This is a genomic window from Nocardiopsis oceani, from assembly GCF_054777395.1.
In genome coordinates this window covers 1-57,671 of record NZ_BAAHAR010000033.1, presented here as the reverse complement: position 1 = coordinate 57,671, position 57,671 = coordinate 1, and the positions used below count along the sequence as shown (strand labels likewise).

Annotated in this window: 47 protein-coding genes and 1 pseudogene (1 of these 48 running past the window's edge); 25 read left to right on the top strand and 23 right to left on the bottom strand. The window is 69.7% G+C overall.

Features of this window, described 5'->3' with window-relative positions; genetic code table 11:
- Positions 1-958 carry the 3' portion of an SPFH domain-containing protein gene (locus tag ACYVDG_RS20335; RefSeq protein ID WP_460755483.1) on the top strand. It extends 503 nt beyond the left edge of the window, so 958 of the gene's 1,461 nt are visible here — the last part of the coding sequence; the start codon falls outside the window, past its left edge; it ends in the stop codon at positions 956-958.
- A 106-nt stretch (positions 959-1,064) separates the two neighbouring features.
- Here the strand turns inward: ACYVDG_RS20335 and ACYVDG_RS20330 are convergent, their stop codons facing one another.
- The 4 genes from ACYVDG_RS20330 to ACYVDG_RS20315 all read right to left on the bottom strand — a co-directional run bounded on the left by ACYVDG_RS20330 (position 1,065) and on the right by ACYVDG_RS20315 (position 3,414).
- On the bottom strand, positions 1,065-1,253 hold the full coding sequence (locus ACYVDG_RS20330; RefSeq protein ID WP_460755480.1) for a hypothetical protein: 189 nt from the start codon (positions 1,251-1,253) through the stop codon (positions 1,065-1,067).
- Positions 1,254-1,417: 164 nt separating this feature from the next.
- Positions 1,418-2,074 carry a hypothetical protein gene (locus ACYVDG_RS20325; protein WP_460755477.1) on the bottom strand — a complete coding sequence of 219 codons (657 nt, stop codon included), beginning with the start codon at positions 2,072-2,074 and terminating at the stop codon, positions 1,418-1,420.
- Between the two features lie 75 nt (positions 2,075-2,149).
- Positions 2,150-2,758 (bottom strand): DoxX family protein, encoded by a 609-nt coding sequence (locus ACYVDG_RS20320; RefSeq protein ID WP_460755473.1) that lies wholly within the window; start codon positions 2,756-2,758, stop codon positions 2,150-2,152.
- Between the two features lie 122 nt (positions 2,759-2,880).
- Positions 2,881-3,414: a CGNR zinc finger domain-containing protein gene (locus ACYVDG_RS20315; RefSeq protein ID WP_460755468.1), complete on the bottom strand. Its 534-nt coding sequence runs from the start codon at positions 3,412-3,414 to the stop codon at positions 2,881-2,883.
- A gap of 56 nt (positions 3,415-3,470) precedes the next feature.
- Between ACYVDG_RS20315 and ACYVDG_RS20310 the strand changes: the two genes are divergently transcribed.
- The 6 genes from ACYVDG_RS20310 to ACYVDG_RS20285 all read left to right on the top strand — a co-directional run bounded on the left by ACYVDG_RS20310 (position 3,471) and on the right by ACYVDG_RS20285 (position 10,307).
- Positions 3,471-4,667: an MFS transporter gene (locus tag ACYVDG_RS20310; RefSeq protein WP_460755465.1), complete on the top strand. Its 1,197-nt coding sequence runs from the start codon at positions 3,471-3,473 to the stop codon at positions 4,665-4,667.
- A gap of 15 nt (positions 4,668-4,682) precedes the next feature.
- On the top strand, positions 4,683-5,381 hold the full coding sequence (locus ACYVDG_RS20305; RefSeq protein ID WP_460755462.1) for a ribonuclease HII: 699 nt from the start codon (positions 4,683-4,685) through the stop codon (positions 5,379-5,381).
- Positions 5,382-5,594: 213 nt separating this feature from the next.
- On the top strand, positions 5,595-8,075 hold the full coding sequence (locus ACYVDG_RS20300; protein ID WP_460755459.1) for an AAA family ATPase: 2,481 nt from the start codon (positions 5,595-5,597) through the stop codon (positions 8,073-8,075).
- A gap of 59 nt (positions 8,076-8,134) precedes the next feature.
- Positions 8,135-8,866 (top strand): nucleotidyltransferase family protein, encoded by a 732-nt coding sequence (locus tag ACYVDG_RS20295; RefSeq protein WP_460755456.1) that lies wholly within the window; start codon positions 8,135-8,137, stop codon positions 8,864-8,866.
- A gap of 26 nt (positions 8,867-8,892) precedes the next feature.
- Positions 8,893-9,690: a tyrosine-protein phosphatase gene (locus ACYVDG_RS20290; RefSeq protein WP_460755453.1), complete on the top strand. Its 798-nt coding sequence runs from the start codon at positions 8,893-8,895 to the stop codon at positions 9,688-9,690.
- Between the two features lie 200 nt (positions 9,691-9,890).
- Entirely contained in the window at positions 9,891-10,307 is a 417-nt protein-coding gene (locus tag ACYVDG_RS20285) for a DUF3592 domain-containing protein (RefSeq protein WP_460755446.1), read from the top strand.
- A 40-nt stretch (positions 10,308-10,347) separates the two neighbouring features.
- Here ACYVDG_RS20285 and ACYVDG_RS20280 read toward each other — a convergent pair whose 3' ends face one another.
- The gene (locus tag ACYVDG_RS20280) at positions 10,348-11,961 is read right to left on the bottom strand and encodes a hypothetical protein (protein WP_460755633.1); all 1,614 of its coding nucleotides are present in this window, start codon (positions 11,959-11,961) and stop codon (positions 10,348-10,350) included.
- A gap of 202 nt (positions 11,962-12,163) precedes the next feature.
- Complete coding sequence (locus ACYVDG_RS20275; protein WP_460755442.1) at positions 12,164-12,451, bottom strand: three-helix bundle dimerization domain-containing protein; 288 nt, start codon at positions 12,449-12,451, stop codon at positions 12,164-12,166.
- 579 nt (positions 12,452-13,030) lie between these two features.
- On the opposite strand from ACYVDG_RS20275, the gene ACYVDG_RS20270 reads away from it, so the two are divergent.
- Together ACYVDG_RS20270 and ACYVDG_RS20265 are read left to right on the top strand one after the other, a co-directional pair.
- On the top strand, positions 13,031-15,097 hold the full coding sequence (locus tag ACYVDG_RS20270) for a SpoIIE family protein phosphatase (RefSeq protein WP_460755439.1): 2,067 nt from the start codon (positions 13,031-13,033) through the stop codon (positions 15,095-15,097).
- A 304-nt stretch (positions 15,098-15,401) separates the two neighbouring features.
- Positions 15,402-16,955, top strand: a complete 1,554-nt coding sequence (locus tag ACYVDG_RS20265; RefSeq protein ID WP_460755628.1) for an RNA polymerase sigma factor — start codon at positions 15,402-15,404, stop codon at positions 16,953-16,955.
- A 381-nt stretch (positions 16,956-17,336) separates the two neighbouring features.
- Here ACYVDG_RS20265 and yaaA read toward each other — a convergent pair whose 3' ends face one another.
- Entirely contained in the window at positions 17,337-18,131 is a 795-nt protein-coding gene (gene yaaA / locus ACYVDG_RS20260; protein ID WP_460755625.1) for a peroxide stress protein YaaA, read from the bottom strand.
- A 243-nt stretch (positions 18,132-18,374) separates the two neighbouring features.
- Between yaaA and ACYVDG_RS20255 the strand changes: the two genes are divergently transcribed.
- Positions 18,375-19,067, top strand: coding sequence for a GNAT family N-acetyltransferase (locus ACYVDG_RS20255; protein ID WP_460755436.1), 693 nt, complete (start codon positions 18,375-18,377; stop codon positions 19,065-19,067).
- 78 nt (positions 19,068-19,145) lie between these two features.
- On the opposite strand, the gene ACYVDG_RS20250 is transcribed toward ACYVDG_RS20255, so the two are convergent.
- Positions 19,146-19,370, bottom strand: coding sequence for a DUF7455 domain-containing protein (locus tag ACYVDG_RS20250; RefSeq protein WP_460755432.1), 225 nt, complete (start codon positions 19,368-19,370; stop codon positions 19,146-19,148).
- Positions 19,371-19,842: 472 nt separating this feature from the next.
- Between ACYVDG_RS20250 and ACYVDG_RS20245 the strand changes: the two genes are divergently transcribed.
- Positions 19,843-21,948, top strand: a complete 2,106-nt coding sequence (locus ACYVDG_RS20245; RefSeq protein WP_460755429.1) for a DNA gyrase/topoisomerase IV subunit B — start codon at positions 19,843-19,845, stop codon at positions 21,946-21,948.
- 71 nt (positions 21,949-22,019) lie between these two features.
- On the opposite strand, the gene cds1 is transcribed toward ACYVDG_RS20245, so the two are convergent.
- The 5 genes from cds1 to ACYVDG_RS20220 form a co-directional block, all read right to left on the bottom strand.
- Complete coding sequence (cds1, locus tag ACYVDG_RS20240) at positions 22,020-23,156, bottom strand: L-cysteine desulfhydrase Cds1 (RefSeq protein ID WP_460755425.1); 1,137 nt, start codon at positions 23,154-23,156, stop codon at positions 22,020-22,022.
- A 128-nt stretch (positions 23,157-23,284) separates the two neighbouring features.
- Entirely contained in the window at positions 23,285-23,611 is a 327-nt protein-coding gene (locus ACYVDG_RS20235; RefSeq protein WP_460755420.1) for a tetratricopeptide repeat protein, read from the bottom strand.
- Positions 23,612-23,832: 221 nt separating this feature from the next.
- Positions 23,833-24,363: a beta-class carbonic anhydrase gene (locus ACYVDG_RS20230; protein WP_460755416.1), complete on the bottom strand. Its 531-nt coding sequence runs from the start codon at positions 24,361-24,363 to the stop codon at positions 23,833-23,835.
- Positions 24,364-24,448: 85 nt separating this feature from the next.
- Positions 24,449-26,944, bottom strand: coding sequence for a DNA gyrase/topoisomerase IV subunit A (locus ACYVDG_RS20225; protein WP_460755411.1), 2,496 nt, complete (start codon positions 26,942-26,944; stop codon positions 24,449-24,451).
- Positions 26,945-27,104: 160 nt separating this feature from the next.
- Entirely contained in the window at positions 27,105-29,438 is a 2,334-nt protein-coding gene (locus ACYVDG_RS20220; protein ID WP_460755408.1) for a glycosyl hydrolase, read from the bottom strand.
- Between the two features lie 292 nt (positions 29,439-29,730).
- Here ACYVDG_RS20220 and ACYVDG_RS20215 point away from each other — a divergent pair, with 292 nt between their 5' ends.
- Together ACYVDG_RS20215 and ACYVDG_RS20210 are read left to right on the top strand one after the other, a co-directional pair.
- Positions 29,731-31,890, top strand: a complete 2,160-nt coding sequence (locus tag ACYVDG_RS20215; protein ID WP_460755403.1) for a RecQ family ATP-dependent DNA helicase — start codon at positions 29,731-29,733, stop codon at positions 31,888-31,890.
- Positions 31,891-32,024: 134 nt separating this feature from the next.
- Positions 32,025-32,672: a hypothetical protein gene (locus tag ACYVDG_RS20210; RefSeq protein ID WP_460755400.1), complete on the top strand. Its 648-nt coding sequence runs from the start codon at positions 32,025-32,027 to the stop codon at positions 32,670-32,672.
- Between the two features lie 59 nt (positions 32,673-32,731).
- Here ACYVDG_RS20210 and ACYVDG_RS20205 read toward each other — a convergent pair whose 3' ends face one another.
- On the bottom strand, positions 32,732-33,667 hold the full coding sequence (locus tag ACYVDG_RS20205) for a carbohydrate kinase family protein (protein WP_460755620.1): 936 nt from the start codon (positions 33,665-33,667) through the stop codon (positions 32,732-32,734).
- Positions 33,668-33,954: 287 nt separating this feature from the next.
- Between ACYVDG_RS20205 and ACYVDG_RS20200 the strand changes: the two genes are divergently transcribed.
- From ACYVDG_RS20200 to ACYVDG_RS20185, 4 genes are all read left to right on the top strand, one after another.
- Positions 33,955-36,675, top strand: a complete 2,721-nt coding sequence (locus ACYVDG_RS20200; protein WP_460755397.1) for a bifunctional acetate--CoA ligase family protein/GNAT family N-acetyltransferase — start codon at positions 33,955-33,957, stop codon at positions 36,673-36,675.
- Positions 36,676-36,761: 86 nt separating this feature from the next.
- The gene (locus tag ACYVDG_RS20195; RefSeq protein WP_460755617.1) at positions 36,762-37,340 is read left to right on the top strand and encodes a DUF5998 family protein; all 579 of its coding nucleotides are present in this window, start codon (positions 36,762-36,764) and stop codon (positions 37,338-37,340) included.
- Positions 37,341-37,561: 221 nt separating this feature from the next.
- Positions 37,562-38,386 (top strand): enoyl-CoA hydratase-related protein, encoded by an 825-nt coding sequence (locus tag ACYVDG_RS20190; protein ID WP_460755394.1) that lies wholly within the window; start codon positions 37,562-37,564, stop codon positions 38,384-38,386.
- 176 nt (positions 38,387-38,562) lie between these two features.
- Positions 38,563-39,216, top strand: a complete 654-nt coding sequence (locus ACYVDG_RS20185; protein ID WP_460755391.1) for an MBL fold metallo-hydrolase — start codon at positions 38,563-38,565, stop codon at positions 39,214-39,216.
- A gap of 18 nt (positions 39,217-39,234) precedes the next feature.
- On the opposite strand, the gene ACYVDG_RS20180 is transcribed toward ACYVDG_RS20185, so the two are convergent.
- The 3 genes from ACYVDG_RS20180 to ACYVDG_RS20170 all read right to left on the bottom strand — a co-directional run bounded on the left by ACYVDG_RS20180 (position 39,235) and on the right by ACYVDG_RS20170 (position 42,511).
- Positions 39,235-41,331 (bottom strand): CHAT domain-containing protein, encoded by a 2,097-nt coding sequence (locus ACYVDG_RS20180; protein ID WP_460755387.1) that lies wholly within the window; start codon positions 41,329-41,331, stop codon positions 39,235-39,237.
- A gap of 229 nt (positions 41,332-41,560) precedes the next feature.
- Entirely contained in the window at positions 41,561-41,983 is a 423-nt protein-coding gene (locus ACYVDG_RS20175; RefSeq protein WP_460755383.1) for a carboxypeptidase regulatory-like domain-containing protein, read from the bottom strand.
- Between the two features lie 3 nt (positions 41,984-41,986).
- Positions 41,987-42,511, bottom strand: a complete 525-nt coding sequence (locus ACYVDG_RS20170; protein ID WP_460755380.1) for an RNA polymerase sigma factor — start codon at positions 42,509-42,511, stop codon at positions 41,987-41,989.
- Between the two features lie 369 nt (positions 42,512-42,880).
- Here ACYVDG_RS20170 and ACYVDG_RS20165 point away from each other — a divergent pair, with 369 nt between their 5' ends.
- Entirely contained in the window at positions 42,881-43,375 is a 495-nt protein-coding gene (locus ACYVDG_RS20165) for a DUF3145 domain-containing protein (protein WP_460755376.1), read from the top strand.
- A 73-nt stretch (positions 43,376-43,448) separates the two neighbouring features.
- Here ACYVDG_RS20165 and ACYVDG_RS20160 read toward each other — a convergent pair whose 3' ends face one another.
- The 4 genes from ACYVDG_RS20160 to ACYVDG_RS20145 all read right to left on the bottom strand — a co-directional run bounded on the left by ACYVDG_RS20160 (position 43,449) and on the right by ACYVDG_RS20145 (position 46,674).
- Entirely contained in the window at positions 43,449-43,925 is a 477-nt protein-coding gene (locus ACYVDG_RS20160; protein WP_460755373.1) for a DUF1707 SHOCT-like domain-containing protein, read from the bottom strand.
- Positions 43,926-44,051: 126 nt separating this feature from the next.
- Complete coding sequence (locus ACYVDG_RS20155; RefSeq protein ID WP_460755370.1) at positions 44,052-44,840, bottom strand: inositol monophosphatase family protein; 789 nt, start codon at positions 44,838-44,840, stop codon at positions 44,052-44,054.
- Positions 44,837-45,898 carry an ATP-grasp domain-containing protein gene (locus ACYVDG_RS20150; protein WP_460755614.1) on the bottom strand — a complete coding sequence of 354 codons (1,062 nt, stop codon included), beginning with the start codon at positions 45,896-45,898 and terminating at the stop codon, positions 44,837-44,839. The genes ACYVDG_RS20155 and ACYVDG_RS20150 overlap by 4 nt, the downstream gene beginning before the upstream one ends.
- Before the next feature lie 245 nt (positions 45,899-46,143).
- Positions 46,144-46,674 (bottom strand): YbhB/YbcL family Raf kinase inhibitor-like protein, encoded by a 531-nt coding sequence (locus ACYVDG_RS20145; protein WP_460755367.1) that lies wholly within the window; start codon positions 46,672-46,674, stop codon positions 46,144-46,146.
- 196 nt (positions 46,675-46,870) lie between these two features.
- On the opposite strand from ACYVDG_RS20145, the gene ACYVDG_RS20140 reads away from it, so the two are divergent.
- A complete protein-coding gene (locus ACYVDG_RS20140) occupies positions 46,871-47,836 on the top strand; it encodes an LLM class F420-dependent oxidoreductase (protein WP_460755363.1) in 966 nt (321 codons plus the stop codon).
- 103 nt (positions 47,837-47,939) lie between these two features.
- On the opposite strand, the gene ACYVDG_RS20135 is transcribed toward ACYVDG_RS20140, so the two are convergent.
- Complete coding sequence (locus ACYVDG_RS20135) at positions 47,940-49,157, bottom strand: PucR family transcriptional regulator (RefSeq protein ID WP_460755359.1); 1,218 nt, start codon at positions 49,155-49,157, stop codon at positions 47,940-47,942.
- A 267-nt stretch (positions 49,158-49,424) separates the two neighbouring features.
- Between ACYVDG_RS20135 and ACYVDG_RS20130 the strand changes: the two genes are divergently transcribed.
- From ACYVDG_RS20130 to ACYVDG_RS20115, 4 genes are all read left to right on the top strand, one after another.
- Entirely contained in the window at positions 49,425-49,907 is a 483-nt protein-coding gene (locus tag ACYVDG_RS20130) for a lumazine-binding domain protein (RefSeq protein ID WP_460755356.1), read from the top strand.
- 242 nt (positions 49,908-50,149) lie between these two features.
- Positions 50,150-50,473, top strand: a complete 324-nt coding sequence (locus ACYVDG_RS20125; protein ID WP_460755352.1) for a putative quinol monooxygenase — start codon at positions 50,150-50,152, stop codon at positions 50,471-50,473.
- Between the two features lie 79 nt (positions 50,474-50,552).
- On the top strand, positions 50,553-51,602 hold the full coding sequence (mgrA, locus tag ACYVDG_RS20120; protein WP_460755347.1) for an L-glyceraldehyde 3-phosphate reductase: 1,050 nt from the start codon (positions 50,553-50,555) through the stop codon (positions 51,600-51,602).
- Between the two features lie 307 nt (positions 51,603-51,909).
- Entirely contained in the window at positions 51,910-52,935 is a 1,026-nt protein-coding gene (locus tag ACYVDG_RS20115) for a LysR family transcriptional regulator (RefSeq protein WP_460755344.1), read from the top strand.
- On the opposite strand, the gene tnpB is transcribed toward ACYVDG_RS20115, so the two are convergent.
- Positions 52,888-54,456 (bottom strand): IS607 family element RNA-guided endonuclease TnpB, encoded by a 1,569-nt coding sequence (gene tnpB / locus ACYVDG_RS20110; RefSeq protein ID WP_460755339.1) that lies wholly within the window; start codon positions 54,454-54,456, stop codon positions 52,888-52,890. The genes ACYVDG_RS20115 and tnpB overlap by 48 nt on opposite strands.
- Positions 54,457-54,996: 540 nt before the next feature.
- Between tnpB and ACYVDG_RS20105 the strand changes: the two genes are divergently transcribed.
- Both ACYVDG_RS20105 and ACYVDG_RS20100 read left to right on the top strand, forming a co-directional pair.
- Positions 54,997-55,983: a LysR family transcriptional regulator gene (locus ACYVDG_RS20105; RefSeq protein ID WP_460755335.1), complete on the top strand. Its 987-nt coding sequence runs from the start codon at positions 54,997-54,999 to the stop codon at positions 55,981-55,983.
- Between the two features lie 900 nt (positions 55,984-56,883).
- Positions 56,884-57,671: pseudogene (locus ACYVDG_RS20100) on the top strand (HNH endonuclease); the annotation flags it as partial.

The following is a 57,671-nucleotide window of genomic DNA, read 5'->3' as shown; positions in this document are numbered from 1 at the left end:
GAAGTCGATCGAGTTCTTCCTGAAGTTCCGGATCGAGGAGCCGTACCTGTTCGTCACCACCATCGGTGCGAGCAACTTCGACCTCGTGCTGTCCAGCGCTGTACAGGACGCGATCCGCCAGCGCAGCCGCCTGGTCAACACCGAGTCCGCCTACGACCTGCGCGGTTCGAACGTCGAGGACATGCGCCGCCTGCTCAACGAGCAGCTGCGCAAGTACGGCGTGGTCATCACCGGCTGCAACATCCCGGACGTGCAGCTGCCCAGCCAGTACCAGCAGCACCTGGCCACCCGTGAACGGGTCGCCAAGGAACTGGTCGCCTACGAGCAGGAGTGGGAGCTGGCCCGCAAGCGGCGCATCGACACCCTGCTCATGGACATCGAGCGGTCCAAGAAGACCCGTGACGCCAAGATCGTCGAGGTCAACGCCTCCCTCAACAAGGCGCGCAAGGACGTCGCGCAGATGTTGGAGGAGCAGGAGACCGAGGCCCAGCGGGTGCGGTACGAGATCGAGACGCGCGGCCGGGCCGACCTGGTCGCCGCCGAGAACGAAGCCAAGGCGCAGCAGCGCCTGGCCACCGCCTACCGGGACAACCGGGCCGTGCTGGAGTACGAGCTGGCCCGTCGGCGCCTCGACGTGGGGGCCGTGCTGGCCGAGCACGCACCTCGTCCGATCGTGGTGCAGACCGAGGGCGGTTCCGGGGACGGTTCGGCGCTGTCGACGCTCCTGACGGCGCAGTTGCTGCCGCAGGTCATGAACGGCGGGGGCGGCTCCTCCCGTTCGCTGGGCCCGTCGGCGTCCCAGGACGCCTTCGACGCCGCGCAGGGGTCGGTGGCCGCCGCGGCCGCCCGACAGCAGCAGCGGTCGGAGGGACAGCAGAGCCAGCAGGACACCGCGATGCGTCAGCAGTTCGAGCAGGGTCAGGGGCACGGCGGAAACCAGGGACGCCGCGGCCGCTGACAGCCGATTTCGCGAGCCGCCGTACTAGGCGGGCACGGGAAAAGGGGCCCCGCGAACACCCGGGAAGGTGTCGCGGGGCCCCTTCGTGCGTCGAGGTGGAGGGGCGTCAGCCCGTGGGTGACAGGGCCGAGTAACCGGCGATGTCGATCCCGTGCCGGGCGGCGATCTCCACCAGGTCCTCGACCTCACCGGCCTGAGAGGTGGCTAGGTCGTCGTCGCCCACGGCGTGGGCTCGGCGCAGCGCGGTGATCGCGTCGTGGATACGCAGGTGAAGGGTGAGCACGAACTCGTGCATGGAAACTTCTCCTCGGTGGGCGGCGCTGCCATGGGGGAGCACTTTGAGGGTGTCTCCCGGGGGAACGCCCCCATCTCTACAGGCCGAGGGTGAGAGTTGAGTTGGAGTGGGACAGTACCCGGCAAAGAGCCGGGTAAGAGTCCGTGCCGCTGGTCACGGAAAGGTCAGTGGTCCACCCAGATGTACCAGTCCCCGGAGAGGTGCTCGTAGATCCTGGAACCCTGGCCGGGCACGAAGACACCCGTGGGGATGTCCTCGGAGCTGTGCGCCAGGCCCGAGGTCCGGAGGATCCCGGCGCCCTCCACCGAGTAGTGGGTGACTTCCTCGCCCACCGAGATGCTCCGCAACGGATACATGCCGGTCCACTCGCCGTTACGGGAGGTGGTGGTGGGGCTGTCCACCTCGTCACGCAACTCGAGGAGCTGCTCGGAGGAGGCCTGTACGCGCATTTGCAAGGGCACGTCGGCGACGGAGAGCCCCAGCGCGATAGCCGCGATGATCGGGGCGGAGACCCAGCGCAGCCAGTAATAGCGGATCATGGGACGGGCGATGGCGAGCGCGATCCCCAGGCGCAGCGCGCCCATACCGGCCAGGAGCAGCCCACCGACCAGGCCGATCACGAACGTGGGAAGGTGCCCCCCGGGCACGCTGTCCTCGAAGAGCAGGACGAGTCCGATCACCGCGCACGCCGGGATGTAGAGCCGACCGGGTGGCCGCGAGGCCCAACTGATCAGGCGCTCACCCAGCGTCGGCTTCTCGGCGATCTCGATCAGCTTGGCCACGGAACCGTCGGGGTTCGGGCCGGGAGCTGAGGCGGACATGGCTTTCCCCCCACCGGAATCCGGTTTGTGGCGACGCGGTGCCCGGGAGTATCCACAGGGGATCGACGGGCCGCGTCACAGTCGATACGGCCGTCGTAGCGCGGCCTGTTCCACAGGATAGAGCAGTGGCGGAGCGTGTTCGGGGCGGCGGTGCGAAATGGTGGGAGCTTTCTCCCGTGTCGTGGTTGGGGGCCGGTGTCGGGCGGACCGGCGAGCGGGAGGCCGGGGAGCGAGGACCAGGTAGTCCCACGACCATCGTCCGCCGCTCACTGACAGGAGGACACACGCAGTCGTGACCAGCACGGTCGCGCCCCAGGACCCGAACGGGGACAGGTGTTCGGCGCCCGCTGCCAGGGTTCCGGCCACGGCTGCCAGGGCGAGCAAGGGGCCGGACAGCCATGTGAGCAGGCCCACGGCGAAGGCGATCGAGAGCACCACCAACAGCGTGGGGAGGAGCGGAGCGACGAAGGCCGCGATGGGCATCCCCGCATCCGAGAGGCGCTCGGCGATCGTCGTCTCCCGGTTGCGCAGCGCCAGGGCGTACTCCGCGAACACCCAGCCCACCCCCACTCGGGTGGCGGCGGAGGCGATGTCGTAGAGGCGTCCGCGACTGATGCGCGGCTTCGTCCGGGGCCTCGGCCGGGACGTCGGCCGTGTCGTGGGCGTGGTGCGCTGCATGTCCATTCCTCCCGGGCGGCCCGGCACGGCGGTTCCGACAAGCGGAAACTACCCAAGGTGATTGAACATTACTGGTTGTGGTCCACGGTGAGTCGCACAATGCCCGAGGGATTGGTTCCGTAGCCGTTTCACTGCCCTGCTTTGGTCGCCTGCTCGCGGTGCTTGCGGACCCGCATCCGGGTCGAGCAGCGGTCGGAGCAGTAGTGCCGGTTGGCCCGGTGCGAGCTGTCCAGGAACGGGGTGTCGCAGTTGTCGGCCCCGCAGGAGCGCACACGTGCGAGAAGCCCCGCCTCCCACGCCCGCATCACGGCGGGGATCAGGGCCTCGGCCACCCGGGCGACTGGACGCCGCTCCGGGCTCACGTGCCGCAGCGGGCCGCTCAGGGAGTTCACGGCGGGGGTGAGTGAGAACTCCGCGGCCAGTGCGGACAGTGCGGCGGGGGCCGCTGCCGGATCCGGGTCCAGGACCAGTGGGGCGAGGCGGTCGCGCAGAGCGCGGACCTCGGCGAGGTCGCTGGGTGAGGTGACGGTCAGGGCCAGCGGGGCAAGAGGGCCCGGGCGCTCCAGCGATTCCAGTTCCTCCGGCCAGGGTCCCACGGGGCGGGTGGCCACCAGGTCCAGGGTGATTCGCAACAGGCCTTCCACCGAGTGTTCCGAGGTCATCCCCCCATGCTCCCATGTAACGGTAGATTGTCGTAGTCAACCGTTACGTTGGTTGCATGAACTCACCGCTGAGAGCAACGCTCACCTCCCGATGCTTCTGGGTCTACTCCCTAGTCGCGGGCCTGTGCCGGGCGCCCGCGCTGATGGTCGCCGTCGCCGCGACCACGACCAGCCTTCTCATCACCGGCAGCATCGGCACCGGTGCCCTGATGACCACCGGCCACGTGGTCGGCATGCTCGCTGCGACCCCGGTCGCGGCCCGGATCGTCGGCCGCTGGTCGCCCCACCGCGTACTCGCGGTCCAGATGGGCGCACACGGACTGTTGTGGGCAGCGGTCTGGGCCGCGGCCGGGACCGGCCAGCCCATGTGGACCTGGTACCTGGGTGCAGCCCTGGCGGGAACGGTGATCGCGGGGTCCGGGGGAGTGGTCCGTTCCTTGCTCCTGCGCACCGTCCCCGAGGGCGCGGGCCGCTCCGCATCCACCGTCGACGTCACCTTCATGGACCTGCTGATCTTCCTCGCCCCGCTGGTTGTAGCTGCCGCCGCGCCGATCCATCCGCTGGGGCCGGTCGCCGCTGTCTCCCTGCTCAGCCTGGTGGCCGCCGCGGCGGTGCCCCTGACCGGACTTCCCGACCCCCGAACCGACGGAGCCAGGGCGGGTGAGGACCGCGCGGCCGCACACCGGCTCCGTTGGAACACGGCGGCGGTCTGCTGGATCGTGTTCGGCGCGGCCATCGGCCTGTACTTCGCCGCTGTGGAGGTGGGGGCCACCGCGCTCGTGGTCGCGTACGGATACGACGTGAGTACGGCCTGGGTGGTCTTCCTCCTCCTGTCCCTGGCCAGCATCGTCGGCGGTTATCTGGACGCCGCCCGCGTGCCCGGCCACCACGAGGCTGCGTGGGCGATCGGGGCCGCCACCCTGCTCCTCGTAGGCTGCCTGCTCCTGGCCGCGGGACCGCCCCTGCCCATGGCGGCGTTCGCACTGCTCCTGAGTGGTCTTCCCGTCGCGGCGCTCCTCGGCCTGCGCTCCCACATGATCGACACCGCCGTGCCCGCCCGCCAGCGCGCGGGGTACTTCTCCTGGGCCTTCGCCGCCCAGAACGTCGGCTTCGCCCTGGGCAGCGCACTGCTGGCGGTCATCGGGCAGTCCGCGCTACTGGTGGTCTCCGCGTTCACCACGGCTGTCGCGCTGGCCGTCTCCCTGCACCTGTCCCGCCCCGCACGCGAAGCGGCACGGGAGGCGACGCCATAGCTCTAAGGTTGTGCTGTGCCGACGACTTCGCAGAAGAACAGCCCGCCGCCCGCACCGACCTTCGAGGTAGAGGACGAGCTCCGTGCCGCTGGCGCGCGCGTGGTGGCCGGAGTGGACGAGGTGGGTCGGGGCGCTTGGGCCGGGCCCCTCCTGGTGTGTGCCGCCGTGCCCGGCGAGGGTGCGCCGCCCGCCGGGCTCACCGATTCCAAGCGCCTCACCCCTAAGCGCCGCCGTGGGCTCGCCGAACTGGTCGAGCCGTGGGTCGCCGACTACGCCTTCGGATGGTCCGAGGCGGCCGAGATCGACGAGGTGGGCATGACCGAGGCCTTGCACCGGGCCGCTCGGCGCGCCCTTGACACGCTGGAACCCAGGCCCGAGGGCGTCATCCTCGACGGTCGGCACGATTTCATCGGCCGACCCTGGCGGGTGCGCACCCAGGTCAAGGGTGATCTCACCTGTGTGAGCGTGGCAGCGGCCGCGGTCCTCGCCAAGGTGCGCCGCGACGCCCTTATGGCCGGACTCGCCGAGGAGCACCCCGGCTACGGTTTTGAGAAGGCCGCGGGCTACCCCTCTCCCGTGCACAAGACGACCCTGGCGGAAGCCGGGCCCACCCCGCACCACCGGATGAGTTGGGCCTACCTCGACGACCTGCCGCGCTGGCGCCACCTGCGCAAGGTCAGGCCCGCTCCCGGGGGCCAGATCCCCCTGCTGTGAGCCGGGCCCGGCGACGACACGCCGCCCCGGACTGGACATCCGCCCCCACTTGGGGCAAGGCTGTTCCTAGTCCACGGCCATGTCGCGGGTGCCGGTCCCCTCCGGTTGCCCTGGCCCGACCTTCGGCCCGAGCCCCTGACCCGCCCCCCCGGGCCCAGCGCAGGACGGGCCGTCGGGCCGACCACGCGACCCCCCACGCAGGAAGGGACATGGATGACGCGCGAGACGCGCTCGACCGCCGCCGCGCAGCCGGACCGCGCCTCGGGTCTGGACCGCCTGCGTGCCAGCTACCACCGGATCGCCCTCGGCAGGCGCCTGGTGGCCGCGTTGGTCGTGCTCACGGTGGTCGCGGTCATCGCCCTGTTGTCGCCGGTTCCGATGCTCTCGGCACTGATCGTGACGCTCCTTCTGCTGGTGGCGTTCGCCGCGTTGATGCGGTCCTTCGACGCCTTCCTCACCGTTGTGGTGTCGGTGGTGTGGCTGTTCATCACGGTGCCCCTCTTCCAGATCCCGCTCACCGGGGAACCGGTCACCCTGCTGCTCCTGCCGGTGCCGTTCCTGGCGGTCCTCGCGGCGGGCCGCGCCCGCGAGTTCCCCGTCTGGCACACGGCCCTGCTTGCGCTGACCGCCGGGCTCATCGTCGGGTTCTCCGTCGCTCTGCTCGGCATGGTCGTCGAACCCTTCCCTTCCGGCGCCGGGATCGGTGCGCTCTACCTCGCCGCGGGCGCGTGTCTGCTCTGGCGCTTGCTCGCGTCGGGGCAGGTGTCCAAGGAGAGCCGGGAGAACGACGAGAAACGGCGCAACAGCACCTCCAGGCCGTCCGGGGCCAAGGACGGACCCGGAACCAAGGACACCCCCAGAAGTAAGGAGGAGGCACCGCCCCTGCGCGGGCGCGCCTCGGACACCCCTCGACTGGGCAAGGCCGCCAAGGGCGAACCGGAGGGAGAGGAGGAGCCCGTCCCGGTCGACCAGGCTCTGGCCGAACTCGAGGACATGATCGGCCTCGACCCGGTCAAGCAGCAGGTCCGCGGGATCGCCGCCTCCATCGAGGCCGCCCGGCTGCGCGCCGACGCCGGGATCGCCGTCGAACGCCCCCTGCGCCACCTGGTCTTCTCCGGGCCTCCCGGTACTGGTAAGACCAGCGTCGCCCGCACCCTGGCCACGATCTTCCACTCCTTCGGCCTCCTGCCGACCTCGCGGGTTGTGGAGGCCCAGCGCGCCGACCTGGTCGGCGAGTACCTGGGTGCCACCGCTATCAAGACCAACGAGCTCATTGACAAGGCCCTAGGCGGGGTGCTGTTCGTCGATGAGGCCTACTCGCTGGTGAACGAGGGCGACGGCCAGTCCGACCGGTTCGGCAACGAGGCCGTGCAGACCCTCCTCAAGCGGGCCGAGGACGACCGCGACCAGCTCGTGGTCATCCTCGCCGGATACGAGAAAGAGATGGACGCCTTCTTGGCCTCCAACCCCGGTCTGGCCTCCCGCTTCGCCACACGCATCAGTTTCCCCAGCTACTCCGCGGCCGAGCTGTTCCGCATCGCCGAGTCGCTGGTGGCTCAGCGCGGTGACGCCCTTGCCCCCGATGCAGCCCGGACACTGCGGAGGCGGTTCGACCAGACCGTCCAGCGGGAGGCCGTAGACGAGTTGGGCAACGGCCGCTTCGCCCGCTCTATCGTCGAGAAGGCCTCTCAGGCCCGCGACGTGCGGGTGGTGACCTCCGGGGTGACCGAGGGCGAGCCCGCACCCCGGCCCAGCGCCGACGATCTCGTTACCGTGCACAGCCAGGACGTCGAGTCGGCCTACAACGAGCTCACCTCCCGCCTGCCCGGTTTCGGCGAGTCGCCCGGTTTGGAGGAGGCGATGGCCGAGCTCGACGGCATGATCGGCCTGGAACCCGTCAAGGAACAGGTGCGCTCGCTGGTGGCGCAGCTCCGGGTGGCGAGGCTGCGCGAGGAGCAGGGCCTGCCGCACCAGCCACCGATGCGCCACCTGGTGTTCACGGGGCCTCCGGGAACGGGAAAGACTACGGTGGCGCGCGTGCTCGGACGCGTCTTCTCCGCCCTGGGCATGCTGGGCCGTGCCGAGGTGGTCGAGGCCCAGCGCGCCGACCTCGTCGGTGAACACCTTGGTGCGACCGCCGTCAAGACCAACCGCCTGATCGACCGGGCCCTGGGCGGGGTGCTGTTCGTTGACGAGGCGTATTCCCTGGTCAACCCCGGATACAGCGGCGGTGACGCGTTCGGCGCGGAGGCCATCCAGACCCTCCTCAAGCGGGCCGAGGACGACCGCGACCGGCTCGTGGTGGTGCTTGCCGGTTACACGGCGGAGATGGACCGCTTCCTTGCCTCGAACGCCGGACTGTCCTCCCGGTTCAACGTGCGGGTGCGGTTCCCCTCCTACAGCCCTGACGAGCTCTCCGAGATCGCGGACACCGTGGCGGCCCGCAGCCATGACGCCTTCGACGACACGGCGCGGGACGACCTGCACAGCATCTTCGCCCACGTGTGCGAGACCGGTTGGATCGACGAACTCGGCAATGGGCGCTTCGCCCGTTCGCTCTATGAGAGGGCCTGTTCCCACCGTGATCTCAGGCTGTCTCAGGAGGTGGGGGAGGACGCCACGGCGACCGAGCTCACCGTGGTGACCAGTGGGGACGTCCGCAAGGCCTACTCGGATGCCACGCAACAGAGCTGACGCCCGCTGGACTAACACGTCTTGAGCCGCCGGCCGTGCCTGGTGCTACTGTCCGGTACATGACCGCTTCACCTTCATCCACCGAGTCCCCCGTCACGCAGGCGCTGATCCTTGCCGGTGGACAGGCCACCCGGCTGCGGCCCTATACCGATACCCGCCCCAAGGCGATGGTGGAGGTGGCCGGTCGACCGATCATCGACTACCAGCTGGAGTGGCTGGCCTCCCACGGGGTCGAGCAGGCCGTCGTCTCCTGCGGTTACAAGGCCGAGGTCCTGCGCGAGCACCTGGAAGCGCGCCAGGGCGGCCCGGAGATCACGCTGTTGGTCGAGGACGAACCGCTCGGCCGCGGCGGTGCGCTCCGCTATGCCGCCACCGGCCTCCGCGACCAGGAGGCCCCCTACTTCGCGCTCAACGGCGACGTCCTGACCTGGTTCCCCCTGGACGAGTTCACCCGGCACCACCGGGCCAAGGGCGGCCTGGGCACCCTCGCACTGTCCCAGTTCCGCACCACCTGGGGCATCGTCGACGTCGACGGCGAGGACCGCATCGAGGGCTTCACACAGAGCCCTCTCCTGCCGGTCTGGATCAACGCGGGCGTCTACCTGTTCGAACCGGGTCTGACCGCGCTGCTGCCGACCAAGGGCGACCACGAGTCCTCGACCTTCCCGGACCTGGCGAAGGAAGGCAAGCTGACCGCCTACCGCATCGACGGTTTCTGGCGCGGCGTCGACACCGCCAAGGACGTCAAGGAGGCCGGCGCCGAGGTCGAGGCCCTGCGCGAGAAGTCCTGACCGTTTTCTGGCGGGGTCCTGGGGTGGTGGGTATTGTCGCGAACGTGACGAATGACGGTTTCCTCCTCCCCAGCGCCCCCAACTTCCGCGACCTCGGTGGTCACCGCACAAGGGATGGCCGCACCGTACGTGGCGGTCTCCTCTACCGGTCCGACGCCCTACACAGCATCTCCGAGCCGGACCTGCCCACGTACAACGGTTTCGGGATCCGCCAGCTGGTCGACCTCCGCACCCACCACGAGCGGGGCCGCCTCCCCGACCAGGTTCCCGACGGTGCCGAGTACGCGGCCGTGGGCGTGCAGAACGCCGAGGCGGCCGGCGCCAACTTCGTGGAGCTCCTCGCCGACGAGGAACAGGCCCGGGCGATGTTCGGGAGCGGTGCCGCCGAGCGCTTCATGTTCGACGTCTACCGCGAGCTGGTCACCGACGCCGAGGCCTTGGAGGGATACCGGGACCTGGTCGAGCGCGCCGCCAAGGGACCGACCGCGCTGGTCTTCCACTGCAGTGCGGGCAAGGACCGCACCGGCTGGGGAGCGGCCCTGCTGCTCACCCTGCTCGGTGTGGACCGCGAGGCGATCACCCAGGACTACCTGACCAGCAACGAGCGCCAGGCCAACACCGACCACTGGATGCGCCAGCTGACGGAGCACAGCGGCCTGCCCTGGTCCGACGTCAAACCGATGACCCGCGTGCGCGCCGACTACCTGGACAGCTCATTCGGGCACATCGACGAGGTCTACGGATCCTTCGACAACTACGTCGTGGACGGCCTCAAACTCTCCGGCGGCACCCTGGAGAGCCTCCGCGAGCGCATGCTCCGGTGATCGTCCACGGGCCGCGCGGGACGGGTGATCCCGCGCGGCGGAAGGTCCGCGCTGAGTCGTCCGGAAGGGCCGAGCGGGCCGAGTCGGCCGGACTGGGAGCGTCGCTCCACACGGCCGACTGACGCTGGTGCGCTCGGGGCGCCGATGCATGGCCGTGCGACAATGCCCTGACTGTCTTGGTGGGCGGCTCAGGAGGCGCGGTGGGGTGGGGTTTCCTGGCGATGGCGGTCGGGCTGGTCCTCGTGGTGGTGCCCCTCGGCATGGGGGTCAACGCGTGGAAACGGCGGCGCACCTGGCATCGTGTCGACGGGACCGTCATCTCAGTACGGGAGCGAAAGGACCCCAGCAGCTCCGGCAGCGGCAACGCGAACTCCACCACCACCGTGGTGAAGTACCGCTTCGCTGATCCCAAGGGCAAGTACCGCACCGGTACCGATAACCCCGTCCTGCGGAAGCCGCGCCGAGGCGCTCAGCTCGTGGTCCGGTACGACCCCGACGCGCCGGACTCCAACGAGCCCGCCTCTGACTTCCCCGGCATGATGGTGTCGGCCGCGGTCCTGCCCGTCGTCGGCGCGGGGCTGGTCGTGTGGGGGTTCGTCCTCATGGTCGGTGTCTGACGGCCAGCTTCCGAACACCCGTGCCGACGCGCACCGGCTTTTAGAGCGAGTCCAGCCTTCGCCGCAGATCCCCTTCGCTGCTGGCGGAGTACAAGGTCTCGACCAGGGTCTCCAGCACCGTAGGCCGATCGATCCCCCGGTCCAGCATCCTTCTGGCCGCCGCCCACAAGTTGGCCGGACGGCCGTCCCACAACCTCTTGGCCAGCCTTTCGTGGCGGTCCAGCTCCCGCTCCCGCTCGGGGTCGTTTCCGGTCACCGGGCGGTACCAGTGGTCCTGGCCCGTCGAGTGGTGCCGACCGCTGTGCGGGGTGGCGGCCTCGTACTCGCCGTAGTGGTCGAGTCTGAGCAGTGCCCGGCGGCCCTTCGACGTCGCTGGGTCGAACTCTTCCGGAGCCCCCGTCACGAGTTCACTGGACAACAGCGGGAAGGCGAACATGCGCCGGGCCAGGGACGCGAAGTCGCCGTCGGGCAGCAGCCGGCGCACCGCCTCCTGGCGCAGACCCAGCGGGCGCGCCGGGTCCCGGTAGGTTCGGGAGAACTCGGAGGTTGCCTCCCACAGGGCGTCAAGAGTGGCGCTCACGGCAACCTCCGGCAGCTGGGTCCGCGGCCCGGCCCAGCGCACCCACGCCGCGAGGACGTGCGGCATCGCCTCCTGCTCCTCGGGAAGCAGCACCACCCTGCCGGGCAGCCAGTGCAGCAGGAACGACTCGATCTTGAGCGGGCTGACCCGCGTGGGGCGCCCGCTGTCCACGTTGCAGCCGTGCGCGATGATGTGGTCCGTGCACCGGCTGGCGGCGTAGGAGTCTGAAAGCTCTGCGGCCTGGTCCGACGCGAGGAAACGTGCGGCCAGGACCGCGCGCCGGTCGCGCCGCCAGACCGGGACGGGGGAGTCGGAGACGCCCTTGGGCGGATGGGGCAACCGCTGTACTCGGGCTGCTGCCAGGGCGAAGTGCGCCGCCAACGATCCGCCCGTGAGGTCGGAGGCGGCGATACCCACCGGCTCCACCGCGGGACCCGCGGAGGGGTCGGCGGCGGCCCCGGTGACCAAGCGTTCGGTGCGCTCCAAGGCACGCGAGAGCAGGGGGCGGGCCTCGCTCAGTTCCAGCTGCTCGAACCGGGCGAAGTCGTCGCTGCCCGCGCGCTCGCGGCACCGCTCCAGCAGCTGGTCGACCTTGGTGGTGACCCAGGCATCGCGCAGCAGCCCGCCGCTGTTGTGGTCCACGACCAGGATGAGCGCGTGTTCAGGCGGCAGGGAACCGGTGCTGTCGGGGGCGTCACGGCTGAACACACACACCACGTCGTCTGTGTCGCCGAAATGGTCACCGTTCACGTACACGGAAACGGGGGTCACCGCGCCCAGCTGGGTGGCCCAGGCCGGGGCCTGCAGGCCCCGTTCACGCAGCGCGATCATGCCTTGCTCGGCCAGCTCCCGCTGGGAGGCCGAGGTGCCCAAGGCGGTGACCCCGGCCAGGACGCCCAGTCCGGCCGGCTTGCCGGAGGCGGTGGCGTGCGTGATCAGGCCCTCGCCGAGCAGGCGCTGGACGTCGACCCCGGGGACCCGCTCACCCCACCAGGTTCCGAGGAGTTCACTGAAGGCCAGCTCGGCGTCGAGCGGGTGCCGCATCGCGAGCAGGGCTCTGGCGGCGCGCAGCATCTCCTCGAAAGCGGCGGCGGGAACGTCGGGGCCTGTGGGTGACGGCGTAGGGGAGGGCACGAGTCCGAGCGTATGCCAGTTGGAACCGGGTCTGGCCCCGGTTGTGGACGAGAGGGTCGACGGGCCTGAGAGCCGCACGGACCCGGGCGCGGAAAGGCCGGGCACGGGCCGTCGTGGTCCGTGCCCGATGGTAGATCGCGGGTCAGCGCGGTTCGGGAATCGCCCGGTGGCCGGTGAGCAGTGTGGTTCCCGAGTGGAGCGCGGTCCTCCTGGTCGTCTGCGAGGGCGGCACGGATTTCACCATCGCTTCGAGGTGCTCGCGGGCGACTCGCTCGACGAGGTGGGGTGTGACCGTGATGCCCAGGTGTTCGACGCAGTTCCAGGTATCGCTGACGCAGCGCTCGACGCAGCGGGGTGACAGCCCGCTGAACTCGTCGTGAAGCCTCGCCGAGATCTGCTTGAGATCCTGGACCGGGAAGGTCTGGAGCATTCTCGCTCACACCCCTAGCTGAAGATGGCCTGGACGGTGACCTCCACCTATTCCACTTGTTCTGGACGGACTGTCAACCCCTCCTGCGGCACGCTGTTGATAAAACCTGTGGGAGGTACGGTTTACTCGAGTCGCAACATCACCGCAGGTCATCAAGGCGAAATGGACGTTTCGGACATATAACAGTCCGGTTTCGAAGAGTTCGTCGCAAACCCGCCATCCTTGCCCAAGCCCGAGAATTATGGGAAAACACGCCCGTAAAAGCCCCGGTCGGCTGCGTCCTGAGGGGGCTGTGGCCTACTATTTGCCTTCCGAGTCCACCGACGGCCCCCCGCCACGACGGCCGTTGCGTGTGGACGGGTGTGTCTTATGCTTGAGCCGTGACAGCGGCCGAGAGGAGTCATGGAGCGTGACTCCTGGGAGCCGCGGAGCCCCCGATCGGATTCGGTACCGCGCGTCCCGCGCCACGGTGCCGCCGGGAAGGGGCGGCGTGCACGGTGCGCAGTGGACCACGCGGTCCAGAAACAGCCTCATCGAAACACTGGTGGGGATTCCGACGGCTCCGGAGGTGTCGAGCAGTTGAGCGCCGAGACGTCCATTCCCCCACCCCGGATCAGCGTGGCGGAACTGCCAGACGCGGTGAAATCCCTTCTCACGGATGCACCTATCGGATTCGCCCTGCTGGGACCCGACGACGTCTTCGGATCCATCAACCAGCGCATGGCCGCCGTCTTCGGCACCACCCCGGACCGCTGCCTGGGCCGCACACCGGCTCAGGTGCTCAAGGCAGCCGACGACCGCGCCGGCGCCTCCGCGCACAGTGACACCTTGGCGAGCGTGCGCGAGCACGGCCACGCAGTGCGCGACCGTCACCTGACCCCCTCCGGGCAGGCCTGGGACCTCACCTGGTTTCCGGTCAACGGGCCCGCCGACGGGGGCGAGTACATCGCCCTCATCGCCGCGCGGGACCACGAAGGCGCCGACCGCCAGGAGCACGACCGCCAAGAGCAGCGGGTGCGCGCCCTGCTGCAGGCGGGCAACCAGATCGTCTGGTCGGCGGGGCCCGGCGGCGACGTCCGCGAGGATTGTCCCCAGTGGCGCTCCATCACGGGTCAGGACCTGGACGACTATCTCGGCCGGGGCTGGCTGGACGCGCTCCACCACGACGACCGCTCCCGGGTCGAACGCGCCTGGGACGACGCCGTCCTGGACGCCACCCCATTCGACGCCACGTTCCGCGTGCGCACCCGTGCGGGCGGCTACGACCACTACCGTGCCCGGGCCAACCCGGTCATGGACGGAGCCGAGACCGCCGAATGGGTCGGCACTTTGGTGGATGTGACCACCGAACGCGAGGCCGACGAACTGCGCCAGCGCCTCAACCAGCAGCTCAGCGAGGCGGCGATGCGCACCGCCCGACTCCAGAAGGCCACCTCTGACCTGGCCGAAGCGCTCAGCGCGGACGAGGTCGTCCAGGCCATGTCGGAGATCGGCCGTTCCGGTGTGGGCGCCGACCACACCTCCCTGGCACTCTTCGACCGGGACCGCCTGCGCCTGCGGATGCTCTCCGCCGACGGCTGCGTGGGTCTGCCCGAGCGCGGTTTCGGACTGGACTACCCCGACGTGGCGGCCAAAGCCGTCGCCGACCGCGTGCCCCAGCTGGCCGCGAGCCTGGCCGAACTGCGCGAACTCATGGAGGACGCCGCCGAGGTCGAGGCGCTGGCCGATCAGACGCGTGAGCGCGCCTGGGTGGCGCTGCCCATGATGGCGGCGGGACGCCCCATCGGCGCGCTGCGCTTCTCCTTCGAGGCCCAGCGCGAGGTCACCTACGAGGAGCGCGTTTTCCTGGAGGCGCTCGCCGGACAGTGTGCCCTGGCCATCGGCCGGGCCATCGTCTACGAGCGCGAACACGGCACCGCGGAGGACCTCCAGCGCAGCATGCTGCCGGAGGAGCTGCCCGAGGTCCGTGGAGTACGCCTGGCCGCCTACTACCGGTCGGGCTCCCAACACGTGCAGGTGGGCGGCGACTGGTACGACGCCTTCCCCCTGCCCGACGGCCGTGTCGCCGGAGTCCTCGGCGACGTCATGGGCAAGGGCATCCCGGCGGCCGCGGGAATGAGCCGGATTCGCAACGCCTTGCGTGCTCTGGCCTTCTCCATGCCCGAACCGGCCGATGTGTTGACCGGACTCGACCGCATGTTCACGGCCACAGAGGGAATGGAACAGGTAACAACCCTGGTCTACTTCGTCCTGGACCCGGTCACCGGGCAACTCGACCTCAGCAACGCGGGCCATCTCCCGCCGCTGGTGGTCGCCGGTAGCGCGGGGCCGTCCCTGCTCGACACTGAGCCGGACACACCGCTCGGGGTCAGCTCGACACGAGGCCACCACAAATTCTTCGTGCAACCCGGTAACACCGTGGCCCTCTACTCCGATGGACTGGTTGAGAACCGCAGTCGATCCGTCGACGCCGGTCTCGACAAGCTCGTCAGTGTGGCGTCAACGGCTCAGTCCGAAGTGGTGGGCGATCCACAGCAGATGCTGGAGTACCTTGTTGAGAGCATGCTCGAAGGGTATGAGCAGGACGATGATGTCACTCTGCTCGCCGTTCAGCTTCCGGTGATCGATTCCGTGTCGGAGCGGTAGACCGTACGAATAAGTCCATTGCCTTGCCTACAGTGAAGAAGCCGTCGTGCCCCGTGAAGCGGGGGTGCCCCCGGCTTCCCCGCCCAGTGGGGACGATCCCAGGCCGCAGGTGGGAGAGGGTGCAGTGCCCGGTCCCGGCCAGGCGGACCACCGGGTCCGACAATCTCGCCACACGTCCGTTCGAGAGGTGTTTGTGTCATCTGCCAGTTCGACTCGCTCGAAGCAGTCCGAGTCACTGCAAGAGCCCGTCATTCAGCAGCTGATCGAGCGTGGGCGGTCCCAGGGCTTTCTTGAGCCCGAGGACGTGCGCCGTGCCTTCGAAGAGGCCGAAATCCCGATGTCGCAGGCGCAGTCCGTGCTCCGAAGCCTCGCCAAGGAGAGCGTGACCGTACTCGTACCGGAGTCGGCTTCGTCGCGGCGCAAGTCCACCAAGTCCGCCAAGGCCACCCGACGCAAGTCGGCTGCTCCTCGGTCCAGCACCACCAACTCGACCGCTGACGCGGGCCGGGCTGCCAAGCCCTCCCGTGCCGCGGCTGCCCAGGAACAGCCCGAGACGGTCACCGCCGTCGTCGACTCCTCCGAGGGGACCACCGAGAAGAAGTCCGCGGCCAAGAAGGCGACCGCGAAGAAGGCGGCGGCCCCGAAGAAGGCCGCGGCCAAGAAGACCACCGCCAAGAAGACCACGGCTACCAAGAAGACGACGGCGAAGAAGGACCTCGAGCTCGCCTCGGGTTCGGGCGAGTACGCCGAAGAAGGCCTGGACGACCTCGAGCACACCGGCGCCGAGCTGGAGCTGGTCGAGGACACGACGGACTCCGAAACCGCCGCCAAGCCTGCCAAGCCCGAGACCGTCGGTGCGCCCGTCAAGCCGAGCAAGGACGACGACTCCTTCGTCCTGTACGACGATGACGACGACGCCCCCGCTGCCCAGGTGATCGCGGCCGGTGCCACCGCGGACCCGGTCAAGGACTACCTGAAGCAGATCGGCAAGGTGCCGCTCCTCAACGCCGAGCAGGAGGTCGAGCTCGCCAAGCGGATCGAGGCCGGCCTGTTCGCCGAGGAGAAGCTCTCTGAAGACGCGGACGTGCTCACCTTCGAGCTCCGTGACGAACTGGAGTGGATCGCCGAGGACGGCGGCCGCGCCAAGAAGCACCTTCTCGAGGCCAACCTCCGTCTGGTCGTCTCCCTCGCCAAGCGCTACACCGGCCGCGGCATGCTGTTCCTGGACCTGATCCAGGAGGGCAACCTCGGTCTGATCCGCGCGGTGGAGAAGTTCGACTACACCAAGGGCTTCAAGTTCTCCACGTACGCCACGTGGTGGATCCGCCAGGCGATCACCAGGGCGATGGCCGACCAGGCCCGCACCATCCGTATCCCGGTGCACATGGTCGAGGTCATCAACAAGCTGGCCCGCGTCCAGCGCCAGATGCTCCAGGACCTGGGCCGTGAGCCCGCCCCGGAGGAGCTGGCCAAGGAACTCGACATGACCCCGGAGAAGGTCGTCGAGGTGCAGAAGTACGGCCGTGAGCCGATCTCCCTGCACACCCCGCTGGGTGAGGACGGCGACAGCGAGTTCGGTGACCTCATCGAGGACTCCGAAGCGATCCAGCCGGGCGAGGCGGTCAGCTTCACCCTGCTCCAGGAGCAGCTGCACTCGGTGCTCGACACCCTGTCCGAGCGCGAGGCCGGCGTCGTCTCGATGCGCTTCGGGCTCACTGATGGCCAGCCGAAGACTTTAGACGAGATCGGTAAGGTCTACGGAGTCACCCGTGAGCGCATCCGGCAGATCGAGAGCAAGACGATGTCGAAGCTCCGTCACCCGTCGCGCTCCCAGGTGCTCCGCGACTACCTGGACTAACCAGTACCACTGGTGCAGCCGGTCCAGGCTGGTCAGCCGACCCGAGAGGGCCCACATCCCAGGCTGAGCGAGTTGTAGAACAGGCGCGCCTCCCCGACTCATCGGGGAGGCGCGCCTCGTTTTCGTGCCTGGTCCGCTCGCAGGTGTGGCGACCCCCGCGTGTCCCTCGCATCCCATCAAGCACGTGTACTTCCCCCGCACGGAGTCCGATCTCCATCCGATGGCCACCATGCTGCCGTACGCACTGTAGGTGCGGCATAAAGGCGAGCTGCCCCAGTTTCTTGCGGGAATAACACTGTCTTGCGCGGATGAGCCTGTTCGCTCCGCAGTGGGGCCGCGGCGTCGCGGGAGGGTAGCGCGATGCCCGGTACCTGGGGGAGATCAGTCGCGGACGACCACGTCCATCGTGCGGGCGGCGCCCGGTTTGGCGGCGGGGGGCAGTTCCACGGTGTGACCGAGGTCGCGCAGCGCCGACACCAGGTCGTCCGGGGTACCCGCCTCGACGTTCTCCTCGATCAGCACGCGGGCGATCTCGCCTCGCGTGGCCTTGGCCATGTGACTGACCACCGAGCGCTTGGTCACGCCGTCCACCTCGCGCTCGCGCAAGACGCGCACGGCCACGGTTCGCTCGGCCGCGGGCCCGGTGGGTTTGAAGGCCGCCGCGTAGGACGCCGACCGGCAGTCCACGAGCAGGCGCCCCTCCGTCAATTCCCCGAGCGGTCCGGCCATCGCCTTGCGCCAGTACGCACCCAGGCCGCCCAGCGGCGGCAGCTTCACACCCATGGACAGGCGGTAGGGCGGCAGTTGGTCGGCGGGGCCCACCGCGCCCCAGAGGCCGGAGAACACCAGGATCCGTTCCCTGGTTCGGCCGTCGTGTTCGGCCAGGAGGCCGGGGAGCCCGAGGCGGTCGTAGAGCACACCCGTGTACAGGTCGGCGGCGCGCAGCGTGGGGGCCGTGGCCAGGTCCAGGTTGCGCTTGAGCGCGTCGGCTTGGGACACCGAGAGGCCCAGGACCTCGCGGGCGGCGTCCTCCGGCCCGGAGCAGAGGTCGGTCAGCGCCGCCATCACCTGTTTCCGCGCGGGCGCCAACTCCGGCAGGGTCAGCGCGCCGAGGTCCAAGTGCGGTCCCTCACCGGAGGTGGCCTTGCCCTCGGAGGGCGGGAGCAGGATGTACATGTGGGAACTCTCCAGGTCGTGCGCGGCGCGGGGCCGAACTCTCGCGGTTACGGCCCCGACCATGCTAGGACGTTCGGGGCGGGCGCCGCCTTGTGGCGTTGGCCGCGTCGGGGCGGGCGGAGCCGGGAGGGTCCGGCTGGATAGGATCTGCGGCTCGCGGCGGTTCCCCCAGGCCGGAGCGGTCTGAGGGTCAGGCCCAACCGGCCTGAGGGTTCGGGCATTTCCGACAGTGAGGGAGCGAACATGCACGAATGGGCGGCGCGGGTTTCGCGCGACTGGCCCCCGTTCCACATCGAGTCCCGGGGCGGCTGGTGGTTCGGCCGGGCGGAGGGCTTCACCAAGCGGGCCAACTGCGCCTTGGTCGAGGACCCGGCGGCCGACGTCGCGGAGGTCACCGCCTTCTACCGGGGGCACGGACTGCGCCCCTGCGTTCAGGTGTGGCCCGGGGAGGAAGCCGTGGACGCGCGGCTGGCTGAGCACGGTTACGCGGTGGTGGAACCGACCCTGGTCCTCGCGCGGGAACTCGCTGAACGCCCGGAGGGCCCCGGGGTGACCCGGGTCTCGGACCGTCCGACAGAGCGCTGGACGGAGCTCTTCGCGGAGACGGGTACCGCCGCAGACTGGGCCGACGGCGTCGTGCGCATCCTGGGCCAGGTGACCGCCGCCTACGGGGTCCACGAGGACGGTGGCGGTCGCGGGTGCGCGGTGCTGGACGGGGACTCGGTGGCGATGTGCGCCATGGTCACCGCCCGAGCCGAGCGTGGCCGCGGCGTGGCCGGGGCCGTGCTCGCGGACTTGCTCACCTGGGCGCACGACAAGGGGGCCCGCAGGGCCTACCTGTGTGTCGTGGCCGACAACGATCCCGCCCTGCGCTTGTACCGGGGTGCGGGGTTCGAGGAGGTCTCGCGCTACCACAACCGGGTGCTGGCGGACTGAGCCCGCACGCAAACAGGTCCCACAACGAAGACGGCGGCCCCGGTAGGGGCCGCCGTCGACGTTTCGTGGTCGTTGTGGCTAACGCTCGTCCGCGTTGTTCTTGCTTTCCAAGAGCTTGTCCGTCTCGTCCTGGATGTCCGAGGCGATCTTGCGGATTGAGTCGTCGTGCTTGCGCATGTGGTGCGCGCAGAACAGGAGTTCGCCGCCGGAGTTCAGCAGCACCCGGACGTACGCCTGTGCACCACAGCGGTCGCAGCGGTCAGCAGCCGTCAGCGGCTGAGTGGGGGCAAGGGTTCCAGTCACTTCGCCATCCTCAATACTCGGCGTTAGTCACCTCTGACAACATTTAACCCGACCCAGACGTTCCCAACCTGGCCCCGTGTACGCCGACAGCGGAATCCGCCCGGTTTGTGCCTGTATGACATGGTTTCGGGTGTTTCACATCTGACGTCGTCTCTGCTCCTCGTTGTACCCGTTGGCGAAGCGCTATCCCCGGAAAACGGGAGTATCCAGGTCGCATCCACCGGAGGTGGTAGTCTCGCGCGGGGCAGGTCCGCCCGACCTCGCGTCGGCCTGTGGGTCCCGTCACAGCGGACCCGGCGACGACGCCGGTGACCCGACCGGTGGGAGACACGACCCCGCCCACACACGGCCCTGGCACGGCAAAGCTCCGGCTCGCCGTAGCCTGGCCCCCTCAACAGTCGGCGCGGCGAGGTACAAAGGGCACACGCCGCATCAGCGCCCCGATGGCCCTCAAGACGCAGGAGATGTCCGAGTGACCGCCTTGACCGCAGCCGTCCACGATCCCGAGGATTACTCCGCTCGGCACCTGTCGGTCCTGGAGGGCCTCGAAGCGGTACGCAAACGGCCGGGCATGTACATCGGGTCCACCGACAGCCGGGGCCTCACCCACTGCATGTGGGAGATCATCGACAACTCCGTCGACGAGGCCCTCGGTGGCTTCTGCGAGCGCATCGACGTGACCCTGCACAGCGACGGATCCGTCTCCGTGAAGGACGACGGCCGCGGCATCCCCGTCGACGCGGAACCCAAGTCCGGCCTGTCCGGTGTCGAGCTGGTCATGACCAAACTCCATGCGGGCGGCAAGTTCGGCTCCGGCTCCTACACCGCTTCCGGCGGACTCCACGGCGTCGGCGCCTCCGTTGTCAACGCCCTGTCCGCCCGGGTGGACGTCGAGATCGACCGGCAGGGCCACACCCACGCCCTGAGCTTCCGCCGCGGCATCGCGGGGCGGTTCGCCGGCGACGGACCCGATGCCGAGTTCACCCCGGTCTCCGGACTGGAACAGGTCCGCAAGATCGCCAAGAAGATCACCGGTACGCGGATCCGCTTCTGGCCGGACCAGCAGATCTTCCTCAAGGACGCGGACATCGCCCGCGAGAACCTCCTCGACCGGGCCCGCCAGACCGCCTTCCTGGTACCCGGCCTTACCATCGCGGTGCGCGACGAGCGCGCCGAGGGCGAGCCCCCGCACGTGGAGGAATTCCGCTTCGACGGCGGTATCAGCGAGTTCTGCACGTACCTCGCCCCGGATGAGGCCGTCAGCGACGTCCTGCGGATCCAGGGTTCGGGCAACTTCACCGAGACCGTCCCGGTCCTCGACGAGTCCGGCCACATGGTTCCCGCGGACGTCGAGCGCCGCTTGGACGTCGATATCGCCCTCCGCTGGGGTACCGGCTACGACACCACCGTGCGCTCCTTCGTCAACGTCATCGCCACCCCCAAGGGCGGTACCCACATCAACGGCTTCGAGCGGGCCCTGGTGCGGGTGATCAACGACCAGCTGCGCGCCACCAAGCTGCTGAAGAACAACGACGACCCGGTCACCAAGGACGACACCCAGGAAGGGCTGAGCGCGGTCGTCACCGTCCGCCTGCCCGAACCGCAGTTCGAGGGGCAGACCAAGGAGATCCTCGGTACCTCCGCGGCCTCACGGATCGTCTCCCAGATCGTGGGCAAGGAGCTGCGCGAGTTCCTCACCTCCACCAAGAAGGTGGAGAAGGCCAAGGCCCGCAACGTGTTGGAGAAGGTGGTGGGTGCGGCCAAGGCCCGTCTGGCCGCCCGCCAGCAGCGCGAGACCCAGCGCCGCAAGAACGCCCTGGAGAGCTCTGCCCTGCCCGCCAAGCTGGTGGACTGCCGCAGCGAAGGGCTGGAGCACAGCGAGCTCTTCATCGTGGAGGGGGACTCCGCGCTGGGCACCGCGAAGCTCGCGCGCGACTCGGAGTTCCAGGCGCTGCTGCCCATCCGCGGCAAGATCCTCAACGTGCAGAAGTCCTCGGTCGCGGACATGCTCAAGAACGCTGAATGCGCCGCGATCCTCCAGGTCATCGGGGCCGGTTCGGGACGGACCTTCGACATCGACGCCGCCCGCTACGGCCGGATCATCCTCATGGCCGACGCCGATGTCGACGGCGCGCACATCCGCTGCCTGCTGCTCACGCTCATCTACCGGTACATGCGGCCCATGCTGGAGGCCGGCCGGGTGTTCGCCGCGGTGCCGCCGCTGCACCGCATCGAGCTCACCAACGTCCGCCGCAAGCGCGGAGCCAAGCCCGAGGACCGCTACATCTACACGTACTCGGACGCCGAGCTCCAGCGCACCCTGTTGGACCTGGAGAAGCGCAAGATCTCCTGGAAGGAGCCGATACAGCGGTACAAGGGTCTGGGTGAGATGGACGCCGACCAGCTCGCCGAAACCACCATGGACCCGCGCTACCGCACTCTGCGCCGCATCCGGGTGGAGCAGGCCGAGGAGGCCGCTTCGGTGTTCAACCTGCTGATGGGCAACGAGGTGGCCCCGCGCCGCCGGTTCATCCAGGAGGGCGCCCAGGAACTCGACCTCGAGCGCATCGACGCCTGACACCGGCCCGGGCGCGGCAACCGCGCCCGGGCCAGTGCTGTGTGGCTCTCATCCGGGCCTGTCCCGGTGGCTCAGGACGTACCCGGGGGCTCCCAGACGCCCTCGGCGAAGAACCGGTCGATGGCGGTCCGGTAAGGAGTGGGGTCCAGGCCTCGCTCAGACACCCAGGCGTCGTTGTAGTAGCTGTGCTGGTAGCGTTCGCCGCCGTCACAGATCAAGGTGACCACGCTTCCCTTGCGGCCCTCACGGAGCATCCTGGCGACCAGGTGCCACACCCCCCACAGGTTGGTGCCCGTGGACCCGCCCGCGCAGCGGCCGGTGAGGTCGTTCAGGTGGCGCATCGCGGCGATGCTCGCGGCGTCGGGCACGGGCATCATCAGGTCGATGACCGACGGGACGAAGCTCGGCTCCATGCGGGGTCGGCCGATGCCCTCGATCCTGGAGGGCATGCCGGTGCCGTAATCGGACGCCCCGGTCACCCACCCCGGGAAGAACGCCGAGTTCTCCGGGTCCACCACGGCCATGCGGGTGTGCAGGCGCCGGTAGCGGAGGTAGCGGCCGATGGTCGCGGAGGTGCCACCCGTGCCCGCGCCCACCACGATCCAGTCGGGGCAGGGGTGCCGCTCCATCGCGAGCTGCTGGAAGATCGATTCGGCGATGTTGTTGTTGCCCCGCCAATCCGTGGCGCGCTCGGCGTAGGTGAACTGGTCCATGTAGTGGCCGTTGGTTTCGGCGGCCAGCCGCTCGGCCTCGCTGTACATCTCCGGCGGGTGGTCCACGAAGTGGCAGCGCCCGCCGTGCCGCTCGATGAGCGCGATCTTCTCCGGGCTGGTCTTGCGGGGTACGACCGTGATGAAGTCCAGGCCGATCAGCTGAGCGAAGTAGGCCTCCGACACCGCGGTCGAACCCGAACTGGCCTCAACGATCGTGGTGCCCTCGCCGATCCACCCGTTGGCCAGCCCGTACAGGAACAGCGATCGGGCCAGGCGGTGCTTCAGGCTGCCGGTGGGGTGCACCGACTCGTCCTTCAGGTACAGGTCGATGCCCCACTCCGGGGGCAGCGGGAACACGTGCAGGTGGGTGTCGGCGGACCGGGTGTCGTCCGCGATCACCCTGCGCACCGCCTCGTCCGCCCAGGAACGGGCACTGTCGGAACAGCGGTCGACCCACGGGGTGTCCGGGCCTGGTCTGTCTGGGGTGGGAGCCATGCTCGAAAGCGTATCTGTGTTTGTTCGAGAGCTCCGCTCCGCTCTGTGCTCGGGCGCCAGAGCCAAGCGCCCGTGGACAGACGAAGAGCCGGACCCGGGGGTCCGGCTCCTCCGTACGGCTTGCCCGGTCAGTCCAGGGAACCGCCGGACATCACCGCGTGCATGCGCCGGTAGGTGGCCGCCTCCTCGTGGCGGCTCTGCCGTTCCAGCGTGCGCGCGAGCGCGATGTGCGCCCAGTTGTCCACCGGGTCGAGCTCGATGAGGCTACGGAAGGTCGCCTCGGCCTTGTTGAGCTGAGCTGAATGGAAATAGGCACGGCCCAGCAGCTCCAAGAGGGAGCGGCTGCCCGGCTCGTTCTCGACGACGGGTTCGAGGATCTGGGCGGTGTAGATCGGGTCGCCCAGTTCCATGAACAGGCGGGCTCGGTTGTAGACCTCGTAGGTGCTCTCTTCCACGGTGCTCCTCTCAACGGTGCCACACCGTCCCGGGTCACAACGGTGACGGTTGTTACCGCATTCCCGGGGGATGGACGAGGTGGGTGTGGGGACCGGTGGCGGGTGGCGGAGATGGTTTCGGCGCCCACTTGAGTGATCCCCGGACCCGCTCTCCGCGACACCTCCGGCCCGCACCGCCAACCCGCCCAGCCCTGCCCGTCGCCCGGCGGAGCCGCCCGCCGTCAGAGGTCGACCGGGTCCACCCTGCCCGTGTCCACGTCGTAGACGGCCCCGGCCACCGGCAGGCCCTTCGGGAGCAGCGGATGGTGCCGGATCCGTTCGAGGTCGTGCCGGAGCGCGCCGAGCTGGTCGTTGTTGGTGTGGAACTCGAGGCTGCGGGTGTCCACCCCGTGCTTCTCCTGGATCAGATCGTGCACGGCGTCGTCGCTGGCCACCGACGCCATCTTGCAGTTCGTGTGCGGCAGCACGAGTACGCGCTCCACACCGAGCAGGTACACGGCCAGGACCAGGGTGCGCAGGGTGTCGTCGGTGACCCGGGCGCCCGCGTTCCGCAGGATCTTCGCGTCGCCGGGCTGCAGCCCCAGCATGTCCAGCGGCTCGATCCTGGAGTCCATACACGTCACCAGAGCCAGGCCGCGGGCGGCCAGGGGCTGGAGCCCGGCGAGTGAGAATTGGCTGGTGTAGTCGGCATTGGCGCCGAACACGTCGTCGAACGGCCCTGGGGGAGGGGTGGCGTCGTTGTTCCCGCTCACGTGGTTATTTCTCCCTAGAGTTCATGGTTGGGCTGTGCCGTGCACCAGGGAATCAGTCCCGTGTGCACGGCACGTTGCGTCAACCTCAGGCATTCGCTCCGGTTGCTGTGATGCCGGAGTCGGTCTGGGCGCTTCCGACAGTGGTGATGGCGCGTGGCAGCGCCTCACCGGAACCGTCCCTGCGCTCGGTCAGGTCCGGCAGGCGGACCGGTTTGCCGTCGGAGCGGGAGGCGCGGGCCGGAGCACGGCCCACCCACGCGAACAGCAGCGTGTCCTCGCCCTTGAGATAGCGGTGGCACCGTACACCGCCCGTCGCGCGCCCCTTGGTGGGGTAGGCATCGAACGGGGTGACCTTGGCCGATCCGGCCTGTGTGCCCGCGAGGGCGTTGCTGCTGCCGGACACGGTAACCACGACCGAGTCCTCAGGGCTCGGCACCGCGCCGAACCACAGGACGTGCGCCTCGTCGGACAGGCGCACACCGGCCACGCCGCCGGCCTGGCGGCCCTGGGGGCGGGCTGTGGTGGCCGAGAAGCGCAGCAGCTGGGCCTCGGTCGTGACGAAGGCGAGGTCCTCCTCACCTGTGGACAGCTGGGTGACGCCGATCACCCGGTCGTCGTCCTTGAGCGTGATGATCTCGAAGTCGTCCTTGTTGGGCGGGAAGTCGGGCGCCACGCGCTTGACCACACCTCCCCGGGTACCCACCGCGAAACCGGGCCCGGAGGTGTTCATCGACACCACCGAGACGACTCGTTCGGCCTCCTCCAGCTGGACGAATTCGCCGACGTCCAGCCCGGAGGCAAGGGGCGGCTGTTCGGGTTCACCGTCCTTCGGATCGGGCAACTCGGGTAGCTCGACGACCGGGACGCGGATCATCCGGCCCAGGTCGGTGACGAAGCCGATGTCCGAGCGCGAGGTGGTCGGTACCGACACCTCGATCGCGTCGTGCCGGGTGCGCAGTCCCTCGTACACGCGCGGCAGGGCTGCACCCTTGGTCCGGGCGATGTGGCCGTCGACGCCGAAGAGAACGTGGCAGGGCTGGTCGGCCATCTCCAGCGGGATCACTGCGGCGCGCGCCGCGCCGTCGCTCTCGCGCAGCTGGGTGCGGCGCGGGGACGCGAATTTCTTGGAGACGTCGTTCAGTTCCTTGGAAACGACCCGGCGCAGCTTCTTGTCCGACTCCAGGATCGAGGTGAGCTCCTCGATCTCCTGGTTGAGCTTCTCCCGCTCGGTCTCCAGCTCCAGCCGGTCGAAGCGTGTCAGGCGGCGCAGCGGGGTGTCGAGGATGTAGCGGGCCTGGATCTCGGACAGGTCGTAGGCACCCATGAGGGCGTCGCGGGCGGCCGCGGTGTCGTCGGCCTCGCGGATGAGGGCGATCACCCGGTCGATGTCCAGGAGGGCGACGAGCAGGCCGTCCACCAGGTGCAGGCGCTCCTGCCGCTTCTTCCGGCGGTGCTCGCTGCGGCGTCGGACCACCTCGATGCGGTGGTTGACGTAGACCTCGAGCAGGTCGCGCAGGCCCAGCGTCTGGGGCTGGCCGTCGACCAGCGCCACGTTGTTGATGCCGAAGGACTCCTCCATCGGCGTCAGCCGGTAGAGCTCCTCGAGGACCGCCTCGGGGTTGAATCCGTTCTTGAGCTCGATGACCAGGCGCAGACCCTGGGCGCGGTCGGTGAGGTCCTTGAGGTCCGAGATGCCCTGGAGCTTCTTGGACTGCACCAGCTCCTTGATGCGGCTGACGACCTTCTCCGGGCCGACGCTGTAGGGCAGTTCGGTGATGACCAGGCCGGTGCGGCGCGCGGACACCTTCTCGATGGAGACGGTGGCGCGCGTCTTGAAGGAGCCGCGGCCCTTGCGGTAGGCGTCGCGGATGCCGTCCAGGCCGACGATGGTGCCGCCGGTGGGCAGGTCGGGGCCGGGGACGAACTCGGTGAGCTCGTCCAGGGTGGCGTCGGGGTGGGCGATCAGGTGGCGGGCCGCCGCGATGACCTCGCCCAGGTTGTGCGGGGCCATGTTGGTGGCCATGCCCACCGCGATGCCGGAAGTGCCGTTGACCAGGAGGTTGGGGAAGGCCGCGGGCAGGACCTCCGGTTCGGTCTCCTGCCCGTCGTAGTTCGGTTTGAAGTCGACGACGTTCTCGTCGATGGAGGAGACCAGCAGGTCCGCGGCGCTGTCCAGACGTGCCTCGGTGTAACGCATGGCCGCGGGGGCGTCGTCGCCGCCCAGCGAACCGAAGTTGCCGTGGCCGTCGACCAGGGGCACACGCATGGCGAAGGACTGGCTCAGCCGCACCAGGGCGTCGTAGATGGCGGAGTCGCCGTGGGGGTGGAGGCGCCCCATCACCTCCCCGACGACGCGGGCGCACTTGACGTGTCCGCGGTCGGGCCGGAGGCCCATCTCGTTCATCTGGTAGAGGATGCGCCGCTGTACCGGTTTCATACCGTCGCGCGCGTCTGGAAGCGCGCGTTGGTAGATCACCGAGTACGCGTACTCCAGGAAGCTGCCGCGCATCTCCTCGGAGACGTCGATGTCGATGATCTTTTCGGCGAGATCCTCGGGGGGACGGGAAGTAGTACGGGCCATGTCCGTAATTCTGGCCTGTTCCGGGGACTGAAACGTACGGGGGCGGGTGGTTGGGCGTGTGTGAGTCGCGCGACTGAGGGGTTTTCACCCGTTCGGGGCGGGGTTTTCCGTCCCCGGCGCGGGCCGGGGACGGAAACCTGGAACCGGGTGCCGGCTCCGCTTAGTCGCTGGTCACGGCCAGTTCTCCGGCGGGAACCTCCAGGGAGGTGCCGTCGGAGAAGCTGACGGTGGCCGCGCTGTCGTCGGGGTTGAAGGCGGTGTACGTCGTGTTTCCTCCGTTGTCGAAGACGGCGTAGTGGGGGGTGTCCGCTGTGACGGAGACGTCCACGGTGCCGACCTCGGCGAGCGTGGACACCCACTGGTAGGTGTGCGGCTTGGAGCCGCCCTCCTCGGGTTCGTAGGTCTCCCACTGCTCCTCGAACATCCTCAGGGCATCCTCGCCGTCCGAGAGCGCGCGGTGCGCCCAGTGGATGTCCCTCCAGACGTCGGGCTCGCCGCCGATCTTGTCCACGAGGGATTCGTAGACCGCCCCGGCGTGCTCGGGGTCGTGCCCCAAGTAGAGCGAGCCCGCGGTGATGGGCAGGTAGTTGATGCCGTAGTGCTCCTCGTCGCCGCCGTCCCACCAGATCCGGTAGTCGCCGCCGTCGCCCCAGACCATGCCGACGACGTCTTCGGCGTAGTCCTCGGGGAAGGTCTCCCCGCCGTGGTTCTGCCAGTAGCGGGTGACAGTGGAGGCTTGGGTGGTGTGCAGGTAGATGCCCAGATCACGGAGTTCGTCGTCGCCGGTCAGGGAGCCGAAGGCGGCGGTGGCGGCGGCGAAGTGCATGCCCTCGGAGGAGGACTCCTGGTTGTTGCCCGCGGCGAACCCGGCGTGGCCGGAGGCCCAGCCGTGCCCTGCGTAGGGGGAGAAGGACCGCAGGCGCGGGAACATGTCGTCGTCGGTGTCGGTCTCGGCCACGTCCCTGATGAGCAGGCGGATCATGCCGCCCCAGGCGTCCTCGTCGACCCAGTCGCTGTCGTAGCGGGCGACAACGGCGGCGGCCGAGACGAAGTACCCGTAGTGGAAGTCGTGGTCGTTGAGCTCGGTGGCCGCCCCGAAGCTGTCCGGGAAACCGAGCATCGTGCCCCAGTCGTCGTCGTGGTGGAACTGGCGGGTGCCGCCCGCGGTCAGCCAGTCCTCCATCCGGTCCTGGACCAGGCCGAGGAGTTCGTCGCGGGCGTCGGTGTGGCCGATGGAGTCGGCGACGGGGACCAGCTGGGCGAGGCGGCCCAGGGCCTTGCCGTCCCAGTAGGTGTCGCCGGGTTCGGGGAAGAGCTCGTCCTCGGAGAGGACCTCGTCGATCAGGTCGGCCATCCGGTCGTGGTCGGCGCCGTCGACGGTGGGCAGGCTGGGCATGATGCCCTGGGTGGTCAGTTCGGTGGTGAAGGAGGCGCCCTCGTGGACCCGCATCTCGCCCCTGGGTGAGGCGTAGGTCAGGTCGGTGGGGTCGTCGGTGGCGTGCTCCCACTGGTGCGGGTAGAGCGCCATCAGGGTGCCGGTCTCGTCGCCCTCCTTGGCCTCGGTCTGCAGCTGGTAGGTGCTGGTGAGGGTGGCGGAGGACTCGTCGTAGTCGTACTCCACGAGGGAGTCGGTGACGAAGGAGTGGGCGTAGGGGGCGAACGTGTCCAGGTCGCCGGTTGAGGGCAGGGCGGCCACCGAGTAGTACCCGTCGTCCCCGGTGTCCGCGGTGAGCGTGTCACCGGAGAGGGACCAGGGGGCGTCGGAGGGGGAGAACAGGGCGTAGTGCCGACCGTTGACGGTGGCGCCCACCACCGACCCTTCCTCGTGCCAGATGTCGGGGGAGTCCTCGAAGGTCACCTCGGCCGCGCCGCCGTCCGTCTCGGCGTAGGCGAAGGGCAGGCCCTGGCCCATGGTGACGCGCAGGGCGGCGCCGCCGCCCTCCCAGTGCGCGGTGACGGTCCAGTCGCCGCTGTCGGCGGCGCGCGTGTCGGGGGAGTCCAGTCCCGCCACGCCCAGCGACAGGTCGGCGACGGCCGTGTGCTCGTACTTGAGGTCGTCGCCCACGATCTGGTGGGAGTCGGGGTAGCCCATGTCCAGGCCGCCCTCGTGCGGAAGGAAGCTCAGGGGGTGGGCGAAGAGGTTCTCGCCGTGGGGGTTGTCGGAGTAGCGCTGGAAGATCAGCGAGGACCACCAGTCGTTGGTGGGCGCGGGGCCCTCGAAGTCGTCGGTGACCTTGGGCGAGACCGGATCACCGTCCAGGTCGGAGGGGCCGGAGGCCCCTTCGGGGAGGGTGGTCGTGTAGCTGCCCGAGCCGACGGGTACCTCGGTCGCGCTGTCCGCCGAAACGGGGGCGGCGTCGGTTTCGGCCCCGGTGAGCCCCAGTGTCGCGCCGCCGACCACGAGTGCGGAGGCGGTGGCCAGCAGGCCGAGGCGGGTGGGGTGTGTCCGGGGACGCGTGGGTCGGGGATGTGGGCGGCTCCGTGGTTCTGCCATCGTGTGCCTTTCGTGTTTCTCAGGAGAGCGTCCTTCCTACGGGAGCGCTCCCAAACATCAAGACATGAGCCCTGTCGCTGAGTGTTCAGTTATCGCTCAGTGAGCGCAATGGCACGTCCCGTGAAAGTTTCCATTCTGTTACCTGAGTGCTCTTGTGGGGCAGGCTGGAACCCGGTGCCGACCCGTGTGCTTATTCCGCCCGGGCGATCAGGGGCCACACGGGGCACGAAGTGCGCGAACGTGTCTGTGGACAACCCCGCCAACACTCTCCACCTCTGGTACCAAAGAGGTCATGGCCACTCCCACCCAGCCCGAAGCCCCCACCGACCCCGGAGCGCTGCGCGCACGTGCCGAGGAGCACCTACGCGCCCTCGCCGGGGACTCCGCGCGCCTGCGCGAGGACCAGTGGACCGCCATCCACGCCCTGGTCGCGGACCGGCGGCGCGCCCTGGTCGTGCAGCGCACCGGCTGGGGCAAGTCGGCGGTGTACTTCGTGGCCACCGCGCTGCGCCGCGCCCAGGGATCCGGGCCCACGGTCATCGTCTCCCCGCTGCTCGCCCTGATGCGCAACCAGATCGCCGCCGCCGAACGGGCGGGCATCCGCGCGCGCACCATCAACAGTTCCAACACCACCGCCTGGGAATCCACCTACGCCGAGGTCGCCGAGGGGCTGGTGGACGTCCTCCTGGTCAGCCCCGAGCGGCTCAACAACCCCGAGTTCCGCGACCGGGTCCTGCCCGAACTCGCCGCGGGCGCGGGCCTGGTCGTCATCGACGAGGCCCACTGCGTCTCCGACTGGGGCCACGACTTCCGCCCCGACTACCGGCGGATCCGCTCCTTGCTGCACGACCTCCCGGACGGCATCCCGGTACTGGCCACCACCGCCACGGCCAACGAGCGCGTCACCCACGACGTCGCCGAACAACTCCAGGCCGGGGACGAGCGCGAGGACACCCTGGTTCTGCGGGGCGCACTGGAACGCGAGAGCCTGCGCCTGGGCGTGGCCGAGCTGCCCGATTCCACCGCTCGGCTCAGCTGGCTCGCCGAGCACCTGCCCCAGATCCCAGGTTCGGGCATCGTCTACACACTGACCGTCAGCGCGGCGCTGGAGACCGCCCGCTTCCTTCGGGAACAGGGCATGGACGTGCTGCCCTACACCGGGCAGACCGACCCTGACGAGCGCCGACAGGCCGAAGACGCCCTGCTCGACAACCGGGTCAAGGCGCTGGTCGCCACCAGCGCGCTCGGTATGGGCTTCGACAAACCGGACCTGGGCTTCGTCATCCACCTGGGCGCACCGCAGTCCCCGATCTCCTACTACCAACAGGTCGGCCGCGCCGGACGCGGGGTCCAGCGGGCCGAGGCCGTACTGCTGCCCGGCCGCGAGGACGTGCAGATCTGGGAGTACTTCGCCGGGCTGTCCTTCCCGCCGGAGGACACCGTCCGCCAGACACTGGACGTGCTGGCCGAGGCCGACCGCCCCCTGTCCACGGCGAACCTGGAGACCCGGGTTGACCTGCGCCGTACCCGCCTGGAACAGATGCTCAAGGTGCTCGACGTGGACGGTGCGGTACTCCGCGTGCGGGGCGGCTGGACCGCCACCGGACGGCCCTGGACCTACGACGCCGAACGCTACGCGGCGGTCAGCGCTGCCCGGGAACGCGAACAGCGCGCCATGTTGGACTACATCGCCGCCGACACCTGCCGGATGGAGTTCCTCCGCCAGCAGCTGGACGATCCCGAGGCGGCGGCCTGCGGCCGCTGCGACGTGTGCACCGGCGAGTACTGGCCCACCGAGGTGGACTCCGGGCGGCGCAAGGCCGCGGCAGACCACCTGGACCGGCCCGGCACCCCGATCGGGCCCCGCCGCCAGTGGCCCACGGGTATGGACACCCTCGGTATCGACCTCTCCGGCAAGATCCCCGTGGGACTGCGGGCGGGGGAGGGGCGCGCCCTGGGACGCCTCACCGACATCGGTTGGGGCAACGAACTGCGCCGTGTCCTCGCCGAGGACGCGGAGGACGGCCCCGTGGACGAGCGAGTCCTTCAGGGCGTGGTGCGCGTGCTGGCCTCCTGGGGGTGGGAGAACCGCCCGGTCGGGGTGGCCGCGATGCCCTCGCTGACCCGCCCGGTCCTGGTCGCCGACCTCGCCGCGCGCCTGGCCGATCTGGGCCGCCTCGCCCCGCTCGGCTCCCTGGAGTACCGGACCAGCGGCCCCGGTGCCCGCCGCCACAACAGCGCCATGCGCTTGGCGCAGGTGTACTCGGAGCTGGTGGCGGGAGAGGAGCTCACCGGACGCGTCGCGGAGCTGCAGACCCGCACCCCTGGACCGATCCTGCTGGTGGACGACCTGGTCGACAGCGGATGGAGCCTCACCGTCGGCGCGGCACTCCTCCGCAGGGCCGGTGCCCCCGAGGTCCTGCCGCTGACCTTGGCCACCGTCAGCGGTTGATCGCGCGCCTCCGAGTACCGGGGCGAGTGATCGTTCCGCGCTCCGTTACCAGTAGGGTCGGACGCGCCGAGTAACGGCTTGGATCGCCTGTGTGTCAGGCGATCCGGCTTTCGTCGCGGAAAGGGTATGGACATATGCCGGGGCAGGACATGGCGGATCCGTGGGCCGAAGGCTGGGACCAGGCGGGCAAGCTGCGACATGCGCTGCTGGACGGTATGCCCCTGCCACGCCTGCCCTTCATCCCGATCCGGCTGCAGCAGGGCGAGGTCGCCCACGCAGAGGTGTCTATGCAGTACTCCCGGTACTACGGGACGAACGTGACCTACCAGCAGTCCTCCGGCTTCTACTTCGGGTCACCGCTCTTCGTCGCGACCGGCCTCGCGGCCCAGGCGGTCGGCAACGCCTCCGCCCGTTCCCGTGCGCAGGCGATGGCCGCCGCGCAGTGGCGCGAGCATCAAGGGGTGCAGGCCTACCTCACCAACCAGCGGGTCATCGCCTGCGTCCAGGGGCACCGGTGGTTGTCCTTCTGGCACCGCGGCATCATCCAGGCCGACCCGGTCCTGGACCACTGGTCGCTCGTCGAGATCTTCGAAGAGGGCGCACCGGTGCGCTGGCAGGGTCCGGCGGCCCCCTGGCTGGCCGTCGCCATCATCCACCTGGCCTACGGGGACGACCACCTCAGGAACCACCCGGGGCTGGCCCCGCTCATGCCGCCGCCCGGACTGGGGGAGGACCCGGGCTACGGATCATACGGCGGCTACGACTTCCCCGACGGGACCTGAGCCGGGCAGGGCCGAACCGGGGCCCGTACCGATAGGTGGCCCGGGCCGAAACGGGCCCGCTAGCGGATGCGCTGTCCGCGCGGGGCACCGCGGCGGACGGGCTGGCCCTCGCCCAGGTTCGGTCGGGCACCGGGCTGGTGCAGGGCACGGGCGGCCAGTCGGCTGGCCCGGCCCAGCGCCTCCTTGGGGTGGCGCCCGGCCAGCCACGAGGGCAGGAACCCGGCAATGAACGCGTCACCCGCGCCCACGGACCCCGGGGACGGCTCCACCGGCTCGGCGGGGGCGGTCACGCAGTCCTCGCGCGTCTTGGAGGCCCACAGCCCGCCCTCCTCGCCGAGTTTGATGACGACGTTGGGGAACCAGGCGGTGAGAACCTTCGCGGCGGCCTCGGGGTCGTCCCGGCCGGTCAGCACCCGGGCCTGGTCCACGTTGACGAAGATCAGCCGCGCGCCCTGCGTCCAGTCGAGGAAGTCCTCCGCGCCCGTGCGCTCCAGCGGCGCGTGCGAACCGCCGTCCACCGAGATCGACATCCCGCTCTCCCGTGCCATGCGCAGAGCCACCCGGGCCGCGCGGCGGGAGTCGGCGTTGATCAGGGTGTAGCCGGACACGTGCAGGTGACCGTCCGGGCCGAACACGTCGCGGGGCAAGTCCTCGGGCTGCAGGCGTGCGTTGGCGCCCGGGTCGCTGAGCATCGTCCGGTCGCCCCGGTGCGTGATCATCACGACGCAGGTACCGGTCGGGCGCTCGGGGTCCATCACCATGCGCGAGTCCAGGCCGTAGCCCATGAGCTCCATCTCGCGCGTGCGCCCGGTGATGTCCGAGCCGCGGCGGCCGACGAACGTCGTGTCGGTACCCTCGACGGACAGCCACGAAGCTATGTTCGCCCCGGACCCCCCGCCGTACATGACCACTGATGCCGGGGTGTCGCTGCCGCGGGCCAACGGGTGGAACGCGCGCGCGACGGCATCGGTCATCAGGTCACCGATCACGACCACTCGAGTCATTTCGCCAGCCACCACCGAGGGTTTGAGATTCTGTGCCCGAACGACGTTAACAGGTCAACAATCAGTGTCGGGTAACGAACTGACAGCACCCCGGACACGCGGACGTTGGGGGGCTGCCGGGGCCCGCAGGCCCTGTGTACAAGGGTACGCGGAGCCCAGGGGGACCAAGCCCGAAGCCGCGCCGGAAGGGGCCCCAAGGCGGGGTTCGCGGCGGTGATTTCGGGGACAGAGCATGGACTTTCCCCGGATTCGGCCGATTGTCGTCTAGTCTCACAGGCGTGCAGTCCTACCCGAACCACTGGGAAGCCGACGTCGTTCTGACCGACGGCGGCACCGCGCACCTGCGCCCCATCACCCCTGACGACGCCGACCTGCTGCGCGAGTTCCACGCGAGGCTCTCTCCGGAGACGATCTACTACCGGTTCTTCGCGCCCTACCCCAAGCTCTCCGACCGTGACGTCAAACGTTTCACAACGGTCGACTACGAGGACCGCGTGGCCCTGGTGGCCACCATCTCCGACGACTTCGTCTCCGTGGTGCGCTACGACAAGGTCGCCCCGGAAGAGGCCGAGGTGGCCTTCGTCGTGGAGGACGGGCACCAGGGACGCGGCCTGGCCTCGGTCATGCTGGAACACATCGGCGCGGCAGCCCGCGAACGCGGGATGCGCCGCTTCATCGCCGACGTGCTGCCCGAGAACCGGCGGATGATCAACGTCTTCCGGGAGGCCGGGTACACCGCGCAACAGACCTTCGACGAGGGCGTCATCCGGCTCACCCTGGACCTGCAGCCCACCGATGACTCCAGGGAGGTCATGCGGGCCCGTGAGCAGCGCGCCGAATCGCGCTCCATCGCCCGCCTGCTCTACCCCGAGTCCGTGGCGGTCATCGGCGCGAGCCGTACCGCGCACACCATCGGCCAGACCGCCCTGCGCAACCTGCTCGGCGGCGAGTTCCAGGGCCCGGTCTACCCGGTCCACCCCGAGGCCAAGGCGGTCGTGGGCGTGCGCGCCTACCCGTCCGTCCTGGACATCCCGGACCAGGTCGACCTGGCCGTGGTCGCGGTCCGGGCCGACATGGTCGTCGACGTGGTCGAACAGTGCGCCGAGAAGGGCGTGCACGGCCTGATCGTGGTCAGCTCCGGCTTCGGCGAGGTCGGCCCGGAGGGCCGGGCCCGCCAGGACGAGCTGGTGCGCACCGCCCGCGCCGCCGGTATGCGCGTGGTCGGCCCCAACTGCCTGGGCATCGCCAACAGCGACCCCACCGTGTTGCTGAACGCCACCCTGTCCCCGGACCTGCCACCGCAGGGCCCCATCGGGTTCTTCTCCCAGTCCGGTGCGCTGGGCCGGGCGATCCTCCAGCGGGTGGCCGAGCGCGGGATGGGCCTGTCCACGTTCGTGTCCGCGGGCAACCGCGCAGACGTGTCCGGTAACGATCTCATGCAGTACTGGCAGGAGGACCCCGCCACCCAGGTCGTGCTCCAGTACCTGGAGTCCCTGGGCAACCCGCGCAAGTTCACCCGGCTGGCACGGCGCCTGGCCAAACAGAAGCCGGTCGTGGCCGTGCGCAGCGGCGGATCGGCGCAGACCACGCCCACCGGGCACGCCGCCGGGGGCCTGTCCCTGCCCGACTACGCGGTCACCTCCCTGTTCCAGCAGGCCGGGGTGGTCCGCGTCGACGACATCACCCAGATGTTCGACGCGGCCCAGGTGTTCGCCTACCAGCCGCTGCCCGAGGGGCCGCGCGTGGGCATCATCGGCAACTCCGACTCCCTGGAACTCCTGGTCAAGGATGCCGCCGTGCGCCAGGGGCTCAAGCCCCACGACCCGGTCAATCTGGGCCCGCAGGCCACCGCCGAGGACTTCGACACCGCCATCCAAGCCGCACTTGCCGCCGACGACGTGCACTCGGTCGTGGTGGTCTTCGTCCCGGCCCTGCACCCGATCGGCGACGACGTCGCCCGGGTCCTGCGCGCCCGCTCCCTGGACTCGGACAAGCCCATCGTCACCACCTACCTGGCGCGCCAGGGAATCCCGGAGGAACTCCGGCACATCGGCGACCGCGGAGAGACGCTCAACTCCTCGGTGCCGTCCTACCCCTCGCCCGAGGACGCCGTGCGTGCCCTGGCCCACTCCACCCGGTACGCCCAGTGGCGCAATCGCAAGCCCGGACGCCACCCGGAGCTGCCCGACATCGACCGTGCGCGGGCCCGGGCCACCATCGCCAGGGCGCTCAAGAAGGACAGCCCGGCCGAGGAGGACATCGCCTGGTTCGGCGGTGAGCGCCGCTACGACGAGGAGACGGCGGTCTCCGACGCCGACGCCCGTGACCTGCTCGCCTGCTACGGTATCGCCGCTTACCCGGACATCAAGGTCGAGTCAGCGGAGGAGGCCGTGGTCGCCGCCGGCGAGCTCGGCTACCCCGCGGTGGTCAAAGCCGACGCACCCGACCTGCGGGTACGGGCCGGTGGCACGTTCGTCCGCGCCGACCTGCGTACCCCCGAGGACGTGCGCAGCGCCTATGTCTCCCTGCTCGACCGCTTCGGCGGAGAGGCGGAGCTGGTCGTGCAGCGCATGGCGGCGCCCGGTGTGCCCACGGTGGTGCGGGCGGGCGACAACCAGTCCTTCGGCTCGGTCGTCTCCTTCGGTTTGGCGGACGTCACGGCCGAGCTGCTCGACGACCGGTCGTTCCGCCTGGCCCCGCTGACCGACATGGACGCCGCGGACCTCATCCACGCGGTCCGGGCCGCTCCGCTGTTGTTCGGCTTGCCTGCGGGAGCGACCTCGCTGGCCGAACAGCCCAACGTCGAGGCCCTGGAGGAGCTGCTCATCCGGGTCTCCCGCCTGGTCGAGGCCTTTCCCGAGATCGGCTACGTGGACCTGGACCCCGTGCTCGTCAACGCCACCGGCGCCCACGTCCTGGGCGCTCGTATGTGGCTGCGGGAGGCCCCCGACGTGCGGCCCGACGCGGGTCCCCGCCGACTGCGCGGGGTGACGTTCTGATCAGGGAGTGGGCCTCTCGTTTCGGTGGACGGTCGCGAAGTGTCACCGGGAGGAGGCAGGATAGAGGTATGAGGAAAACACGTGCCGTGCCCACGGACTGGCGCATGGAGATCGAGCGGAGCGGCTACTACCCGCCTCTGGTCATCGACGCCGTCGCGACCACCCTGGGCGATGAGGACGCCGAGGCGTTCATCGTGCACCACGAGGCGACCTTCGACCCGGCCATGGAGATGCGGCGGCACATCACCGTCATGCTGCTGACCGCGACCCGGCTCGTCGTGTGCCACACCGATGAGCATCCGCCCACCGAGCCGAGCGGGACCTCGCACGCCTCCACCACGACCGACAGCATCCAGCTGGGCAACATCCAGTCGGTGGCGCTGACCCGGGTCGTGCCGAACCCGGCCCAGTACAAGCCGGGCAGCCTGCCCAGCGAGCTCATGCTCAGCGTGAACCTGTCGGTGAACTGGGGTGCGGTCGCCCACATCGACTTGGAGCCCGCCTCCTGCGCCGATGAGAGCTGCGAGCTCGACCACGGCTACACAGGTGCGATCACCGCCGAACCCCTCACGCTGAGGGTCAGTGAGGCGGCCGACGGGACTGAGGCGGTCTCCGCGATGATGCACTTCCATGACGCGCTGTCGGCGGCCACCACGCGCCGCTGAGCCGTCGGTTCCGGCCGTGGACACGGCCGGAACGGTGCCGGGGCCGGGGGGCGAGCGCGCCCCCGGCCCCGAGCGTGTTCTCGGCCCCGCCACACCGGTCCCAGGAGACCCGGCCCGAGCGAACTGTAGGGGCGGGTGGGGCCCGGAGGGGTGCGGACGCTAGCGTGTGGTCCACGCAACACAAGTGTGCCCGCGTGTTCAACGGTGAAAGGCAGTCTTCGATGACGCAGCACCCGACGTCCCCGGCCCCATCGGACGACGCGCCCCTCGTGCGGTTGAGCGTCGACCGTGCCATCGCCACGATCACCCTCGATTCCCCCCGCAACCGCAACGCGCTCTCGGCACGTCTGCGCACCGAACTCTCCGACGCCCTCACCAAGGCCATGACCGATGACGAGGTCCGCGGTGTCGTCCTCACCGGGGCCGGCCCGGTGTTCTGCGCCGGCGCCGACCTCAAGGAGATCGGTGCCGCTCTTGCGGGCACTCCGGTCGAACCCGCACCGGAGCTTCCGGAGATCTTCGACCAGATCATGGGCGGCCCCAAACCGGTGATCGCGGTGCTCAACGGCGCCGCTCGGGCGGGCGGAATCGGCCTGGTGGCCGCCGCGGACATCGCCCTCGCCCCCAAGAGCGCGACCTTCGCCTTCACCGAGGTGCGCATCGGCGTGGTGCCCGCGATCATCTCCGTCCCGGTCGCGGCCCGGATGCACTCGCGCCCGCTCAGCCGCTACTTCCTTACCGGTGAGCTCTTCGACGCCACCGCTGCCGCCAAGGCCGGACTCATCACCCAGGCGGTCCCGGACCGCGAGGTGGGCCAGGCCGTGGACGCCGTCCTCCAAGGGTTGCGGGCTTCGGCCCCCCGCGCGCTTTCGCGCACCAAGGAGCTTCTGGGTGAACTCGGAGGCGGTGCGTCGGCAGCACCGGATCGGCGAGCCGAGTCCTTCACCCGCATGGGTGAACTTTCCGCCGAGTTCTTCGCCGGTGAGGACGCCGCTGAGGGACGTGTGGCGTTCTTCGAGAAGCGCCCGCCCCGCTGGGCCCAGTAGCCGTTGCCCGGTGAATCCGACACGCTGAGCGGCAGAACCTCCCATGTCAGAAGGCCGGGCAGTGGTGTGGCCGAGTGCCCGGCCGCGCAGGCTTTCCGTGTGCTCGGTGGACCGGAAATCCGCAAAGGTGCGCGACCCGGGTTCGCACGCTCCTCAGGACAGGCCACAATGGTCGGGTGAGCTACTCCGGAGATACCAGGGTCGGCGGCCCCGCCGACCTGCGACAACTATCGAACCTGACGATCACCAAGTTGGCCGTGGGCCCGATGGACAACAACGCCTACCTCCTTCGTTGCAGGGCAACGGGTGAGGCGGTCCTCATCGACGCGGCGGCCGAACCCGACCGGATCCTGGAGCTGATCGGCGTGGACGGGCTGACCCGAGTGGTCACCACCCACCGCCACCAGGACCACTGGCAGGCCCTGGCCGATATCGTCGGCCAGACCGGTGCGCGCACGGTCGCCCACCCCGACGACGCCGACGAACTGCCCGTGTCGGTGGACGAACCCGTCACCCACGGAGGCACCGTGGCCGTCGGGGACTGCGTACTCACCGTCATCCACCTGCGCGGCCACACACCGGGGTCGATCGCCCTGCGCTACGACGACCCCGAGGGCCACACCCACCTGTTCACCGGCGACAGCCTCTTCCCGGGCGGGGTGGGTAAGACCTGGTCCGACGCGGACTTCCGGACCCTGTTCGGTGACGTGTCGGAGCGCGTTTTCGGTGCGCTGCCGGATGACACCTGGATCTACCCCGGGCACGGCAAGGACACCACCCTGGGCGCCGAGCGCCCCCACCTCGCCGAATGGAGTGAGCGTGGCTGGTAGGGCGGTTCCACGGACGACTCAAGCGCCGTAGCAGCAGAAGCCGATGTGTCCGAGGTGGTCGGAGACCGCTTCGGACACATCGGCACCCGCCGTCAGCGCTCGGTGGAATGCGCGCATGGCCGTCCCGGTCTCCGCGTCCCCGACCGGGACCGGGCTGGCGACCACGGTTCCGGTGCCCAAGGCCAGCAGCGCACCCACGAACCCGCGGGGTCGGCCGACCGTCCCGCCGTAACCACGCCCGCCCCAGCAGCTGGACAGGGTGACCAGGGCAGGAGCGGATTCCAGCCGCGCGAGGTCGCAGGCGAGCAGCGGGCCGTCGTGCAGTTCGAGCTGGGAGAGCATGGCCGTCTGGTCACCCACGTGCCCGTGCCCGGCCAAGTGTGCGAGGTCGGTGCTGGCCAGCCCGTCCAGTACCTGTTCCCGGCGTGCCCGTTCCAGGAGCCGTGCGCCCGGATACAGACCGGCCAGCGTCGCCACTTCGGCCCGGGCCTCGGTGGGACCCGGCCCGGAGGCCAGTAGAACCCGCTTCCAGCCGCGCTCGGCGGGTGGCCGTTCCACCCAGAAGCGGGCCGTGGGCACGAGGTGTACCGGTCGGCCGCGCAGCGACGGGAGGAGTCCCCAGGGCGGGTCACCGAGGTAGGGCTCACCGGTCACCACCAGCGGCCGGTCCCCGACCAGTGGCAGGATCGGCCTGACCAGGGCCGTGCAGGCAGCGTCGGCGGCGTTGCGGGTCGCCTCCGAGCCGGCCCCGCCCGTGGAGGCCGACTGCTCGTGTGTGAACCGGGCCAGCACGCGGCGGACCCGTAGCAGGGACCCGAGCGGCCGGGCCTGCACTGTGCCGTCCACCGCGACCAGCGCCACGGCCTCCGTACCCGCAGCGGTGTAGTGGACGAACGCCCGACCTGCCAAGGCGCCCAGGAGGGGGTCCAGGACGGGGCCCGAGTACCGGTGCGGTCGGCCCCGGGGCCCTGAGCGCTGGGCCCGCCAGTGCGCGGACTCCCAACGCCGGGCGTAGGCGCTGGCCTTGGGCCCGGGGCCCTCGTGCAGGGCGCCGCGGTAGTGTCCGGTCAGGTCCTCGACCGCGCTGTCGCGGTAGGTGCTCGGCCCCGGTACCAGCCCGTCCGCCCAGGTACGCCCCAGCTCCGCCCACTCCAGCGCGGTTGCGGGGTCTCCGGCGAGCAGGGCTTTCTCCAACCCGGCCCGGACCACTTGGGGGTCTCGGGCGGCATCCGCCAACCACGGGCCCGGCGGGGGTGCGTCGCGTTGGGCCAGGCAGTTCAGGGCCTTGTGGGGAGTGCCGGTGCGCTGGCAGGCAGTGGCGGACGGCGCACGCAGGTCGAGGGTGGCACGCGCACGCTGAGTCGGGGTCCGGCCGCTGGAAGCCCAGTGTGAGACCCGTACCAGCCGGTCCGCCAACCGGTACCACAGCGAACCCGGCGCGGAGTGGCTGCGGATTCGCCGGGAGAGGTAGAGGGCGCCCCGGCGGTCGCCGTTCAACAGCCGGAGCTTGGCCTCCACCAGGGTGCGGGCGGTCCCGTACAGCGCCTCCTGCCAAGGAGCCTCGGCCAATGTGCGTCCGGCCTCTTCCACGAGCCCTTCCGAGAGCAGCGCCTCGGCCAAGTCCACGCGCAGGGCCTCCTGCCGCTCGGCCGGTAGGAGGTGTGCGAGCTCGTGGAACGTGGAGATGGCCGAGGCGGAGTCGCCCTGGTACAGGTCCAGGCAGCCCAGGTTCTGCCGTGCGACCAGGCCCAGGAGGGGCAGGCGGCGCGCATCGGCCAGGTCCCTGGCCTCGTGGAGGTGCTCCTTCGCCTGGGAGAAGCGGCCGCACAGGGTCTGGGCCAGGCCGAGGTCGGTGAGGACCCCGGGCAGCACGGGCGCGAGTTCGGCCAGGGGGTGTCCGCTCAGCCGCCGCCGAGTGTCGTCCAGGATGTCTACGGTCTCCTTGAAACGGCCGTGCCGGGCGAGTTCCACCCCTTGGGCGACGCGGGCCAGGAGGGGTTCACGTGCGGTGTTCGGTGGTGTGTTCTCGGCGTCCTGAAGGATGGATTCGGGCATGGGGTCGGGCGCTGCGGGGGTGAGCACGTCCGGCTGCCTTTCGCCAGTGGGGCCGGTCATCTCCAGTGATAGCAGCGGGTGTGAGCGTGCGGGAGGCCTGCGGGTCAACCTGTGGACAACCGGCCGGTCGCGAAACGGGGCGAAGCATGACGAAGGAGGGCGAGGGGCGAGGATTTGGTGTGCGTACCGAAACCGGGTTCGGGTCGCATCCCATACGGGTGTGCACGCACGAGCCGATTCGGGTGGGGAGGGGCAGGAGGCGTCGGGCCGCTTGCTCGACGGGTCCGGTTCAGGCGGTGAACCAGTCGGTGACGGCGACCGGGTAGCCGGGGCGTTCCACGGCCAGGCTCAGCGGCCCGGGGGAGAGGTCGGCCGTCTGGAACCGGCCGTCGACCGCGACGAACAGGCGCAGTGAGTCCGCGGGGCGGCGCACGAGGATGTCGACGTGGTCGAATTCGCCGCTCACCAGGCCGCAGAGCCAACGATGGGCGCCGTGCGGGTGGATTTGGATGTCCAAGCGGACATCGGCCATGTCGAATCGGAGCGTGCACGGAGGGGCGCCGTCCCGAGCACGGTGGGCCGCCTGCCGGGGGTAGGGGGGTGCGTCACTGACGGTCCTGGCCAGGACGGCACCGTCGAAGGAGCGGTCGAAGGCAGCCAACGCGGCCGACCGCCCGGTCGGGTCGTCGACGTTGTCTGGAGCGTTCTTCACGGTTCACGCACGCCTTTCGGTCGGGTCTCTCGTGGCTCGGAGGGAGCGGCGGAGCTGGCGGAACAGGTGCCGCCTCTGGTTGGGGGTGGTCCTGCGGGAGATCGGCGGGGCGTCCGGTGCGTCGTCGAGGTAGTGCTGCGCGACCCGGCGGTCGACCGGATCGGTGAGTCCGTCGATGGCCCTGTGCAGTTCGGCGTAGCGTTCCTTGACCAGGTATTCGTGCTCGGGGTCGGCCCAGTGGTGGACGTAGCCGACCAGCGTCTGGGGGTCGACCGGCAGGAAGCGCTGACGGTGCCGGCGTTGGCGGCCGCAGGCGGTGTGCGTCGCCCGGCGCAGCCAGCCGGCGAGCTGGTGCGGGGAGTGGAGGTGGGTCAGGTGCTGGTTGAGGCTGAGCCAGACTGTCTGGACGGCGTCCTCGCGGTCCTGTCGCGTGAGTCCGTACGAATGGGCGATACGGTTCACTGTGGCCAGATAGCGGTCGACGATGGCGGCCCACGCGTCGGCGTTCCCATGGCAGGCGCCTAGCACGAGTTCGGCGTCCGTGCGAGGGGAGGTCGGGGGGCCGGTTGTGGCCGGAACCGGGAAAAAAGAGGTGGAAACATAACCTGAACTGCATGGATGGGCTTTCTCTTCAGGTGTTTCCGGATGATGGATGTCCCCGTGCGACTGGTCTGTCACACCCGCCCCCACTATGATCGGACTCCCTGTCGCGCCTGAGGCACACGGTAATCCCTGATCACTCGGGTTGCGGGGGGAACTCTGGAAAATACCAGCCTGCGAGATGGTTCTCAGGGTGCCCTTAGGGCACAATGGGGCAAAAGGTATTCAGGCGGGTATGCAACCTTCTCGTGGTACGAGGGCGTCGGGGAAGCGCACTCGTTCGTATCAGGAGGTTCGGTGTCCGCACGTGGCGTCTTGTACGTCCACTCCGCGCCCGCGGCGCTGTGCCCACACGTCGAGTGGGCGGTCGCGGGCGTTGTTGGCGTACCCGTGAAACTCGATTGGGTGGCCCAACCGGCGGCGCCCGGCCACCACCGTGCCGAACTCAACTGGCAGGGGAAGCCGGGGACCGCGGGGGCGGTGGCCTCCGCGTTGAACGCGTGGCAGCGCCTGCGCTTCGAGGTGACCGAGGAAGGGTCACCCGGGTGCGACGGCACGCGTTACAGCTACACGCCCACCCTCGGCGTGTTCACCGCGATCACCAGCGCGGCGGGAGAGGTCCTCGTGCCCGAGGGCAGGCTGCGCGCCGCCGTGGCCACCGCCGCTGCCGAAGGCGTTGAACTGGTCGCCGAACTCGACCGGCTCACCGGCCGCGCCTGGGACGAGGAGCTGGAGCCCTTTCGCTACGCCGGCGACGGGGCACCCGTGCGCTGGCTGCACGCCGTGAGCTGACCCCTGCGGCCCCGTTTCCGCGCCCCAGAACCCGTCTGCGGGACCAGCTTGCGCGGCCCGGAACGGAGAGCGCTCAGGGCGGTTCGCTCTCGCAGGGCCAGATGGCAGAGGCCAGCAGCACGGACGCCCAGATACCCAGGGGGACCAGCGGCCAGTACGGCACCAGCTGGCCGCCGAGCAGGCTGGCCGCACCCCAGATGCCGGTCAGTGCCCCGGCCACGCCCAACCACCACCGCCACTCCTCGCCCCACTCGTCCCAGGGCACGAGCAGAGCGGAGTCGGATTCGGAGGAGTGCGAGCGGCGCAGCCCCGGTCCGTGGTCGACAGCCGGCCTGGGTAGTGGGATCCGGTGCTCGGGTACGGGCAGGTCCGCGGTCAGCGAGTTGAGCTCACCGACCCGGACAGAACTCAGTGCCGCACCCACTCGGCGCTCGTACTCCTCGTGGTCCAGTCGGCCCTCGGAGAACGCCACCGCGAGGTGGTCGACCGTCAGGTCCCGTTCGGTGTCCGAGGCGCGCATCTGGTTCAGCGGTAGACGTTGGGCCTCCACTTCCCACCCCCAAAGGCGCGAGTTGGTGACCATACGATACGTGCCGTGATCGGTGCGCGAAAGGGATCGCAGATGTCGGTTTCCGACGCGTCGGGGGCACCCTCTGGATTCCGGCGTCATTGCAGGTCAGAGTGCTATCCAGCGGGCTACGGTGCGGCATGTGGACGGGTCGCTCGCGCCCACCAGGCCGGTGTGCTCGTAGGGTCCCCGATAGGCGAAGTCCGAGCCGTCCAGACGGGTTACCAGTCCTCCGGTCTCGGCCAGGATCAGACCTGGCGCGGCGACGTCCCAGTCGCGCACCGGAACGTCCTTCACGAACAGGTGCGCGTCACCCTCAGCGATCCGGCACAGCTTGAGCGAGATGCTGCCGCTCTCCAGGTACTCGCCGTAGCCGAAGTGGTCGTAGACCCGTCGTGCGATGCCGGTGGGACCGGGGGTGTTGTCGGTGAGTACCCCGTGCCCGGCCGGCGAGGGCGCGTGCACCGGTAGCGGCCTCCCGTTCCGCCGGGCGCCCTGCCCGCGCACGGCCGTGTACAGGACACCGGACTCCGGGGCGAACACCGCCGCGACCTCGGGAAGCTCGCCGATGACCAGTGCCGCCTGCGTGACGTACCCGTCGAATCCGTGCACGTAGCTGGCGGTCCCGTCGATCGGATCGATCAGCCAGTACCGGGGTGGCCGTGCCCGAGCCAGGGAGTCCGGGTCCTCCTCGCTCACCACCGGGATCTCGCCGTCGATCGAGGCAAGCCGCTGGGAGAGCGCCCGGTGCGCCATCGCGTCGGCCTCTGCCTTGAACTGGCTTCCCTCCCAGACCCCGCTGTGCACCGACGGGTCCGAGCGCCAGTCGCGCAGCAGTTCGCCGACCTCGACGACCGCCTCCGCCACCGCTTGCGAGAGCGGGTGGTCACCGCTCATCGCGCACGCACCGGAATGACCGGGGACTGCCCGCCGGTAGCCACCGCTCCGGGCAGCGCGAAGCCCTCACCGTGTGTCGTGGGGGCCGGTGCGGGGGAGATCCCGTGCGAGTCGAACTGCTTCTCGCTCAGGAACTCGTCCGTCCACCGCCGCACCATCGACAGGCCCTCGTCCCACTCGTCGGTCAAGCGCGGGCCGCCGCGCACCGCCTGGTCCAGCAGCCCGGCGATCTCATCCACCCCCGAGGCCACGGTGAGCGCCGCGGTGGACGAGAACCTGGGGTTGATCTCGAAGACCTTGGGCTGACCCTGTTCGTCCAGGCACAGCTGGACGTTGAAGGGGCCGTCCGCGCGCAGGGCGCTCTGGATCGCCTTGCAGGTGCGGATGACCTCTTGGTTGCGGCGGGTGACGGCGTACTTCGTGACGCCCTGCTTGAGCAGGACCTCCTTGGGGACGACGGCCTGCACGTCGCCGTCCCGCCAGACCACCACCGACACCGTGTACTCGGGGCCGCTGATGCGTTCCTGCACGATCAACTCGTCGGCCGCGTAACCGCTCTCGGAGACCACCCGGGCCATGTCGCGGGCGGAGTCGATGACCATGACGCCTCGGCTGCCCCGCCCGCTGCGCGGCTTGACGACGAGTCCGTCGGGAGAGGAGTCGGCGGCGTTGGTGGGCCACTCCGAAGCGAGCCAGGTTCGGGGCACCCCCACCCCGATGTCCTCCAGCTGCTGCATGAGCACGTATTTGTCCAGGCAGGTGGTGACGAAGTCCAGCTGTGGCAACAGCACGGTGAGGCCGTCCTTTGCCAACTCACTGACCCGGACCAGCTCCTCGTCCACGAGCGGGACGACGGCGACCGCCTCCTCCTCGGTGCACAGGGCGCGCATCCTGGGCAGGAAGGCCTCACTGTCCCCCGGCGGGACCAGATAACCGCGGTCAGCCAGATACAGGCCCGGTGCGGCGGGATCCACGTCGGTGGCCACCACCCGGAAGCCGCGTTCCCGAAGGTGGAGGATGGTACCGGGTGTCGGAGCTGACCCCGCTGTCGTGACCACGACGGTCGGCATCGTCGAAGACTGCTGTGGCACCGGCTGACCCTTCCAGGCTTGTTCCGAGTGGTCCGGGGGATGAAACGAGCCTAGACGGGTGAGCGCCGTTCATGGTCGGTATGGCCGATTGCGGTTGCAAAGTGAACCAGATGGGCCTCTCGCGCGTGTACCCATCGGCCCCGGGAGGAAAGGGCAGAGGGCGGGTGCAGCGCCGAGCGCCGCACCCGCCCTCCGGAGGCCGCCGGGCGGCCCTACTTCTGCTCGTACGTCGGCGTGATGGCGGCCCGGCCGATCGCGTGCGAGAACAGGTTGAATCCCAGGAATGCGGGGCTTCCGGAGCTGTCGATACCCAGACTCGGGACGTCCACCGCGTGCACCACGAAGAAGTACCGGTGCGGGCCGTGCCCGGCGGGCGGAGCGGCGCCGATATAGCGGTGGTCCCCGGCGTCGTTGCGGAGCGTGACGGCCTGTTCCGGCAGGCCGGAGCCGTTCCCGGCGTCGGCCGCGAGCTCGGTGACGTCGGCGGGGATGTCGCAGACCGCCCAGTGCCAGAACCCGCTCGCCGTGGGAGCGTCCGGGTCGAAGCACGTGACGGCGAAGCTCTGGGTCCCCTCGGGAAACCCGCTCCAGGACAGGTGCGGGGAGACGTCCTCGCCTCCGGCGCCCATCATCCCGCTCACCTGGGCGTTGGGCAGGGTCTGCCCGTCCGCCACGTCGTCGCTGGTGACGGTGAACGATGCGACCTGGGGCAGGAAGTCGTAGGGGGAGGGTGGCATGGCCACGGCGATGGCCTCCTTCGTTCTCGTGGATGTCCGTACCGGCCCGCGGCTCACGGGCCCTGCCCCCGAACATACGCGTCGGAAGGCATGAAGGGGTGGACTCGGTCTACTGCGCGTACAAGGTGCGGGGTACCGTCGTGCCAACACCGAACACGAACCGGGTTCGGTTCGAACGACCGGTCCACCGACAGGAGCCGCCATGACCGACCGCTGGGGCATCACCGTCCCCTTCGAGGGCATTCCCCTGGCCGACCAGCGATCCCTCTTCGAGGAGCTGCCCGACCTCGGATACACAGACGCCTGGTCGGCCGAGGCCAACGGCACCGACGCGTTCACACCCCTGGCCCTGGCCAGCGTGTGGGCTCCCCAGCTGCGCCTGGGAACCGCGATCGTGCCCGCCTACACGCGAGGGCCCGCGACCCTGGCGATGAGCGCCGCCACGATGGCTGCCGCCGCGCCGGGCCGCTTCGCACTGGGTGTGGGTACCTCCTCGAACGTCATCGTGGAGCGCTGGAACGCGATCCCCTTCGAGGAGCCCTTCAAGAAGGTCCGAGACACCGTGCGCTTCCTGCGGGAGGCGCTGACCGGACAGAAGATCAAGGCCGACTACGACACGTTCTCGGTGAAGGGGTTCACGCTCGGCGCGGTTCCCCCGCAGCAGCCGCCCGTGCTGGTGGCGGCCCTGCGCCAAGGCATGCTCCGCCTGGCCGGACGCGAGGGCGACGGCGCCATCATCAACTGGCTCTCCTCGGAGGACGTGCGCACCGTCGCACCTATCGTTCGGGAGTTCGGGGAGGAGAAGGAGATCGTCGCCCGGATCTTCACCATCCCGGACACTGACGCCGACACCGCTCGGGATATCGGCCGGTGGGCGATCTCCGCCTACCTGAACGTGCCCGTCTACCGCGCCTTCCACGAGTGGCTGGGCCGCGAGGAGCTTCGCCCCATGTGGACGGCGTGGGAGGAGGGCGACCGCAAGGGCGCGCTCGCCGCGATCCCCGACTCGGTCGTGGACGAGCTGATCGTGCACGGCCCCGCGGAGTACTGCCGGGAGCGGATCCAGGCCTACAAGGACGCGGGTGTGACCACCCCGGTGATCGCCCCGATCGCCCCGCCCTCCCTGGACCCCGCAACGGTGGTCCGTTCCCTGGCCCCTCGGAGCTGATCAGGCCGTGATCTGATCCGGGCCCCACCTCAGGGATGTTCCCCGCGTGCCGGTGCGCGGGGAACATCCCGACCGTTCGGTATGCTCTGGGTTTCCGGCAGCGTCACCCCGGGCCGGTGGCGACCAGGATCGCGCGCGCCCGCAGCACCAGTTCCAGCTCGAACCGCTCACCCGGGTTCCGCAGCCGCGACCCGAACAGCTCCTCCAACTGCCGCATCCGGTACCGAACGGTCTGCGGATGGATGCGCAGCCGTTCGGCGGCCTCGTTGGCGTTGAACCCGGACTCCAACCACGCCAACAGCGTGTCCGCCATCCGCTCCCGCTGCGGTAGCCGCATCCCGTCCAGCGGGGCCAGCCGGGCCCGCGCCAGCTCCGCCACCAGGCCGGTGTCCCGGGACAGCAACAGTTCGAACAGGTGGTCGCCCCACCGCAGCACGCCCGAGCCGGAGACGGCACCCGACCGCACCAGTTCCGACAGCTCCCGTGCGCGGGACAGCGACCGCGGGGCCTCCGTCAGGGGCACCGTCGGCCCCAGCACGGCGCCGAACCCGCGCAGGGACCGCTCCAGCGACCGGAGCCGCCCGGGGCCCTCCGGGTCGGGCACCAGCGCGCAGGGCTCCACGCGGTCCAGGTCCACCAGCACGTCCGGGGGCAGCGCCGGCGCTGCCCCCTCCAAGCACACCTCCTGGTGCAGCAGAGCCACCGCCACCCGCTCAGGGACCCGCCACCGGGCGGACCGGGCCAGTGTGGACAGGGTCCGCTCCTCGGGTTCGGTCCCGGCCTCGGCCAAGAGCACCTTCAGCAGCCTCGCCCGCCTGCGCCGCAGGGCCTCCACCCCGGCCCCGCGTACCTGCGCGTGGCCCTCGGCCGCGGCCGCGGAGATCTCCTCCTGGAACGCGAAGATCGCTTCGCCGAGCGCGGCCATCTGGTCCCGGTCGATCGAGTCGGCCCTGGCCAGCCGCCGCCACGCCACCGCCGCAGCCGTGCGCATACCCGTGTGCAGACACTCCAACGTGCGGCCCTGGCGTGCCTCGCCAGCCCCGAAGGAGCGGAAGTTCTCGGTGATGGAGCCAGTCCGCCCGGCCGTCGGCGCGCCCTCGATCCGGTCGAGGAAGGTGTGCACCGCGGTGCCGATCGCGTGCCGGATCGACTCGGCCTGAGCCGGTTCCATGGGGAGCGCGTGGGCCTCGGCGCGCTGCAGGATCCCGTCGGCGGCCTCCTCAGCGACTTGGGGGACCAAGGGCCGGAGCCTGCTCCCCAGGCCTGGTGGAAGATCCGTGAAGAGGGCGTCGCGGGCGCCCTCCCGTAGTCGGTACGTCATGCTCACCTCCGGCGCGGACGCGCGGCGGGGCCGCTCGTTTCGAGGCACGCCCGCGCGTGCTCTGTGCGCCAGATGAATGAACCGTGATCCCGGTCACTCTGCTTCATCTCACCAGAGCCCGACCCCGCGGACAAGCCCGGCCCCCGCGTAGGTGGATGCTGCCCTGGTCAGAGGCACGCATGGTCATCAACCGGGTGAATGCGGTAACAATGATGCGGCACGGACAAGTCCGCTGACCGACCAACCCGCTCTTGGAAGGCAACCCCCATGCGACGCATCCTCCTGTGTTCCCTCCCCTTGGTCCTCGCGCTGACCGCCTGCGGAAGCGGCGAGGACGAAACCCCTCAGGACGACACCGCGGCAGAGGAAGCCGCCGCCGAACCAGGTGAGGACGAGGCCGTCGACGGTGCCCAGACAGTGGCCGACGGCTTCGTCGCCGCACTGGCCGCCGCGGACGGCGAGGCGGGCTGCGCCTTCGTCGACGACGGAGCCCAGTCCGCGATCGCCGCCCAGAGCGAAGCCGGGGACTGCGTCGAGGCCTTCCCCGACTACGTCGAGAACCTGGAAGGCGCCGAGGACATCGAGGTCGGCGACGTCACTGTCAGCACCGACCTGGACGGTGAGACCCTCATCGGCAACGTCGAACTGATCAACGTCGCTGAGGACCCCGAGGTCATGGAGGTGCGCGAGGGTTCCGACGGCGAATGGCTCGCCACCCGCGTCCCGGGCACCACCCTCGGCGGCGCCTGAGCCGCAGCCGGTCCATCCTGATCTGGCCGCGGGGCCTCGACCCAGTTCCGCGGCCATGTTCGGATGCCTCGTAGCCGGCCCTCCGGGGGGCGGTGCGCCCTAGGCAACGCCCAGCCGTGAGGTGATGAACACCCGGTCGCACGGCCTGTCGGGGTTTCGGGCGCGCGAGCTCTGGAAGAGTGGGGAGCCGAGGGGCACGGCACGACCGCGTGCCCCGTGGCACAGAGCGAAGGAGATGCGCGATGATCCTGATCGTCGTCAAGTTCCGGGTGAAGCCCGAAGCCGTGGACGGATTCCTCGACGAGGTCGCCGGCTTCACCGCGGCTACCCGGGCAGAGCCCGGCAACCTGTGGTTCGAGTGGTCCCGCAGCGTCGAGCGCGACGACGAGTTCGTGCTCGTCGAGGCGTTCAAGGACGGCGCCGCTGAGGCCCACGTCGGCAGCGACCACTTCAAGGCCGGTCTGGCCGCGATGAAGCCGCTGCTGAAGGAGACCCCGCTGATCGTCAGCCGCCAGGTCGAGGGCGAGGGCTGGGATCGCATGGGCGAACTCACCATCGACGAGTAACGAGGCACGGGCCCGTGGCTGCGCGGGCTACGGCACACGGGCGTGGACGTAGGAGACAAGGCTGAAGGGGAGCGGGCGTTTGGGTACGTACGTCGCGAGCGGGGACCGGTACGACCCGTTGGAGTACCGGGTCTGTGGTAGGAGCGGGTTGAGGCTGCCGAGGCTTTCGCTGGGACTGTGGCAGAACTTCGGCGGTGACCGGGATTTGGAGGGGCAGCGCCGGATCCTGCGCCGCGCCTTCGACCTGGGAGTCTTCCACTTCGACCTGGCCAATAACTACGGCCCGCCCCCGGGGAGCGCCGAGGAGAACTTCGGCCGGATCCTGGCGCAGGACTTCGGTCCGTACCGGGACGAGTTGGTCATCACCACCAAGGCCGGGTATGTCATGGGACCGGGGCCGCACCAGCAGGGCGGTTCTCGGAAGTACCTGCTCTCCTCGCTCGACCGCTCCCTGAAGCGGATGGGGCTCGACTACGTCGACGTCTTCTACAGCCACCGGCCCGACCCGGACACACCGCTGGAGGAGACCATGACTGCGCTCCACCACGCGGTCGTGTCCGGGCGGGCCCTGTACGCGGGGATCTCCTCCTACGGGCCGTCGCTGACCCGCAAGGCGGTGGCGATCATGCGTGAACTCGGCACGCCCCTGGTCGTGCACCAGTCCTCCTACTCCATGCTCAACCGCTGGGTGGAGGACGGGCTGCTCGAGGCGGCCGAAGACGAGGGGATGGGAGTGGTCGCGTTCTCACCCCTGGCCCAAGGGCTCTTGACCTCCCGGTACTTGGACGGTGAGGTGCCCGCAGACTCCCGGGCCGGGGTGGGGCGGCCCAGCTGGCGCGACAACATGCTCACCGAAGAGGTCCTGGGCCGGGCCCGGGCCCTCAACCAGATCGCCGCCGAGCGCGGACAGACCCTGGCGCAGATGGCGATCTCCTGGGTTCTGCGGGACCAGGGACCGCGCACCGTCACCACGGCGCTGGTCGGGGCGTCGAGCGCGGAGCAGTTGGAGCAGAACCTCAAGGCGGCGGACTCCACGGAGTTCTCCGAGGAGGAGCTGCGCGACATCGACCGGTGGGCGGTCGACTCCGACGTCAACATCTGGTGGGGCGCCACCGCATCCAAGGACTAGGATCCGAGGACAGTGTGGGGCCGTGTCGGGATGTGGGGCGGATGCCAGGCCGGGGAGGCGTGTAGACGCTGGGCACTGTGGGATCTTTGTTCCTTTCGGGGCAAAGGTCCCTTGTGGGGGTGGTGAGGCTTCACCTAGCTTGACCCCCAGCACACCTTGTCCGAAAGGCCGACATGCTCTCCCCCCGGCGCCGGACGCCCCCATCGGCCCTGCCCCCGGCCGTTCCGGACCAATCGAATAACCGCATCCCCATCACGGGCCGCCCCCTGGAACGCCCCTGCGCGTTCTTCCCCGCAGGGGGCGGCCGGTGACCCCCACCCAACTGAGGGCTTTCTCCACCGTCGTACGCCTCGGCTCAGTGAAACGGGCCGCCCTGGAACTCGACGTCACCGAGGCCGCCGTCTCCCTGCACATCGGCAAACTCCGTAAGCTCTTCGACGACCGGCTCTTCTCCCGCACCGCCGCGGGCCTGGCCTTCACCCCGGGAGGCCTTCGCCTGGCAGGCCGTGCCGCCGAACTGCTGGGGCTTCAGGACCGCACCCTGCGCGAGGTCAGCCAGGCGGGCACCGGCACCCGACTGCTGCGGATCGCTGCCTCCAGCATGTTCGTCGAGTACGCCGCGCCCGGGCTGATCGAGCTGTTCGTGGGCCGTGCCGACGACCTCGACGTCGAACTGAGCGTGCACAGCCCCGGCCGGTTCGAGGAGCTGCTGCGCGACCGCGCGATCGACGTGGCTGTCGGCCCCGCCCCGACGGAGGAACCGTCGGCGTGCCCGCCAGAGGAGGCGCAGGTGGAATCGCGGAGCATCCTCAGGTACCAGCTGCTCACCGTTGTCGGCGCCGACCACCCCCTCGCGAAGGGGCAGGTGGATTCCCCGCGGCTCCGCGAACACACCTGGCTGCTGGGTCCCTCAGTGCTGGACCGCACCGGGCTGGTGCCCGCCGTCTTGCGCCGCTTCCGCATCCCGGAGTCACGTCAGCGCGTCTTCCAGAGCCACGCCGCCGCGCTCGAAGAGGTAAAGAAGGGTGCCGGGGTCGGCCTGGGGTTGGGATTCGCCGTCGCCCACGACCTCTCCGCAGGGCGTCTGGTCACACCCTGCGGGCCGCCCGTGCGCACCGGAGGTTCCTGGGCCGCGACCGCCCTCACCGATCGAGACGAGGCCGGGGTCGCCGCCGAGTTCCTCCGCTTCGCGACCACCCCGCGCGCCACCCAGACCATGCTGCGGGGGTCGGGTGTACACCGTGGGCGCCTCCGCTCGGGCACGCATGTCACCGTTGCTGATGCCTTAAGCGAACATCAGCATTCCGTGCATTTCTGTACGAAAGGTCCGTGACGGTGTCACCACAACCTGGGTTGGGTGTCCTGACGACGGTGCCGGAGCTTCTTTCCGCCTGTGCGGTCTTGCGCCACCGGCCCGCCCCGCACCCGCCCTGCGGCGGGTGCGGGTGGTGCGGGTCTTACGGTCGGCTCCACGGGCCTTCGGAGCCCTCGCTCCCCGGTCTCCGGCCACTCCGGTACCGGTACTGCCCACCTGCGCCGCCAGGGCGGCGAGGTTGCGTGCTGCGTTCACATCCCGGTCCAACACCAGGGGACATGCGTCGCAGTCGAACACCCGGATGTGCAGCGGCAGCTTGGCTTTCGTCGCCCCGCACCCCGAGCAGGTCTTACTACTGGCGAACCACCGGTCGGCCACGACCAAGCGCCCGCCATTCCAGGTGGTTTTGTAGTCCAGTTGGCGGCGGATCTGACCGAACCCCGCATCCTGGATGCGGCGGGCCAGACGCCGGTTCTTGACCATCCCGGCCACGTTGAGGTCTTCGATGACCACCGTGCCGTACTCCCCGGCCAGAGCAGTGGTCAGGTGGTGCAGCGCGTTGGTGCGCACATTCGCCACCCGGTGGTGCACCTTGTTACGGGCCCGGTTGGCCTTGACCCACCGCTTCGAAGGCGCGCGCCCGGTGCGCCGGTCCGGGCCCTGGCGCCGCGACACCCTGCGCGAGGCCCGGCGCAGGTCGGTCAGTGCCCCCTCCAGGTGGCGGGGGTTGGCCACCTGCCACACCCCACCGTCAGAGTCGGCGACCACCGCCAGGGACTTGACCCCCAGGTCCACCCCGGCCACCCCCTCCGGCCGGGCCGGGACACGGGGGGCGCGGGCGATCTCGACCTGGAAGGACACCTGCCACCGCCCCCGCCGGTGCGAGACCGTGGCCGAGAGGATGCGCGCGGTCCCATTCGCCAGGCGGCGGTGGAGTTTGCGGGTGGACTCATGGGTGCGCACCCGCCCCACCACCGGCAACCTCACGTGGCGCCGGGTGTCCTCGCACCGGATTACCCCGGTGGTGAACCGGCAGGACAGGGGCGCCCGGTGCTTGGACTTGGGCCGCGGCACCCCCACCCTCGGACCCTTGCGATCGCCCCGCTTGGCGGCGGAGTAGCCGTCAAAGGCAGCGGCGGCGCCTGCTAGGCCGGTGTTGTAGGCCTCCTTGGAGTTGTCGGCCCACCAGGAAGCGAACCGGGGATCCTCCCTCTTGTTGGCGTTGAAGGCCCGCCGCAGGCTGGGCAGTGACCAGGACCGCCACGGGGTGCGCTCGGACTCAGGGACCCCGTAGGAGGCCTCGGCCTTGCGTTGGTCCCAGTTGGCCAGGACGTGGTTGCGGGCCCAGTTGAAGGCCGTCCGGGCCCCGCCGCAGTGCGAGCGCAGCCGCTGCTCGGTCTCGGCCCCCGGGTCCAGAGCGAAGACGTAGGCCTGGACCACGTGCCCGGGGCGGGGCTGAAACCCCCGCTTCTTCTTCGGCTTCTTCTTGTTCTTGCCTTCTGCTTGTTGCTCGTCCTGCTGTAGAGCGGTCTCGGCCACGGCTCCCACCCCCTCCCGGTGACTCGTTCACACGTTCGAGAAAAACGTTAGCGGAACGGGCGGGCCGGTGTGGGGGGAATCAGCGAACTCCCCCTGAATCGTTTCCCAAGGGGGAACCGATCCGAGTGCCTGGCTCTTCAACGGTGGCCTGCGGCCGTAGTGATCTTTACTGACGGGAGTGGATGGTTGCTGAGGGAACACAGAACAGCTCACAACCTTCTGGAACCACCCCGAGACGCCGCGACAGGCCTCGGGGGTTTGAGCGCGGGCGGGTCCGGGTGCGCGGGTGGGGTGTGAAACGCGGGTGTTACGGAGACCGGCGGTAGGGACACGTGCGGTACGAAGCTGTCTCTTGTAGGCCTCTAGAAGCCTCAACTAATATGGCTCAGACCACCTCTGAGGGGTTGTCGCCATGACCACTGCACGGCTCCGGAACCCACGCGAGTGCCTGGTTCCGGGGGTTTTGGAGTATTCGGACCGGCACGGCACCCGCCCAGAACGCACCGGCCCGGCTCTTGCTGCGGGCGCCGGGGTGTGCCGATGACCCCCGCACAGCTGCGCGCGTACTCCGCGGTCGCCCGCCTCGGCTCCGTCAAACGGGCCGCAAGCGAGCTCCATGTCTCCGAAGCCGCGGTCTCCCTGCACATCGGCAAGCTCCGCAAGACTTTCGGTGACCGGCTGTTTGTCAGCTCCGCCGCCGGGCTGACCTTCACCCCCGGCGGCCTGCGTCTCGCTGAGCGGGCCAGCGAAATGCTCGGCCTCCAGGACCGCACCATGCGTGAGGTCACCCAGGCAGGGAAGGGTAGCCGTCCGCTGCGCATAGCCACCTCCAGCCTGTTCGCCGAATACGCGGCCCCAGGGCTCATGGAACACTTCATAGCGCGCGCCGACGATCTGAAGGTTGAGTTGAGCGTGCACAACACGGGTCGGCTGGAGGACCTGCTGAGAGAACGCGCGGCCGACGTGGCCATCGGCCCGGCTCCGGACGACGGCGGCAGCATCCGTTTGGCCGCTCGGCCCATCCTCAAGTACCAGATAGTAACCGTTCTGGGGTCCGGGCACCCCCTCGCCGGGGTCCGGACAGACCTTGCCCTGCTGCGCCGCCAGCACTGGCTTCTGGGGCCGTCCGCCATGGACATGACAGGGCTGGTCCCCGCAATCCTGCGGCGTTTCAACGTGCCCGAAGAGAACCAACGGGTCTACCAGAGCCACGCGGCCGCCATGGAGGGTGTCAAGCAGGGCGAAGGGGTGGGGCTGGCGCTGGGGTTCGTCGCATCCCAGGACCTCTCGTCGGGTGATCTGGTCACCCCGGTGGGGATACCGGTGCGCACCGACGGATCCTGGTCGGCGACCATGGCCGCCGACCACAGGGACGAGACCGGAGTGATCGCCGAGTTCCTCCGCTTCGTCACCACCCCGCGCGCGACCCAGGCCATGCTGCGCGGATCCGGAGTCCACCGTGGCCGCTTCCGCCCCGCCGTGCACGTCACCCTCTGGAACCACCACAGGTCGCCCGGCCACCGGTGAAGGGACGGAGGCCCGGCGCTGTGGTGTGTTGGGGAATTGAGCTGGATTGGGGCATTGAGTTGTCTTGAGGTGTTGTGCGGCTTCGACGCAGTTTCCACCGGCACTCTCGGTACTCGGTACTCGGTACTCGGCACCGAGTGCCGGGCACCGGGTGCCGGGATGCCGATCATGGTCTGACGCCTCCTGCCGATGGAGCGCACCGGGTTTCGAGATCGACCGGTATCTGGGGGCCGCGGCAGTACTGGTGGGTGGGGGTTTGTTGGTGGGTGCGGGTGGTTTCCCCTTTTCCTGCCGCTTGATGGTGGCCGTCTCCGCTGCGCGCGTCAAGGTCGTCGCCATCGAGCGCTTCGCGCGTCATTGGCGCTCCACCTTGACCCGCTTCGCTGCGACGGCGGGTTGGCGGCTGTCAGGAAAGGGGGAGGTGTGGTCGGGGAGGCGATGGGCCCGGAGGGCCCAACGGCACAAGCACGGCCTGGCGGCCGATTCCTGCCACTCCGCCGGAGCGTTGACGCGTGGCGGTGTCGCGGCTGGTCCATGTGTGCGGCGAACCACTGCGGCCTCCGGCCGGGTGCGCCACTCCGCCGGCGCTGAACGGTTGGCGGTGTCGCGGCCGGTCATTCTCTGCTGCGAACCCCTTTCGGGTGCCTTTCCCCGATGATCTTGCCCCTGTCTCCACCCTCGACGGTCGAGAGTGGAGACAGGGGCAAGATCATCCCCTATGAGCGACCTGGAATTCCAGGTGCGAACAAACACCAAGACGAGTGGGCAGATAAAGACCATTCCGGACGGCGAGAAAAGGGCACCCGAAAAGGGCCACGTTCGACCCGCCGAGCAAAAGAAAGCCCGAAGTCACCGAAGGCAACACTTCCTTTCTCCGGCCTTTTCGCTTACAATAGAAGAATGACGATCTCTCCCGAAGCACCCACCCCCACCGGGCACACCCCGGTGGATGCTGCGGTGGTCGCTGCTCGGGACGAGGCCACAGCGTTCTTTAACCGCGACGTGCCCCCGGGAGCGGCGGGCGAGGTGCTGGACCAGGCCACCCGCGTGTGGGAACAGCTCGACCAGATCAAAGTCTCCATGGCCGCACGGCTGGCCCAACTGGAGGCCACCGGGCAGCTGTTGGAACAGGGCGGACAGAGGAATCTGGAGGCGTGGCTGCGCCACGCCTTCGGGATCGCGGCCGCCCAGGCCAACGACCTGGCTCTGATCGGGCGGGCGCAGTTCCGTCAGGACATGGTCCCCACTCTGGAGGCGTTGCACTCCGGGGCCCTGTCGGTGGGTGAGGCCGCTGCGGTGATCAAGGGCGCCGAGGCCGGGGTGGAGAAAAGGGAAAAGGGCGACCACCCCGACCCGGAGCTGTTCCGCGCTAAAATGGAATGCGGAATCCTGGACTTCAAGGAGTCGCGCCCGAACATGTCGGTGGGTCAGATCACCCACTTCGCCCACCAGCTGTGCCTGCGACTCAACCCGAACAAGGTGGAAAAGGACCACGCGGCGGCCCACGCCGCCCGGGGTGCCCAACTGGTCACCACCTTCGACCGCACGTTCCTCTTCCAGATGTGGGGCTCGCCCGCTGACGCCCTGCGGATCCAGGTGGCCTTGGACAACTACCAGGTGCCCTTCCACCCCGAGGACGGGCTGTCCAAGTACGAGCGCACCTACGACGCCCTGATGGCCGCGTTGGG

Coding starts and splice junctions, on each gene's coding strand:
- ACYVDG_RS20300 (WP_460755459.1), top strand. CDS start 5,595: ATGACGCGCGAGACGCGCTCGACCGCCGCCGCGCAGCCGGACCGCGCC.
- ACYVDG_RS20320 (WP_460755473.1), bottom strand. CDS start 2,758: ATGGACATGCAGCGCACCACGCCCACGACACGGCCGACGTCCCGGCCG.
- ACYVDG_RS20275 (WP_460755442.1), bottom strand. CDS start 12,451: ATGCTCCAGACCTTCCCGGTCCAGGATCTCAAGCAGATCTCGGCGAGG.
- ACYVDG_RS20280 (WP_460755633.1), bottom strand. CDS start 11,961: ATGCTGCGCGCCGCCAGAGCCCTGCTCGCGATGCGGCACCCGCTCGAC.
- ACYVDG_RS20295 (WP_460755456.1), top strand. CDS start 8,135: ATGACCGCTTCACCTTCATCCACCGAGTCCCCCGTCACGCAGGCGCTG.
- ACYVDG_RS20220 (WP_460755408.1), bottom strand. CDS start 29,438: ATGGCAGAACCACGGAGCCGCCCACATCCCCGACCCACGCGTCCCCGG.
- ACYVDG_RS20210 (WP_460755400.1), top strand. CDS start 32,025: ATGCCGGGGCAGGACATGGCGGATCCGTGGGCCGAAGGCTGGGACCAG.
- ACYVDG_RS20225 (WP_460755411.1), bottom strand. CDS start 26,944: ATGGCCCGTACTACTTCCCGTCCCCCCGAGGATCTCGCCGAAAAGATC.
- ACYVDG_RS20215 (WP_460755403.1), top strand. CDS start 29,731: ATGGCCACTCCCACCCAGCCCGAAGCCCCCACCGACCCCGGAGCGCTG.
- ACYVDG_RS20190 (WP_460755394.1), top strand. CDS start 37,562: ATGACGCAGCACCCGACGTCCCCGGCCCCATCGGACGACGCGCCCCTC.
- ACYVDG_RS20310 (WP_460755465.1), top strand. CDS start 3,471: ATGAACTCACCGCTGAGAGCAACGCTCACCTCCCGATGCTTCTGGGTC.
- ACYVDG_RS20330 (WP_460755480.1), bottom strand. CDS start 1,253: ATGCACGAGTTCGTGCTCACCCTTCACCTGCGTATCCACGACGCGATC.
- ACYVDG_RS20140 (WP_460755363.1), top strand. CDS start 46,871: ATGACCGACCGCTGGGGCATCACCGTCCCCTTCGAGGGCATTCCCCTG.
- ACYVDG_RS20130 (WP_460755356.1), top strand. CDS start 49,425: ATGCGACGCATCCTCCTGTGTTCCCTCCCCTTGGTCCTCGCGCTGACC.
- yaaA (WP_460755625.1), bottom strand. CDS start 18,131: ATGTACATCCTGCTCCCGCCCTCCGAGGGCAAGGCCACCTCCGGTGAG.
- ACYVDG_RS20155 (WP_460755370.1), bottom strand. CDS start 44,840: ATGAGCGGTGACCACCCGCTCTCGCAAGCGGTGGCGGAGGCGGTCGTC.
- ACYVDG_RS20325 (WP_460755477.1), bottom strand. CDS start 2,074: ATGTCCGCCTCAGCTCCCGGCCCGAACCCCGACGGTTCCGTGGCCAAG.
- ACYVDG_RS20135 (WP_460755359.1), bottom strand. CDS start 49,157: ATGACGTACCGACTACGGGAGGGCGCCCGCGACGCCCTCTTCACGGAT.
- ACYVDG_RS20315 (WP_460755468.1), bottom strand. CDS start 3,414: ATGACCTCGGAACACTCGGTGGAAGGCCTGTTGCGAATCACCCTGGAC.
- ACYVDG_RS20125 (WP_460755352.1), top strand. CDS start 50,150: ATGATCCTGATCGTCGTCAAGTTCCGGGTGAAGCCCGAAGCCGTGGAC.
- ACYVDG_RS20180 (WP_460755387.1), bottom strand. CDS start 41,331: ATGACCGGCCCCACTGGCGAAAGGCAGCCGGACGTGCTCACCCCCGCA.
- ACYVDG_RS20255 (WP_460755436.1), top strand. CDS start 18,375: ATGCACGAATGGGCGGCGCGGGTTTCGCGCGACTGGCCCCCGTTCCAC.
- ACYVDG_RS20105 (WP_460755335.1), top strand. CDS start 54,997: ATGACCCCCGCACAGCTGCGCGCGTACTCCGCGGTCGCCCGCCTCGGC.
- cds1 (WP_460755425.1), bottom strand. CDS start 23,156: ATGGCTCCCACCCCAGACAGACCAGGCCCGGACACCCCGTGGGTCGAC.